Source organism: Chryseobacterium lineare, from assembly GCF_977014045.1.
Genome location: NZ_CDRNIQ010000001.1, coordinates 1,499,460 through 1,557,130 on the forward strand (window position 1 = coordinate 1,499,460; position 57,671 = coordinate 1,557,130).

At 37.6% G+C, this 57,671-nt stretch carries 49 protein-coding genes and 1 pseudogene (1 of these 50 only partly in view); 29 read left to right on the forward strand and 21 right to left on the reverse strand.

The features are described from left to right. The 6 genes in view from wecC to ACWNCI_RS06555 are tightly spaced (at most 22 nt apart) and all read right to left on the reverse strand, a layout consistent with a single transcriptional unit that may run on beyond the window. Window positions 1-258, reverse strand: the 5' portion of a protein-coding gene (wecC, locus tag ACWNCI_RS06530; protein WP_449387660.1) for a UDP-N-acetyl-D-mannosamine dehydrogenase. It extends 954 nt beyond the left edge of the window; 258 of the gene's 1,212 nt are visible here — the first part of the coding sequence; its start codon is at window positions 256-258; the stop codon falls past the left edge of the window. A 10-nt stretch (window positions 259-268) separates the two neighbouring features. Next, on the reverse strand, window positions 269-1,387 hold the full coding sequence (gene wecB, locus ACWNCI_RS06535; RefSeq protein ID WP_449387661.1) for a non-hydrolyzing UDP-N-acetylglucosamine 2-epimerase: 1,119 nt from the start codon (window positions 1,385-1,387) through the stop codon (window positions 269-271). A gap of 22 nt (window positions 1,388-1,409) precedes the next feature. Beyond that, entirely contained in the window at window positions 1,410-2,702 is a 1,293-nt protein-coding gene (locus ACWNCI_RS06540) for a nucleotide sugar dehydrogenase (RefSeq protein WP_449387662.1), read from the reverse strand. 19 nt (window positions 2,703-2,721) lie between these two features. Beyond that, complete coding sequence (locus ACWNCI_RS06545) at window positions 2,722-3,690, reverse strand: SDR family oxidoreductase (RefSeq protein WP_449387663.1); 969 nt, start codon at window positions 3,688-3,690, stop codon at window positions 2,722-2,724. A gap of 2 nt (window positions 3,691-3,692) precedes the next feature. Further along, entirely contained in the window at window positions 3,693-6,032 is a 2,340-nt protein-coding gene (locus ACWNCI_RS06550; protein WP_449387664.1) for a GumC family protein, read from the reverse strand. 8 nt (window positions 6,033-6,040) lie between these two features. After that, window positions 6,041-6,829 carry a polysaccharide biosynthesis/export family protein gene (locus tag ACWNCI_RS06555; RefSeq protein WP_449387665.1) on the reverse strand — a complete coding sequence of 263 codons (789 nt, stop codon included), beginning with the start codon at window positions 6,827-6,829 and terminating at the stop codon, window positions 6,041-6,043. A gap of 1,231 nt (window positions 6,830-8,060) precedes the next feature. Between ACWNCI_RS06555 and ACWNCI_RS06560 the strand changes: the two genes are divergently transcribed. The 10 genes and pseudogenes from ACWNCI_RS06560 (at window position 8,061) to ACWNCI_RS06605 (ending at window position 18,675) form a co-directional block, all read left to right on the forward strand. Beyond that, a complete protein-coding gene (locus tag ACWNCI_RS06560; RefSeq protein WP_449387666.1) occupies window positions 8,061-8,897 on the forward strand; it encodes a helix-turn-helix domain-containing protein in 837 nt (278 codons plus the stop codon). Window positions 8,898-8,946: 49 nt separating this feature from the next. After that, the gene (locus ACWNCI_RS06565; RefSeq protein ID WP_346985043.1) at window positions 8,947-9,360 is read left to right on the forward strand and encodes a hypothetical protein; all 414 of its coding nucleotides are present in this window, start codon (window positions 8,947-8,949) and stop codon (window positions 9,358-9,360) included. 294 nt (window positions 9,361-9,654) lie between these two features. Then, window positions 9,655-10,176, forward strand: a complete 522-nt coding sequence (locus ACWNCI_RS06570; protein ID WP_346985042.1) for a hypothetical protein — start codon at window positions 9,655-9,657, stop codon at window positions 10,174-10,176. An 82-nt stretch (window positions 10,177-10,258) separates the two neighbouring features. Then, entirely contained in the window at window positions 10,259-11,071 is an 813-nt protein-coding gene (locus tag ACWNCI_RS06575) for a fimbrial biogenesis chaperone (RefSeq protein WP_449387667.1), read from the forward strand. After that, window positions 11,064-12,089, forward strand: a complete 1,026-nt coding sequence (locus ACWNCI_RS06580; RefSeq protein WP_449387668.1) for a hypothetical protein — start codon at window positions 11,064-11,066, stop codon at window positions 12,087-12,089. Before ACWNCI_RS06575 ends, ACWNCI_RS06580 begins: the two co-directional genes overlap by 8 nt. A gap of 9 nt (window positions 12,090-12,098) precedes the next feature. After that, complete coding sequence (locus tag ACWNCI_RS06585; protein ID WP_449387669.1) at window positions 12,099-14,897, forward strand: COG1470 family protein; 2,799 nt, start codon at window positions 12,099-12,101, stop codon at window positions 14,895-14,897. 128 nt (window positions 14,898-15,025) lie between these two features. Further along, a complete protein-coding gene (locus tag ACWNCI_RS06590; RefSeq protein WP_346985036.1) occupies window positions 15,026-15,385 on the forward strand; it encodes a prevent-host-death protein in 360 nt (119 codons plus the stop codon). 411 nt (window positions 15,386-15,796) lie between these two features. Further along, window positions 15,797-15,952, forward strand: a pseudogene (locus ACWNCI_RS06595) (linear amide C-N hydrolase); the annotation flags it as partial. A gap of 122 nt (window positions 15,953-16,074) precedes the next feature. Further along, window positions 16,075-17,226, forward strand: a complete 1,152-nt coding sequence (locus ACWNCI_RS06600; protein WP_449387670.1) for a porin — start codon at window positions 16,075-16,077, stop codon at window positions 17,224-17,226. Between the two features lie 18 nt (window positions 17,227-17,244). Then, on the forward strand, window positions 17,245-18,675 hold the full coding sequence (locus tag ACWNCI_RS06605; protein WP_449387671.1) for an anion permease: 1,431 nt from the start codon (window positions 17,245-17,247) through the stop codon (window positions 18,673-18,675). A gap of 213 nt (window positions 18,676-18,888) precedes the next feature. Here the strand turns inward: ACWNCI_RS06605 and ACWNCI_RS06610 are convergent, their stop codons facing one another. From ACWNCI_RS06610 to ACWNCI_RS06630, 5 genes are all read right to left on the reverse strand, one after another. Continuing rightward, complete coding sequence (locus ACWNCI_RS06610) at window positions 18,889-20,037, reverse strand: ABC transporter permease (protein WP_449387672.1); 1,149 nt, start codon at window positions 20,035-20,037, stop codon at window positions 18,889-18,891. After that, on the reverse strand, window positions 20,034-21,200 hold the full coding sequence (locus tag ACWNCI_RS06615; RefSeq protein WP_449387673.1) for an ABC transporter permease: 1,167 nt from the start codon (window positions 21,198-21,200) through the stop codon (window positions 20,034-20,036). The genes ACWNCI_RS06610 and ACWNCI_RS06615 overlap by 4 nt, the downstream gene beginning before the upstream one ends. Window positions 21,201-21,215: 15 nt before the next feature. After that, window positions 21,216-22,211: an HlyD family secretion protein gene (locus tag ACWNCI_RS06620; protein WP_449387674.1), complete on the reverse strand. Its 996-nt coding sequence runs from the start codon at window positions 22,209-22,211 to the stop codon at window positions 21,216-21,218. 85 nt (window positions 22,212-22,296) lie between these two features. After that, window positions 22,297-23,727, reverse strand: a complete 1,431-nt coding sequence (locus tag ACWNCI_RS06625; RefSeq protein ID WP_449387675.1) for a TolC family protein — start codon at window positions 23,725-23,727, stop codon at window positions 22,297-22,299. Between the two features lie 175 nt (window positions 23,728-23,902). Further along, entirely contained in the window at window positions 23,903-25,156 is a 1,254-nt protein-coding gene (locus ACWNCI_RS06630) for a hypothetical protein (protein WP_449387676.1), read from the reverse strand. 425 nt (window positions 25,157-25,581) lie between these two features. Here ACWNCI_RS06630 and ACWNCI_RS06635 point away from each other — a divergent pair, with 425 nt between their 5' ends. From ACWNCI_RS06635 to arsB, 4 genes are read left to right on the forward strand one after another with little or no spacing between them, the layout of a single operon-like run. Further along, entirely contained in the window at window positions 25,582-25,908 is a 327-nt protein-coding gene (locus ACWNCI_RS06635; RefSeq protein WP_346985027.1) for an ArsR/SmtB family transcription factor, read from the forward strand. 59 nt (window positions 25,909-25,967) lie between these two features. Beyond that, the gene (locus tag ACWNCI_RS06640) at window positions 25,968-26,441 is read left to right on the forward strand and encodes a DUF6428 family protein (RefSeq protein ID WP_449387677.1); all 474 of its coding nucleotides are present in this window, start codon (window positions 25,968-25,970) and stop codon (window positions 26,439-26,441) included. 21 nt (window positions 26,442-26,462) lie between these two features. Continuing rightward, window positions 26,463-27,074: an arsenate-mycothiol transferase ArsC gene (locus tag ACWNCI_RS06645; RefSeq protein ID WP_449387678.1), complete on the forward strand. Its 612-nt coding sequence runs from the start codon at window positions 26,463-26,465 to the stop codon at window positions 27,072-27,074. Window positions 27,075-27,094: 20 nt separating this feature from the next. After that, window positions 27,095-28,126 (forward strand): ACR3 family arsenite efflux transporter, encoded by a 1,032-nt coding sequence (arsB, locus tag ACWNCI_RS06650; RefSeq protein ID WP_346985024.1) that lies wholly within the window; start codon window positions 27,095-27,097, stop codon window positions 28,124-28,126. 84 nt (window positions 28,127-28,210) lie between these two features. Here the strand turns inward: arsB and pgl are convergent, their stop codons facing one another. The 3 genes from pgl to gndA are packed head-to-tail and all read right to left on the reverse strand — an operon-like array spanning window position 28,211 to window position 31,860. After that, the gene (pgl, locus tag ACWNCI_RS06655; protein WP_449387679.1) at window positions 28,211-28,921 is read right to left on the reverse strand and encodes a 6-phosphogluconolactonase; all 711 of its coding nucleotides are present in this window, start codon (window positions 28,919-28,921) and stop codon (window positions 28,211-28,213) included. Window positions 28,922-28,947: 26 nt separating this feature from the next. Further along, window positions 28,948-30,429 (reverse strand): glucose-6-phosphate dehydrogenase, encoded by a 1,482-nt coding sequence (gene zwf, locus ACWNCI_RS06660; protein ID WP_449387680.1) that lies wholly within the window; start codon window positions 30,427-30,429, stop codon window positions 28,948-28,950. 12 nt (window positions 30,430-30,441) lie between these two features. Beyond that, the gene (gene gndA / locus ACWNCI_RS06665) at window positions 30,442-31,860 is read right to left on the reverse strand and encodes an NADP-dependent phosphogluconate dehydrogenase (RefSeq protein ID WP_449387681.1); all 1,419 of its coding nucleotides are present in this window, start codon (window positions 31,858-31,860) and stop codon (window positions 30,442-30,444) included. A 325-nt stretch (window positions 31,861-32,185) separates the two neighbouring features. On the opposite strand from gndA, the gene ACWNCI_RS06670 reads away from it, so the two are divergent. The 4 genes from ACWNCI_RS06670 to ACWNCI_RS06685 all read left to right on the forward strand — a co-directional run bounded on the left by ACWNCI_RS06670 (window position 32,186) and on the right by ACWNCI_RS06685 (window position 38,699). Then, window positions 32,186-34,762 carry a phosphatidylglycerol lysyltransferase domain-containing protein gene (locus ACWNCI_RS06670; protein ID WP_449387682.1) on the forward strand — a complete coding sequence of 859 codons (2,577 nt, stop codon included), beginning with the start codon at window positions 32,186-32,188 and terminating at the stop codon, window positions 34,760-34,762. After that, complete coding sequence (locus ACWNCI_RS06675; RefSeq protein ID WP_449387683.1) at window positions 34,759-35,439, forward strand: AcvB/VirJ family lysyl-phosphatidylglycerol hydrolase; 681 nt, start codon at window positions 34,759-34,761, stop codon at window positions 35,437-35,439. The genes ACWNCI_RS06670 and ACWNCI_RS06675 overlap by 4 nt, the downstream gene beginning before the upstream one ends. Window positions 35,440-35,559: 120 nt before the next feature. Further along, complete coding sequence (locus ACWNCI_RS06680; RefSeq protein WP_449387684.1) at window positions 35,560-37,890, forward strand: TonB-dependent receptor; 2,331 nt, start codon at window positions 35,560-35,562, stop codon at window positions 37,888-37,890. A gap of 2 nt (window positions 37,891-37,892) precedes the next feature. Next, on the forward strand, window positions 37,893-38,699 hold the full coding sequence (locus ACWNCI_RS06685; protein ID WP_449387685.1) for a DUF4249 domain-containing protein: 807 nt from the start codon (window positions 37,893-37,895) through the stop codon (window positions 38,697-38,699). A gap of 68 nt (window positions 38,700-38,767) precedes the next feature. On the opposite strand, the gene ACWNCI_RS06690 is transcribed toward ACWNCI_RS06685, so the two are convergent. After that, the gene (locus ACWNCI_RS06690; RefSeq protein WP_346985016.1) at window positions 38,768-39,175 is read right to left on the reverse strand and encodes a DUF6876 family protein; all 408 of its coding nucleotides are present in this window, start codon (window positions 39,173-39,175) and stop codon (window positions 38,768-38,770) included. Between the two features lies 1 nt (window position 39,176). Then, the gene (locus ACWNCI_RS06695; protein WP_449387686.1) at window positions 39,177-39,605 is read right to left on the reverse strand and encodes a DUF6876 family protein; all 429 of its coding nucleotides are present in this window, start codon (window positions 39,603-39,605) and stop codon (window positions 39,177-39,179) included. A 73-nt stretch (window positions 39,606-39,678) separates the two neighbouring features. Here ACWNCI_RS06695 and ACWNCI_RS06700 point away from each other — a divergent pair, with 73 nt between their 5' ends. Further along, window positions 39,679-40,143, forward strand: coding sequence for a hypothetical protein (locus ACWNCI_RS06700; RefSeq protein WP_449387687.1), 465 nt, complete (start codon window positions 39,679-39,681; stop codon window positions 40,141-40,143). 2 nt (window positions 40,144-40,145) lie between these two features. On the opposite strand, the gene ACWNCI_RS06705 is transcribed toward ACWNCI_RS06700, so the two are convergent. Genes ACWNCI_RS06705 through ACWNCI_RS06715 form a run of 3 tightly spaced genes read right to left on the reverse strand, consistent with a single transcriptional unit; the run spans window position 40,146 to window position 41,173 of the window. Further along, window positions 40,146-40,403: a hypothetical protein gene (locus tag ACWNCI_RS06705; protein WP_449387688.1), complete on the reverse strand. Its 258-nt coding sequence runs from the start codon at window positions 40,401-40,403 to the stop codon at window positions 40,146-40,148. Beyond that, window positions 40,396-40,971, reverse strand: coding sequence for a hypothetical protein (locus ACWNCI_RS06710; RefSeq protein ID WP_449387689.1), 576 nt, complete (start codon window positions 40,969-40,971; stop codon window positions 40,396-40,398). The genes ACWNCI_RS06705 and ACWNCI_RS06710 overlap by 8 nt, the downstream gene beginning before the upstream one ends. Then, window positions 40,862-41,173 (reverse strand): hypothetical protein, encoded by a 312-nt coding sequence (locus ACWNCI_RS06715; RefSeq protein WP_346985011.1) that lies wholly within the window; start codon window positions 41,171-41,173, stop codon window positions 40,862-40,864. The genes ACWNCI_RS06710 and ACWNCI_RS06715 overlap by 110 nt, the downstream gene beginning before the upstream one ends. A gap of 694 nt (window positions 41,174-41,867) precedes the next feature. On the opposite strand from ACWNCI_RS06715, the gene ACWNCI_RS06720 reads away from it, so the two are divergent. From ACWNCI_RS06720 to ACWNCI_RS06740, 5 genes are all read left to right on the forward strand, one after another. Beyond that, window positions 41,868-42,776: a universal stress protein gene (locus ACWNCI_RS06720; RefSeq protein ID WP_449387690.1), complete on the forward strand. Its 909-nt coding sequence runs from the start codon at window positions 41,868-41,870 to the stop codon at window positions 42,774-42,776. 12 nt (window positions 42,777-42,788) lie between these two features. Next, entirely contained in the window at window positions 42,789-43,235 is a 447-nt protein-coding gene (locus ACWNCI_RS06725) for a GNAT family N-acetyltransferase (protein ID WP_449387691.1), read from the forward strand. Window position 43,236: 1 nt separating this feature from the next. Continuing rightward, window positions 43,237-44,349: an alanine racemase gene (locus ACWNCI_RS06730; RefSeq protein WP_449387692.1), complete on the forward strand. Its 1,113-nt coding sequence runs from the start codon at window positions 43,237-43,239 to the stop codon at window positions 44,347-44,349. Window positions 44,350-44,423: 74 nt separating this feature from the next. Further along, window positions 44,424-45,299: a helix-turn-helix domain-containing protein gene (locus ACWNCI_RS06735; RefSeq protein WP_449387693.1), complete on the forward strand. Its 876-nt coding sequence runs from the start codon at window positions 44,424-44,426 to the stop codon at window positions 45,297-45,299. 108 nt (window positions 45,300-45,407) lie between these two features. Next, a complete protein-coding gene (locus ACWNCI_RS06740; RefSeq protein ID WP_449387694.1) occupies window positions 45,408-45,689 on the forward strand; it encodes a hypothetical protein in 282 nt (93 codons plus the stop codon). Between the two features lie 98 nt (window positions 45,690-45,787). On the opposite strand, the gene ACWNCI_RS06745 is transcribed toward ACWNCI_RS06740, so the two are convergent. Together ACWNCI_RS06745 and ACWNCI_RS06750 are read right to left on the reverse strand one after the other, a co-directional pair. Further along, on the reverse strand, window positions 45,788-47,569 hold the full coding sequence (locus tag ACWNCI_RS06745) for an alkaline phosphatase (RefSeq protein ID WP_449387695.1): 1,782 nt from the start codon (window positions 47,567-47,569) through the stop codon (window positions 45,788-45,790). Between the two features lie 8 nt (window positions 47,570-47,577). Beyond that, window positions 47,578-48,705, reverse strand: a complete 1,128-nt coding sequence (locus ACWNCI_RS06750) for an alkaline phosphatase (RefSeq protein ID WP_449387696.1) — start codon at window positions 48,703-48,705, stop codon at window positions 47,578-47,580. A gap of 281 nt (window positions 48,706-48,986) precedes the next feature. Here ACWNCI_RS06750 and ACWNCI_RS06755 point away from each other — a divergent pair, with 281 nt between their 5' ends. The 5 genes from ACWNCI_RS06755 (at window position 48,987) to ACWNCI_RS06775 (ending at window position 57,248) form a co-directional block, all read left to right on the forward strand. After that, window positions 48,987-51,752 carry a SusC/RagA family TonB-linked outer membrane protein gene (locus ACWNCI_RS06755; protein WP_449387697.1) on the forward strand — a complete coding sequence of 922 codons (2,766 nt, stop codon included), beginning with the start codon at window positions 48,987-48,989 and terminating at the stop codon, window positions 51,750-51,752. A 23-nt stretch (window positions 51,753-51,775) separates the two neighbouring features. Further along, complete coding sequence (locus tag ACWNCI_RS06760) at window positions 51,776-53,512, forward strand: RagB/SusD family nutrient uptake outer membrane protein (RefSeq protein WP_346985001.1); 1,737 nt, start codon at window positions 51,776-51,778, stop codon at window positions 53,510-53,512. Window positions 53,513-54,289: 777 nt separating this feature from the next. Then, window positions 54,290-54,562: a hypothetical protein gene (locus ACWNCI_RS06765; RefSeq protein WP_449387326.1), complete on the forward strand. Its 273-nt coding sequence runs from the start codon at window positions 54,290-54,292 to the stop codon at window positions 54,560-54,562. Window positions 54,563-55,081: 519 nt separating this feature from the next. Continuing rightward, window positions 55,082-56,299 (forward strand): hypothetical protein, encoded by a 1,218-nt coding sequence (locus ACWNCI_RS06770; RefSeq protein ID WP_449387698.1) that lies wholly within the window; start codon window positions 55,082-55,084, stop codon window positions 56,297-56,299. Between the two features lie 214 nt (window positions 56,300-56,513). Beyond that, window positions 56,514-57,248 (forward strand): DNA-binding domain-containing protein, encoded by a 735-nt coding sequence (locus ACWNCI_RS06775; protein WP_449387699.1) that lies wholly within the window; start codon window positions 56,514-56,516, stop codon window positions 57,246-57,248. Window positions 57,249-57,671 lie beyond the last annotated feature (423 nt).

A 57,671-nucleotide genomic window follows, 5' to 3' on the forward strand; every position in this document is an offset into this window, starting at 1 on the left:
TGGTGTTGGAACAACTACCAGATAAACATCAGCCGATACAGGTTTTGTATTGGCTCTTAGATACCCTTCTTTTACCGCACTTGCGACTGCTTTGTCCAGATCCGGTTCTACAATATGTATTTTACCTGCATTAATTGTATCTACTACGTGTTGAGAAATATCAACACCATGTACCGCAATCTTATTATTAGCGATTAATGCTGATGTCGGTAAACCTATGTAACCTAATCCTATTGTCACTACTTTGGGTGAATTCATCTGTCTAAGTTTATATATTTTTAATAAAATTTACTATTCTTTCACAAGCCTTACCATCGCCATACGGATTATGAAGCTCGCTCATTTTTTGATAAATATGGGTATTATCTAATAAATTAAAACATTCTGAAATAATTTTATCAGTATCAGTTCCCACTAAAATAACAGTTCCTGCATCTACTGCTTCAGGTCTCTCAGTGGTGTCACGCATTACCAAAACTGGCTTTCCTAAGCTTGGAGCCTCTTCCTGTACTCCACCTGAATCGGTAATTATAATGTAGGCTTTATTCATAAGCCATACAAAAGCAGGGTAAGCCAAGGGTTCAATTAACAAAATATTATTTACACCAGACAAAATATCATATACTGGTTTTGTAACATTAGGATTTAAATGTACCGGATAAATAATTTGTACATCACTGTTCTTAGATGCAATTTCTTTTAATGCTTCACAAATATTGATAAAGCCCTGCCCGTGATTTTCTCTTCTATGTCCGGTAACAAGAATAAGCTTTTTATTAAAATCAATTATATCATTAAGGGATTTTATCTCGTCATTGCTAATAGAAGAAACTTTCGAAGAACTCTCTAATAAAGCGTCAATAACCGTATTTCCAGTAACTAAAATATTTTCTTCGGATATACCTTCTTTAAGAAGATTACTTTTTGATTTTTCAGTAGGTGCAAAATGATAATCTGCTATACGTCCTGTAACCTGCCTGTTAATTTCCTCTGGAAATGGCGAACGTTTATCATGAGTTCTCAATCCGGCTTCTACGTGGCATACTTTTGAACCTGAGTAAAATGATGCAATACTTGCAGCCATTGTAGTTGTTGTGTCACCATGCACATAAACATAATCAGGATTAAAATCTTCAAGAACAGATTTTAACTCAACAATAATGTTTGCTGTTAAAGTATATAAATTTTGGTTCGGCTTCATTAAATCCAGATCATAATCCGGAATAATTTCAAAAAAATCTAAAACCTGATCAAGCATTTCTCTATGCTGAGCTGTAACACATACTCTGGTTTCAAAGTCTACATTATTCTTCTTAAATTCTTTCACCAAAGGAGCCATTTTTATAGCTTCTGGTCTGGTTCCGAATACAATAAGATTTTTTATCATTACAATATAATATTATTTTTTTTTACAGTTTTCCGTCAACATCTTTCAAAATTCCTTTTACATCATACACCACACCATTTTCTTTCAAATAATCTTTGAGGTTAATGTTCATAAATTCCTTATGGGCAACCGTAAGAATAACCGCATCAAATTTCTTATCCGGAATTTCGTTCACTACTGTAAGTCCGTACTCATGAACTACCTCTTCAGGATTTGCCCACGGGTCGAAAGTAGTGACCTGTAATTGGTAATCTTCCAGTCCGCAGATAACGTCTACGGCTTTTGTATTTCTTACATCCGGACAGTTTTCTTTAAATGTAATTCCCAGGTTCAGAACTTCTGCGCCATTGATGTTGATGTTTTTCTTAATCATACATTTCACCAGCTCAGATGCTACATATTGTCCCATAGAATCATTAAGCCTGCGACCTGCAAGGATGATTTCAGGATGATAACCGTTTTCTTGTGCTTTCTGGGCAAGATAATAAGGATCCACTCCTATACAGTGACCTCCAACCAGTCCCGGTTTGAAAGGTAAAAAGTTCCATTTTGTTCCTGCAGCTTTTAATACTTCATGCGTGTCAATTTCAAGAAGATTGAAAATTTTAGCAAGCTCGTTAACAAACGCAATATTGATATCCCTCTGTGAGTTTTCAATTACTTTGGCAGCTTCAGCAATCTTGATTGTGGGAGCAAGGTGGGTACCCGCTACGATAACAGATTGGTATAAACCGTTCACAATTTCTCCAATTTCCGGCGTGGAACCCGAGGTTACTTTTAGAATTTTTTCTACCGTATGTTCTTTATCTCCCGGGTTGATACGCTCTGGAGAATAGCCTGCAAAGAAATCTTCATTGAATTTCATTCCTGAAACTCTTTCCAGCACAGGAATACATTCTTCTTCTGTAGCACCCGGATAAACTGTAGACTCATAGATTACAATATCACCTTTAGAAAGAACCTTTCCAACCGTTTCAGAAGATTTGTAAAGCGGAGTGAGATCAGGACGGTTGTGCTTATCTACAGGAGTAGGTACGGTTACCACATATATATTTGCATCTTTGATATCATCAATATTGGCTGAAGCAAAAAATCCTTTTTCATTTTCATTGTTAAAAGGGTTTTCGTTTACCAGAACAGATTGTAAAATATCAGCCTCCACTTCAAGCGTACTGTCATTTCCTCCTCTTAGTTCTTCGATTCTTTTCTGATTGATATCAAATCCCACTACTGGGTATTTTGTTGCAAATAAACGGGCGAGCGGTAATCCTACATATCCCAAACCGATAACGGCAATTTTATATTGTTTTTCCACAAAAATTCTTTTTGACAGTTTATTTTAAATTTTCCCAATACCATTTAATGGCTTCTTTAAGTCCATTTTCAATGGTATGGCTTGGATGGTATCCCAAAAGGTTTTTAGCTTTTTCAATGGATGCAAGTGAATGCGGAATATCCCCTACACGGTTTGCCCCATGTAAGATTTCAATATTGGCAATCTGCTCATCGTATTCGCTCAAATATTTTTTAATATAGTTCACGAGGTCATTTAATGTTGTACGGTCTCCTACTGCCGTGTTGTAAACAGTATTAACTGCTTCCGGATTTTCGGTAAGCATAGCGAGTTCATTCATCTGGACCACGTTATCAATGTACGTAAAATCTCTTGAATAATCTCCGGTTCCGTTAATTTTCGGAGACTGGTGATTCATCAGCTGCTTTACAAATAAAGGGATCACTGCGGCGTAGGTACCGTTGGGATCCTGTCTTCTCCCGAATACATTGAAATATCTCAGTCCGATGCATTCTATGCCATATGTTTTGGAAAACACATCTGCATACAGCTCATTAACATATTTGGTAATTGCATAAGGAGATAATGGTCTCCCAATCACGTCCTCCACTTTAGGAAGAGAAGCCGAATCACCGTAAGTAGAAGATGAAGCTGCATACACGAAACGTTTAACTTTGGCATCTCTTGCAGCAACAAGCATGTTCAGAAAACCTGAAACATTTACCTCATTGCTTGTAATGGGATCATTGATCGATCTTGGAACAGAACCTAAAGCAGCCTGATGCAAGACATAATCTACATTCTCTACAGCTTCCTTACAGATTTCGAGATCACAGATGCTTCCTTCAATCAGTTTATAATCCGGATTTTTTAAGAAACCTTCAACATTGTGACGGTTTCCTGTTGAAAAATTGTCCAGACAGACTACCTGGTAGCCTTTATTTAAAAAATATTCCGTAAGGTTGGAGCCTATGAACCCTGCTCCTCCCGTAATTAAAATCTTACCCATTTTTATGACTTAAAAATTTTACTCCACCAAGTTTTTTTAGTTTCTTTATTATTATATCCATAGCCGTAACCATAATTATAACCATATCCGTATCCTCTTGCTTTTTTGGAAACATCGTTTACAACAAAAGATACATTTCTTAATTTTGAGTCTTTTACAAGGTCTTCAGCGAAATCAATAAGTACATTTCTTGAAACTCCTGATCTCACCACATACAACGTTGCATTTGCCACATCTGCTATGCTTAATGTGTCCGATACGAGCATAAGCGGTGCAGAGTCTATAATAATATAAGCATACTGGGAGGCCATCTGAGCGATCAGCTCCTGGTATCTTCCGTTGGAAAGAAGCTCCTGAGGATTCGGAGGAATCGTTCCAGCATAGATTACGTCACAGTACGGATTAGTGTAAGATGTATGAATGAGATCTTCAACATTTACAGACTCATCGTATAAAAATTCCGTAAGACCTTTTCTTTTCACCGGCTCACTGTCATATCTCTGAATCTGAGGATTCCGGATGTCTGAACCTATGAGCAGAGTTCTTCCGTTTTTATTTGCTACAGTTAGCGCAAGATTTACGGAAACCAAGGTTTTCCCCTCACCTTTTACGGATGACGTCACCATAATAACCTTTGCAGAATCTTTTTTAGGAAGTACAAATTTAAGATTGGAAGCTAACACACGAAATGATTCCGCAAGCTCTGAAAAATCATTTCTTTGTACCAAATGGTTATCATCTGCTTTCAAAGAAGGGATATCAACTAAAATACTAAGGTTTGACCGCTCTTTAATATCTTCTTTGGTATAAATTTTATCATCCAAAATAAACAATAAATAGAAAATAGCAAAAGGAATTAATAAACCTAATAAAAATGCTCCGAGAATAATAACATCTTTTTTCGGAGAAACAGGAATATCATCAGTGTATGCCGGATTTACAATTTTAGCTTTTGGAACATCAACCGATAAATTGATGGCATTTTCTTCTCTTTTCTGCAGCAAAAACAAGAAAAGTTGTTCTTTAAGATTCTGCTGACGTTCTATACCCCTGTAAATTTTAGATTGTCCCGGAACTTTTTCTATAACATTATTAGTTGTTTTGATCTCATTCTGTAATTTTGAAATGGTAGCTTTTACAGCATCTTTCTGTTCACGGATATTGTCACGGATAATATCTTTCAGGGAAGCTATTTCCCGATTCATTTCGATCACAGCAGGGTTTTCATTGGTAGCCTGCTTCAACGTTTTATTTCTGTTGATAAGAAGAAGGTTATACTGTGATATCGACTGCTCTAGGGAAGGGTTAAGCCCCAAATTAGAAGGCATAAGCTGGTTGTTACCTTTTGCAGCTTCAGACGTAAGAGAATTTAAAAGGTCAAGCTGAGCCTGCTGCTGAAGAAGCACCTTTGTATTATCACTGGTGTTTTGCAAAGCGAGTTCAGCCTGTGCCTGAAGGTCGACAATGCGGTTGCGGTTCTGGAAGTCTTCTTTCTGATTTTCAACCCCTGATAAATCACGAGTAATAACTTCCAGTCTTTTGTCGATAAATTTCTGCGTATTTTCAGCCTGCAAGTTTTTATCTTTCTGTCCGTCTAAATTGTACTGATGGGTAACTTCATCAAGAATTTTTTCTGATTTCTGCGCAACCGTTCCTATGAGAGTGATATCCATAAGGAGCGCTTTTTCATCCGGTAAATTTACCTGAATTGTTTTTTCAAGTTTTTTAACTTTTTCTATAGGATTCGAGAAAATTATTTTGTAATCGGGCTTAACGTCAAACTGACGATTTCTGTGTAAAACAACTATTCCGAAATCAATGTTCAACGGTACTTCAAATTTTCCTTTTAATTTACCATACTTCTCATTCTCAAGAATAAATTCATCTCCTTTAAGATTCGAAATTTTGTATTCTGAAGATACGAACCCATCTTTGAATTTGATGATATCTCCTGAAATGGGCACTTTAGTGTAAAGCTGGGAATCTTTAATTTCCCCGCTATAAAAGTACTCAACATTAAGATTAAGGTTTTTAACAACCTGCATCAATATAGGTCGTGAAGTTACCACTGCAGCTTCACTTTTCAATTCGTCTGAGTTTCCTAAACCTATCCCCAAATTATCGAGATCGGATAATGCCGAGGTAAGATCATTTTGTTTTTTATCAAATTTAAGGGTGGTTTTTGTTTGGTATTTAGGAACACTGTATCTAAGATAAATATAAGCACTTGTTACACAAACTAAAACGGACACCAAAAACCAAGGCCATTTATAAAGGTATTGGGAGATTATTTTTCTTAGATCAATTTTATCTTCTTTCTCTTGAGGTTCTATCTGCTGCATATTTATGGTTATCTTTTTAAAGCAATAATTAAGGTAGCTGCAGTTAATAATGTGCCAATAATTTGGAAAGTAAGCGCTCTGTTAGGATTTGAGTTAGCCTGTATCTGCTTATTCTTATCAGGCTGCACATACAATATGTCGTTCTGTTTCATATAATAATAAGGTGAACTTACAATATCTGCTCTCGTAAGGTCCAGATTGACAATCTCGTCATTACCATCGTCTTGCGTACGGATAAGTTTTACATTGGTCCGGTCCCCGAAATCTGTCATATCACCTGCAAGGCCAAGTGCCTGAAATACATTGATTTTTTGTGATAAGCTCTCTTTTTGTCCTGGTTCTTTTACTTCACCTAAAATACTTACATTAAAGTTTTTAAGCGTAATTGTAACCAAAGGATCAGTAAGATATCTTTTTAAACGTGATTCCATATCCTGTTTCAGCTGTATTTGAGTCATACCTTTCGTATATATACTTCCCAATACCGGAAAATTAATATAACCTTCCTCATTGACCAGATATTCACTGGGTTGCGCATATTGATTTATTCCTGTATTTGCATCACCTCCAACTTTATTTGCAGTATTAAGGTTAAACGGCTTCACAGCAGCTTCATCAAGTGCGGAAACAAGAATAAGAAGAACATCTCCTTCCTGGATGTGTAAACCCTGAAATTTCGCTTTGGCGACTTCCTCTTCCATATTGCTTTTCGACATATACACCATATTCTGTTTGGGCTTGCATGATAATAAAGTAATAGATACTAATATCAGAAGAGTGATAATATTTCTGTTCATATGTAATTTTAATCTACTGTGGTAACGCTCTCAATTTTTAGATTATTCAATGAGCGAACTAAATATTTTTATGGTTAATATACTATTTTATAATAAATGTAAAATTTGCAACGCGTATCTTAATCAATTTGTTTGCCGAAATAATGTTTTAATGTAAAATTCAAACATAATATTCGTAATTACCAGATAAACAACCAAATTAAATTATGTTAACCTTCGCGGGATTTATATAAATATTTTTTGAAATTAATTTTTGTTCATTTATTAGATTACCATTTATTATCAATTTTATTTTATGTTTTAAAATATTAATACAAAGCTTTCTGCTGTGATGGCAAACATTCACTATAAAAATCCGATACAAAAACATTCTCCAAAAATGCATTTCAGAGTTTAATTTTTGCCAAGAATAAGAAAAATTTAAATAAGAAAAAGTATTTGAAAGAAAAATTAAAACTGGTGAATACATATGGAAGCACTCCAGCTCCCTAATATTAAAAAGATTTTTACCCAAAAGAGTATTAAAACAAAGGTACAACAGTTTCATTTTAACAGTATATGATTTCAGTACCCAAATATAACAATTATGTACAGATTAATGATAATTAATTTATACTGTCAAGACGGTACGAATATTGTCTTTAATTCAACTCAAGATCAAAAAAAATCCAACACCGCAAATATACATATTTTCCCGATATAGGGAATTTGTAAATTTAATTTAATTCTTGGAAAAAGTGAAAAATATAATGATTATAAAAATAGTAAAAGATTTTTTTTACAAGCCAAATCTTGTTCTTATCCAATATAAAACATATTTTCTTTATCAGATATACATGAGAGATAAAAATTTCACCTGTCAGGACGATCTTTCGCGCGAATACGGTACCATATATAGAATAAATTCGGTATCATTTTAACAAAATTTATATCATCAAATGGCGATGTAAGTGTATATCAAGCAAAAATAACAATTAATGTAAAATACTATTATTCTCATCTTGAAATCTACATACTGTCGGAAAAGTTTGATTTTCCTTTATTTAAGAACTTTCAGATATGTTATTTCTTTCATTATAACAAGAAATAAGATTTCATATTTATAAAATGAATTAAAATTGGAAGTGCCGAAATAATTCAATATTGATATAGAATTATCTCTAATCAAATAATATTTATAGCATAATGCAAAAAATTATATTAGTCGGGTACTAATTTACCACAATATAAAATGTATATAATTACAGATCAGTTAAAAGATATTGGCTTCAGTGTAAATCGATTGGATCATATAATTAAAAGAAACAATAACAAAAGAAAGCTGAATACTCTGGAATTTTATTGTATTTATATCGTCATGCAGAATATTCGTCTCACGGTTGAAAATATCGCCCATGACATCGAAGCAGGCAATATTGTTTTCGTAGGGCCCCAAAAGGATGTTGAGTTTGGCCCGTCCCGAGGCCATGATGTTTTAATCGTTGTTTTTTCGTCAACTTTTTATGAAAGGTCTGTAAAAGACTCACTTTTCCTGAATTCACAGCTTTTTTTCAATTACAATTCTGATATATTTATCGCCCCTTTTGTCAACAAGGAAGAAATGCGTGTGGTTTTTATGGATCGAATGGAAAGTTTTCGAAAGAAAGATAAAAGTCTTTATGTCTCGGCGGCACACAATGCTATTGAGAGACTGATTTTAGACGCATTTTTGCACATTCCTACGGAAGAGGTAAAAAAAGATGTAAAATTTGATTATCTTTATTGCGTTAATCGGTTCAAGATCGTACTCCAGAGGGATTACAAAATTTCAAAAAAGGTTTCCCATTATGCCAGCGAGCTGAATATAACCCCCAGAAAGCTTACTGAAATGACAGAATATGTTCTCGGCAAAACAGCAAAACATATTATAATAGAAAAGCTCATTCATGAGTCTAAAAAAATGTTGAGTTATTCTAATTATACCATATCTCAAATAGCTTATGAGCTGGGATTCAGCGATGAAGGAAATTTTACAAATTTTTTTAAGAAGCACACCCAAAAAAACCCTTCTGAAATGAGGAATTATTGAAAAATAATTGTATATTTGGTTAAGTAACCATAAGGTGAAAAACAAACCGATGCATATCAAATATTTTTTTATTTTAATCTGCCTCATTACTTTCACTTACTTCCGTGCACAAAACGACGGAACTACGGTTAACATACGTTTGTATCCTACTCAGACACTGACTATCAATCCTGCAGATGCAGACAAAAGTTCTTATAATGAAAGTGATGATCAGGATACAAAATTTATTATGATTTCAAGCCCTTCAGGTTTTGAGGTAAGACTGCAACATGATCTTTACAGCGGAAAAGCCGGTTTCAAAAATACAGATCAGGCCATTCTGGAAAAAGATACCATTCGCAACCTTATCAATTATAAAAAAGGAGTGATTGAAAAAATATTTGAAATTGACAGTCGTAAGAATAAAAAAAGAGACTTATCTAAAGATCAGAATTATTACATTTTAACGATGATGTCAAATTAATAAAGAAAAAATTACAATTAAAAGTATATTTTTTTATATTTAACCATTTATTAATTTTCTATACATAATTTATTAATAATACTTTTATCATAAAATATTATTATTTGTGGAGTTATTTTTCTTTTCATAATTAATTTTTATTGAATATCCAATAAAAAAAATTACTGTATATCGCTAATTCTCAGCGACAAAAATTACAAATTATTAGCAATTTTTCACAATAATGCTCTGATTTGAAGTCTATACATTTGCATCAGATTTTTGAACTAATAACATTAAAAAATAATCGCATTTATGAAAAAGTGTATTCTAGCATCATTTGTTCTATTCGGATTTGCAACAATCGCTGCACAAACCGTTACCCTAAACGTAAGATTAAAGCCTATTCAGACTTTGGTCGTTAACAACTCACAAAAAATCGTTAACTTAGACTACGTAACTAAAGATGACTATGCTAATGGTGTATCATCCCTTAACGCTGACCACTTGAGCATTTACAGTACCGGAGGATTCCAGGTGAAAGTAAAAGCTGCTAACTCGGCTTTACAAAACGGAAATAAAAACATTCAGGCTAACACTATCCAGATTAAAGCCAGCGCAGGTACTGATGCCGTAAACGGAGCACAATATACACAAGGTGCTACTCTATCTGCTAACGAAACTACTTTAGTAACTTCCACTTCAGGAGGTGTTGACAAGAAAATCAACATCGAATACAAAGGTGCAGGTGCTAATGCATACCTAGACAACTATATTGCAGGACAGGATCCTACGGTATATACTACTGAACTTACCTACACTATTATTGCACAATAAGATACTGTAGATTATAATAAAAATAGAATGCTACAAGTAATTGTGGCATTTTTTTTCTGCTGTCACAGTCTTTACTTTTACAATGAACAAGACCCACTCACTCCATTTTTTTTCAGCTTTTTTTCTGGTTTCTTTTCTTTCAATGATTCAGGCACAGACCGGCATTTCGGTTTCGCCTCCGAGGCTGTATTTTGAATCAACCGTAGGAAACAGTAATACACAGAAAATAACGGTTACCAATGTGAGTGCAAAAAACTCTTTGGATTTGGCCATAAGCCTTGGTGACTGGGAATACAATGAGAAGGGTGAAAACATTATGTCTGCAGCCAATACCCTGAAAGTATCCTGCGCAGGATGGATCAGTGTAAAAAAAGAAGACAATTATTTTACATTAGGACCGGGAGAGAGAAGGGATATTGATGTTACCATAACAGTTCCCAGTAAACTGTCTGATACATTGGAAGCGCATTCTGCAGTTTTATATGTAAACCAGATGAATCCCGTGGATGATGTGGACAGCAAAGGTGCAAAGATAAAAGTAAGTATCCGGTCAGGAATAAAAATATTCCATAAACTTCTTCCTTCGGCTAAAACAAAAAAAATAGAAATACAGAATCTGACTTTTGAGAAATCTAAAAAGCAGCTGGAACTGTTTTTCGAAAATGAAGGAAATATATGGACAGACGGTAAAGTGTTCACAGATCTTGTCAACATGGAAAATGGCAAAAAAGTGTCTATTGACCCTATCGTATTCTACACCATGCCGGGTAATAAAAGAGAAATGGATATTTCTCTTCCCGCAGATCTTCCGAAAGGAAAATATACAGCATCCGTGATGATCGATTACGGTGATAATAATCTTGAACTCGGCGAGTTAAATTTTATGTATGATTAAAACACTCTCAATCGTACTGTTGTTAGCAGGGCAGTTTTTATATTCACAAATTTCTTATTATTCGTGGATCAATAGCTACCTGCAAATCAATTCTTACGATGGAAATACTAATCCCGATGCCTATACCGCAATGTTAAGCGGAAACGGCAATTTCAACGTTCCCTTCTGGAGGCTGTCTGCAAAGCTTAAACAGCCGATTATGACTAATGACGGACTCTATACGATGCCCGGAAACAAAGTTTCTTTACATCCTGTTTCGTCATCAGGTCAGGCCGAGCCAGGTCCTGTTCCCACTATTTCACAGATTGGGATGCCTCTTAACGTGGTACTTCAGGAAGGCCAGGAAGTATTTTTGGTCCCTAAATCCAATGCTACCCTTTACAATCAGCCTTCTCAGCAGAACGGATATTACAGCTTACAGCTAAAATTCAGTTTAAGTGTAATGGGAGGTGCCTATCTGGGCAGCTACCCTTCCTGGATCAAGTTCTACGCACCTGTGGAGTTCACATTGTATGATCAGTACAATAATGTAATCGGCAGAATGGATCATAACTTTGAGCTGCAGATCGGTACGCTTTCCGGAGTTCCTCCTGTAGATGCTCCTGAGCTTTCATTGACGTTTGCTCCAAGCGCACAGAATGCCTTACTCGAATTTAAAAACATAGATGATTATACCAACGGAGTAAGCGTAACCTACAATAATGCCTTAATCGTAAAAAGCAATACCAATTACCAGATTAAGCTAAAATCACTGCAATCTCAGTTTACTTCATCCTATGGAAATACTATTCCGATCGATGCGGTAAAGATGTCTCTCAGCTCTACAGTGGCCAATACAAGCGTTTTTCCTATCTCATTAAGCGCAGTCTCACAGCTCGTCGCCAAGGGAAATGCCACACAAGGCAATACCGTTTATTATGATGTAAAATATTCAACCATTCATAATGATGAAATCTTTATTAACGCCAAATCAGACGACTATTCAGCAACCCTCCAGTATGAGATAACACCTCAATAAAAAACTCAAATGTCCCCTAATAACCTACAGAAAATTTTCATTTTATTTTTTACTTTATGCATCTCGCTTACGGTTTCTGCGCAAACAGGTAACGGTATCAGCATGGAAATCCGCGACGAATCCAGTCTGGGAAGAGATCGTATTATAAGCACCATTATTGAAATTAAAAATAATTCCCAGACCCATTTTAAAGGCAAACTGTATGTGACTGTTCCTTCAGGATTCAGAAACATTTCCGGGAATATGGCCGAAATCGATATTGATTCGGGCAGCAATATCTATCTGCCTGTGAAAATTCTGATCAACAATAACGCAGCCTCCGGGAAAAGTGAAATCAGTTTTACTATAAAAGATATAGCGGATAAAGAAGTTATCAAACAGACGATCATCCACGATATCCCCGAAAACAATTCTCTGGCAATCAGTACAGATACGCCTTTAATTTACATGAGTAATGTAGCCGATTCTATCGAAGTAAGAGCGAGGGTTTCAAATTTAGGCAACAAAACTCAGCATGTTACGGTTGTATTTAAAATTCCTGAAGCAGATCAGGGAAGTTTTTTTGTGGAAAAGAAAGGCATCGTGTCAGTACAGAAAGATTCGGTGTTTATCTATCGTTTCAGGCCATCAGGCAATTTAATGAAATCACCTCAATTCAGTGTAAACATCGTCGGATTTAGAGAGCCGGATAAGGAAATTTTCGGAAACAGCATCGTATCTATTCAGAACAATTCGTCGACACAGCATTACCAGTCTTTAGACAATAACAACCTTAATTACACCAAAAACAGTATTACCACAAGCTACAGATTTCTGGGAAATCAAACCTATCTCTATCAGCTTATTGGTTCGGGAGGTTTTAATCTTCCGTCCGGATATGTTTTTATCAGAGGAAATATTTATAAAACCAATGGCCCCGAAGATCCTGTTGTTAATAATACTTTCATCTCATATCGCAGGGAAAAAAGTGAATTTACAGTCGGGAATATCAGCAAGATTATAGAACTTTCCCTTTACGGACGAGGAGCAGAATATGCTTATACCTCACAGGATAAAAATAAAAGATTGGAAATTGGCTTCATTGATCAAAGTTTCAGTCTGATAGATCGTACCTCTTTCCTAAAATCAGGCTACGGATTTTACGTCAGAGGAACATTGGGAGCAAGCAATGCGAGCCGAAATATTTCAGCTGCATATGTATTTAGAAATGATCCTTATGAAAAGGTAAAGCATAATTTACTGGGAACCAACTTTCAGTATGCATTTAATAAAGAATGGAATCTTACCGCCAAATTATACAGCGGAGTCAGCGTTTATGAGAGCATCAACACGACAAAGCCATCAGGAGCTTTGGAAACCCAGTATTCCGGGACTATTAACAAGGTGAATATCAGCGGAAACTATTCTTTTAGCTCAAACTATTATCCCGGAAATCAGAGAGGTATTTTCCAGCTCCAACAAAACGTTTCAGGAAGTATATTTAATGGTCACTCTGTGTATGCGAATATGATGATTTCTAATTTTTCGCCTAAATTTTATTTCTATAACAATAATTTAGAAACCAACAGCGCAAGACTTGAAACCGGATTCAATTTTCCCAAGAGAAAGAATTTCGGATTTGGGATCAGCTTTCAGTATCAGAATGAAAATTCCAATACATATAATACTTTTTTCGGTCTTACAGAAAATAAAGAGCTGAAAGAAATGACCGCAAAAAGATTGGTTGAGCGTATAAGCTGGTCGAGTACGGATAGAAAACACTCTTCCATTATAGGTATAGAAACCGGATTGGCAAACTATCCCGACAGCGATACCGGAAAATATCAGATGAGATTTACGGGAAATTATGCTTATAAATGGCTTAATTTTCAGTTGATCTATCAATACGGAAGCTATTATCTTTCAGAATATGCATTTTCAAAATTATTGGGAAGTACCGGCACTTACGAAAAAACATCTGCTTCAGCTTTCGTTACGCATACGATGCTTAAAGGCAAACTGAGCATCAATTCAGGATTATCATACACCGACGATACACTTTACGGAAAATCGCCTTCCGGATTTGTCAATCTGAAATACTCAAAAGAGCGTTACGGTTTTTACATGAATTCATCGTGGTTCAATTATTCCCTGAATAATTTCAGCAACAATCTTCTCACCGTTGAAGTTGGCGTTACCATCAATTTACGAAGCAATAACCTGGATTCCGGAAAGAAAAGTAATATTAAGGCTTTTGTGTATTATGACCGTAACAATAACAATGTGTATGATGAAGGAGACGAAAAAGCAGCAGGATACATCATTATGCTTAACAATATCTCGTTCAAAACCAATGAAGACGGAAATATAGAATACAAGGCGATTCCTTACAACAAATATACTCTGAGACAGGTTATTCAGCAGGGCTGGTATTATGATGAATTTGAATTTGATGTTAATACCCATCAGTATTCTTTACAGATTCCGCTGCATCAGAACGGGACCGTTCAGGGTAGAATAAATTATGTCTATGATACCAAAAAGGCAGTTGAATTTGAACCCAAATCCGGAGGAATAGCCTTTGAAATTTATAAAAATGAAAAAATAATAAGACATGTCATTACTGACGATAACGGAGAAATTATCTCTTTCATCGAATCCGGAGACTACAAGATAAAACTGAACGAAAATTCCCTTCCATCCAATACTTACTGTGAAAATACAGTGCAGGATTTCAAAGTGGAAGCCGGAAAAATGACTCAGCTTACCACTTTCGACATAAAAGTAAAAGAAAAGAAAATAAGAGTTAAGAAATTTGCCAGCAAATAGCCTGAAAATCACAGATTACGGCTATCGGAATCAGCAGAAAAATAAAAATTTTAACAAATGGCATATAAGATGCCCTAATTATTTTGAATTTTTTCATCTTCTGACTACATTTGTACAAATTTAAATTTATGAATTACACGCTTGATCTCAATACACAGGAGTCTGGCTCAAACCTTGTCTTTAACACGATCACATTCGATACATTTAAGGTGAATATCATTGAAAGATATACCGGAAAAATGAATTTTAATCCCAAATTATGTGAGGTTATATTTAAAGTAAGAACACTTGATGACGAACTTGTTCAAAGAAGAGATGGAAATCTGAGAGTAAAAATCAAAGACAACAATTTTGAAACGTATCAGGAATTATCAAAAATATTAAGCTCGTATAATTACAAAAACAAGCTTCTCAACAGAAAAGAGGCAGATCAGAATTACGTTCATTTTATGCTGAGTATGATTATTCAAAATTATGAGCTCAATTAATTATCCGTATTGAGTTTGGCCAAAACACATAATGATCATTAGCTGGATTATGCTTTATGCGACAGCAAACACTGCTGTCGTATGAATGGCTGAGCTCAGATACAGATATTGACTGCTTCCCTTAAGATTATTTACCTAGTGTAAGAGTACACTAATTTCTCTTGCCTGTGAATCCTATATTTCCCATTATTCTCAGTATCATTTACTAAGATACATTCGGCGATTTCTATCTGCTGATCCCCTATCCCAATGTTTTATTTACATCGTTTTGATATTTAAAAATTGAAATCAAAACATTTATCATTCAAAAAAAGGTAATTATAGCATAATTTTCATTAAATTTATTTCAACAATAAAAGAGATATTTTTAAACATTTTAAATATCTCCGGCACCACACCAAATACTATATCATGAAAAAATTATGCTTGAGTCTATTATTAGTCACTCTTACTACAGAGTTATGGACCCATTTTAAAGCCTGTACAAGGGTCGTTTATAAAGGTCCGGAAAACACCGTAATTACAGCTCGGTCGATGGATTGGCGTGATGAAATACCCGCCAATATCTTGCCAAAGGAACAGAAATTTGACAACGTAAAGAAAAGGTCATTCGAGTTTAAAGATTAAATCCTTTGAAATTTTTAGGATTGAATTAATTCAGAAATAACCACCTCACTAAATATAATAGTATGGCTTTTCATATCAAAAAGACTGCAATACCCTTATTCATTATACTTTTCTATTTAACAGCCGCCCAAAAACCCGATTCTTTATACATTAATCAGGAAAAAGAAGAAGTAAAATATCCACAGCTTCAGATCAAAGGACTGTTCCAGGCACGTTACCTGGTAGGAATGAGCAAAGATATAGATGTAAATGGCCTTCACCACTCCGATCACAGCGGTACGGATAATAATTTCATGATCAAATACATGAGAGTTCAGCTGCGTGCGCAAATAAGTAAACGGACAGAAGTTGTCGTACTCGCCAACCTTGCTGATTTCAAGAATGATCCCAAATCAAGAGTACTGGAAAATGCATATTTAAAATACACCTTCAATCCTAAGCTGGCTTTCACTGCAGGACAGTTCCGTCCGTGGTTCGGGATTGAGGAGACCTACCCTATTGACATCATCAAATCACTCGACTGGTCCAATCAATATACAGAGTTTGGAAAACTGGGCTGGACTAGCTTTCAGATCGGTCTTTCCGCCACAGGGCAGCTCAATCTTGGCGAAATTCCGTTTCAATATGCCGTTTCTGTCGTTAATGGAAATGGTAAAAATCAGGTTAATGATAATGACAATGGCAAGCAGTATTCAAGCCGGCTTGTATTCGGTTTATCAGAAAAGTATCATCTGAATCTTGGCTTAAACGGTGGAGTCGGTGAAGTTTTCGGTAAAAAAATATATGCTGTAGGCGTAGATGTGAGTTCACTGGTTAATTTTGATCCAAGATGGAGTCTGGATATGCAGCTCGAGGCCAAACAGGCAACCAATCACCCCCTATATTTTGCGGCCAATCCGGAAACCAGGCCTCAGAATCCCGATGAATATCTGATCCGCGGGGCCTATTTCCTGCCAAATCTAAGATATGAAGTAAATCACAGGAACCTGAGCGCTTTTGAGCTTTCTTGCCGTTACGAATATCTGGATACGAATTTCAGGTTAAACTCAAATCCCAGGCAGACCATTACCCCGATGTTCGGCCTTGAATTCCTGAAAAATTACGGAGCCCGAATTCAGCTGGGAATGCAGCTTGACCGCTATAAATATCAGGTAGAAAATACAACTCAGTACGACAATAATCTCTTTATTATTCAGGTTCAGAGCAGATTTTAAATACTAAACTCAATTATCATGAAAGAAATAAATATTAAAAATGTTGCCATTACTTTTGCTGTAGCACTCATTATCTGGTTCATTCCTGCTCCGGAGGGTGTCAGCGAAAATGCATGGCATTTGTTTGCGATTTTTGCGGCTACTATTTTAGGAATTATCCTTAAAGCCGCTCCTATGGGAACAATGTGTATGATGGCAATTGGTTTTACCGCATTGACACAGGTCCTGGCTCCCGGAGACGCAGGAAAATCAATTACCAAAGCGCTCTCCGGTTTCGGAGATAAAGTAATATGGCTGATCGGAATATCATTCTTTATAGCCAGGGGATTCATCAAAACAGGATTGGGTAACCGCATCGCCTTTCTATTCATTAGAATTTTCGGTAAAAGTTCCTTAGGACTTGCTTACGGACTTGGATTAGCCGACGTCTGCCTTGCCCCTGCCATCCCTAGTAATACGGCAAGAGGCGGCGGTATCATCTATCCTATCATGAAGTCGATGGCGATCAGCTTCGACTCGGTACCTGAAAAGCCGGAAACCCACAGAAAGTTAGGTTCTTATTTAACCTTAAACAGTTATTATATGAACCTCATCTCATCTTCCATGTTCCTGACCGGAACTGCCAGCAACCCGATGTGCCAGAAATTCGCAGCCAATTTAGGAATCAATATTACCTGGATGTCATGGGCTGCCGCAGGTTTTATTCCGGGATTGGCAGCATTTTTTATCGTTCCTTTGGTTTTATATAAATTATATCCGCCGGAATTAAAGAAAACAAGTGATGCTCCGAGAATGGCCGCTGAAAAACTGAAGGAAATGGGACCTATCACCAAAAACGAATGGCTGATGCTTCTCGCCTTTTTTATATTGCTGGCACTCTGGATTTTTGGAGGAAGCCTTTCTATTGATGCCACCACTACTGCTTTTATCGGACTTACTTTACTGTTGCTCACTTCAGTACTTACCTGGGAAGATGTAAAAGCTGAAAAAGGTGCCTGGGATACGATTATCTGGTTTGCCGTTCTGGTGATGATGGCAAGTTCACTCAATGAATTAGGATTCATCGGCTGGTTCAGTAACCTGATCAAAGCCGAAATTGGCGGAATGACCTGGACGGTTGCCTTTCCGGTTATCATTCTCGTATATTTTTTCAGTCACTATATTTTTGCAAGTGCCACAGCGCACGTTGCAGCTATGTATGCCGCTTTGTTAAGTGTCGGTATTGCAGTCGGAATTCCTCCAATGCTGTTGGCGATGATGCTTGGTTTCCTGGGATCAATTTATGGTGTACTCACTCATTACGGTCATGGTCCTGCTCCTGTATTTTTTGGTAGCGGATATGTAGATCTTAAGTCATGGTGGCTTCGCGGCCTGGAAATAGGAATCGTTCTTCTTATTATCTATATGGGACTTGGAGGACTCTGGATGAAAGTTTTAGGATACTATTAATAATCTGTTTGATATTTGATTCGTCACTTCGATTTTTTTCGTAACAAGGTGAAGAAAAAATGTATCGAGAATGAAAACGAATCAAAATGCACAGGTTTAATAAAGATAAACAAAAACATTTTTTTGTCATGTGAAGTTATATTTTCACACCTGCAATTAATATTCTTGCACCTGCAATTAATATTCTCCCGCCTGCAGATGATCAGACAGCATTTAAACTTTACGGAGAAGATACTTCATCCTTGCCATCAGGAGAATTACAAGCACAAGTAGCAATACTAAAAGATGAACAACAGATCCCATATTATCTGCAACCGATCCGCCGGCTTGAACAATGGAAATATACACCTTCAGAAACGGAGAAGTCGGCAGGAGATCAGAAAAGAACTGAATTCCTTTTGGCAAAGACTGATAAGGCATTGAATACCCCGTCACCAAAAATATCGGATAAGAAGAAAATACAAGAACCTGAAATGCAAAAAGTTTGCTTTTAAAGAAGCTCCCGATCAGCATTCCCAATATAATGACAGAAGCAATAAAGATCGCCGTAATAAAAGCGAGATCTACGAAATCACCCCTTACCGCTACACCGAAAATTGAAAAATTAACCACCGCAAAAAACAACCCGAAGATCATAAAAATACAGAAATACAGAACTCCTTTGCCTACAATTATTTTAGAAATGCTAAATCCTGAGATTTCATAAAGACTACGAAGTTTTTTCTCTTCCCGTTCTGATGTGAAACCCGCAGCTACCCCAATCAGAAGGGTCTGCTGAAGGATAATAGCCAGTAATCCCGGCAAAAGAAACGAACCGTACGTCATCCCGGAATTGTAAAGCGGCCGGTAATCCATATTGATGGGATTGGTCATTTTCATAGATTCGTCTTCATTCATTCCCTGCTTATTAAAGTAGGTTTTCCGTACCCCCGCTCCTACGGTAAGGCAGACTTTGGTCACCGTACTCAGCAAATCACTGGAAGGCAGGAAACGCGATGCATTAAGAACAAGATTAACATTCGCCTGCTTTTGTAAAAGAATATATTTTTCCAAATCTTTCTGAATATAAAAATATCCTTCCACTTCACCTTTATACATTTTTTCCTGAGCTTCAGCAATATCTGAACTGGGAATAATATCAATCATCGGTGTTGAATTAAGCTGATCCGTCAACAACCGGGAAATTGCACTTCCATCGGCATCGATCAGGGCAAGCTTTACCTTTTCTTCCCCTTTATTAAGGTAGATACTGCCGTACATAAAAGCATACAGTACAGGTGCAATCAGCAAAATCAGAAACAAACTCGAATCTTTCGAGATATTTCTTACCTCCCTTTTCAATATGTCAACAATTTCTTTCAATGCTGAATGTTTTTTAGATATTGATTAATTTTCTTCTGAAAAACGACAACCGCAATGGGAAATGTGATACCGGTAAAGATCAGCAGTTTAACCATTTCAGGATATGCATACCTGATCGGAAGTTCCATGAAGTACAGCTTAATAAATCCGTCTAGAAAATGAGTGTATGGCATTATATCCGCATAGATCTGATCATACCACGGCATAGCCCATCTGGGAAATGTAAAACCACTGAACACAAATGCCGGAGAAGTAAAAAACAGTGCTACATCCACCACAAAAAGCAGATTATTGGAAATGGCGGAAAGCATCATTCCGATTCCTATACAGGCAAGAGCCAGTAAGGTGTACAGAATAAAAAAGCTGAAATCCGTTTGTGGCTTTCCCAAATCAAAAACAGGAAACACAACAAAACTGATCAGGATAAATAAAATCCACGCGATACAAAGATGAGCCAGCATTTTTCCGATAACGATCTGTGAAGATGACGTGGAGATCTTCAGAAGACTGTCGATTGTATTTCTTTTAAATTCCAGATTAAGAATAAGTACCGAAGCCACGATTAGTGCCATCTGAAGCCCTACCGTTACCAGCCCGGGAGTGAGATACATCTGATAATTGAATTCCGGATTGTAGAGAACTGTTGTATTCAGTTTGATCGGTTGAACAAGCGTATTCGCTTTATCGGCAGGCATTCCCTGCTTTTCTGCTTTTTGAAGAACTACGGCAAGACCCCCTTTAATGATAATTTCAGCAGCGCCTTTGTAGATCATTTTAGCAGGAACCAAGTAAGCACCGTTAGTATATAAAGTAATATTCGACTGATGATTTTTCTTGGCATCCGATTCAATATTTTTAGGAAAATGAACGGCTCCAAATATTTTTCCTTCCTTCATCAATTTTTCAATTTCGGCATTGCTGAAAACCACGTGGGTAAAATGAATGTTCTCATTCTGCTCCATCATGTCTGTCAATGTCCGTGAAACTGAAGAACCGTCTTCATCCCAAACCGCCATCGGAAGCTCACGGGCAAACTGCTTCTGATAAATAAAGCCATAAAACAGAAAAATAATAGGCGGAATAACCAGCAGAACCACATAGAAATTCGGAATCGAAAAAATCCGTTTCCATTCCCGTACCATGATATTGCTGATTTTTTTCAAGGAGTTAAAATTTAATTATGGTAAAATAAGCTGCGCAGTCATTCCTGAACGAAGTCCTTTTACTGCATTTAAATTTTCAGGCCTTACTTTAATCTGAAAAGTCCGCAACTCAAATTCTCCGTTCTGCTTTTCGGGAACCCAGTCGGCATAACCTAATGCCGGAGCCAGTTCAGATACTTTACCTTTTACCGTTTCCGGAATACAGCCCGGAATTTTCATCGTTACCAGACTTCCTTTCTCTATTTTGGTCATCTGATTCTGGCGCAAATTGAATTTCACAAAAAATGAATTGTCTTTCTGGATGGTCATCATCGGATATCCCGCATTCACCATTTCGCCTTTATTGGAAACAATAGTTGATATTCTTCCTGATACCGGCGCTTTCAGAGAAGCATTGTCTTTAATTTCCTGTGTAAGCTTTTCCGCATTCTGAGCCTGATTAAGAATAGCCTGTGCAGAGTTTTTCAGCTCTTTATTGCTTCCTCTTTGCAACAGCTGCACATTAAGATTGGCGGTTTCAAGTTCTTTCTGTGCAGCTTTGTATTTAAAATAAATCACATCCCGCTCTTGCCCGGAAACCACTCCCTCCGAATATAAATTCTGAAACCGACTGTAGGTTTTAGACATCAGATCCATCTGCTGCTGAGCAATCTGCTGCAGATTTTTTGCCGAAGCCAATACTTCAGGCTCTACACCACGATCTACTTTATCCAGCTGATTGCTGGCAATTTCAACAGCATCAGCAACCTGAGACTGAATGGTTTCAATCTCGGAAGTCTTCATTTGAACTACCAACTGACCTTCTTTCACCTCATCCCCTTCTTTTACGGGAATATCCAGCACACGCCCGGGAAGCGAAGCCGAAACATCTATAAATTCAGCATCTACCATCCCGATCACAGCATCTTTCGGAGTTTCGGCAGATTTATCTTTCAGGAGATAAACCAGCGCTGCCGCAAGTACAGCAATCGGAATAAAAACAGCCCAGTAGTTTTTTATAAAGTTTTTCATCTGTTGGTTGGTTATACTTCGGATCACATCCGATTTATGATTGATTTATATAATATCTAAAGGTTATTTTAATCTAAAACGATTATCACGGAATATAGTTGGTAATATTCTCAGGATTTCCTGTAATATAAAAATACGTTGCCAATGCTGTCTGATACGCTACCAGAGAGGTGTAATACAACTTTTCAGTTTCGTATTGCAGTTGTAGGGCATCATTCACATCTTTTACGGATGAAAGGCTGTTTTCCATTCTTTTTCTAATCATTTCCGTTGTGTTATACGCCTGTTTTCTTGATGCATCAAACGTTTCGCTCTGCTCTTTAAGACTTACCAGCTTGTTCTCTGCTATTTTGGTAGCAAGATTCACCGACTTTTGTTTTTGTTCTATTAGCAAATCTGCTTCTTTGACCAAAGATTCTGACGCAAGATTTCTGGAGCGGCGTTCCGGATCAAAAAGCGTCCATTGCAGTTCCAGCCCGATCAGCCAGGGAGGGGTGATGACGGGAAGATCTTTCCTGAAAAACTGAACATTTCCAATGGCAAAAAGGTTTGGTTTTGATAAAGATTTGGTAATATCCACCCCGGTTTCAGCTTCTGCTTTTTTGCTTTGGAGAAGCTTTACATCTGCATTATTTTCAGAGGATATGAAAGCAGGAATTTCGGTAGATTCATTCAGCTTTTCGTTGATTTCTACCGACTCGTCAAGAGAAATTCCCATCATATCTTTCAGGATATACAAGGCATTCTCTTTTTCCATCACCAAACTCTTTAGGTTTGTTTCCCCATGAACTCTGGCAATATCCGCCCAGTTTTTCTGATACGGCGGAATGATTTCAGCTTTCAGAAGATTGCCTGCGTAGGTTTCATTTTTCTGCAAAGATTCCAGGCTGTTTTTTTGTTTCTCAATCATTGAATTGAGATACATCACCTGAATATATTGTAAGGCAATATTGTATGCCGTAAGATCTTTTGAAGACTGAAGGTTGGCTTCACCGCTTTTCATCTGTTCTTCGGAAAGTTTGCGGGATGATTTTAATTTTCCTCCTAAATAAATCGGCTGACGCACGACAAGCCCTGCAAGAAAGTAACTCTGCTTGGTAATTTCCGGATTGTAATTGGGATACACGGCACCGATGATATCTTTTGAAGTCTGATAAATAACATCCTGTACCTGCTGAGAAAGCTGGTTTCCTGTCACCTGCTGATAAACAGTATTGGCGGAATAGACTGCCTGATTTGCCGAGCCTTCCACGATGCCGTCTTTTACCTGCTGAAGATTTATCCTTAACGGTTCACCGATGTAGTTGTATCCCGCGAGAAGATCCAGTTTGGGAAGTCCGTTATTTTGGGTAGCTTTAAAAAGCTTCTGCCTTGTTTCAAGAGACTGCTCGGCAAGTTTTACTATGGTATTATTTTGCTGCGCTTTTTCTATGCAATATTGTAAAGAAAACTGCTGACAGAATATTTTTGCTGAAAGTATCAGAAAAAGCGACAGAGTAGTTTTCTTTGTGTTCATAAGTACTTGTGTATGGTGATTATTTTTTCAGACCTCTAACAAATTTAATGAAAAAGTACCATAGTCACGTCATGACGGCCTGTTAAAAAACGGTGATTTATTCCTTTTACATGCTGTTTGTTTTTATTTTTAAATTAAAAAACCCTTCGTAAAGAAGGGCTACATTATAAAAGATTTACCATTTTATTCTCGGGAGAACCTTCTTGACTTCTCTTTCGATATTTCCTCCAGCTTTACGCAGCTCATTTCCGGTGTTGCGCAGTAATTTAACTGCTTCATGATTATATCCCGGGCCGACTGTAAAATCCTGAACTACATTGTTAAAGTTTCTCACTATATCATTGTTGGGACCAAAATGCTGGCTGATCTCTTTTCCCAGCGAATTCAGAGTCTTTACGATGGTATTGTTCTTTCCGAAACATCCACTGTCGCCGCCAACGCCATTTGTTAAGCACTTATTCAGCTCCATTGCGGTAAGTTGTCCGCCGGCACAACCTACAAAAACATAGGGCTGTCCGCCGGAAGTTGCGGCACACTGAACAGCAATCGTTGCCTCGGTATTCAGATTAAATTTATCTGCTCCGTAACACATGGCGGTATTCATAAAATTAACCTGACCAGTCTGTGCCTGCTGCTTTACACAGGAAACCAGCTTCTGCAGATCGGGATCTGAAACTTCCCCCGCCAGGCACAAAGGATACTTGCTGTAGTCGGCACCAAATTCTCTGTAACACTTGGTAAGGGTCTGGGCATATTGCTGTTCTCTGCTGCCTCCCATTACGGAGACCATACACAGCGTCTGTTCTTCAACGGTCGCGGAATTCTTAACACATTTATACACTTCATTTTCTTTTTTTCCGGTCATACTGGCGATCATACAGTCACCGAATGCATTTTGATTGAGCTGATTATTGGATGTCAGTGACTGATTATAGCAATTAACTGCAGCCTGCTCCGAGGTGATCATCACATCGCCGAAAGGCTGATCCCGGTTTACGAGATTGACAGGAATGGGTGTCACATTTCCACTGGCCGTCATAATTCCTATATTGGGATTGAACTGTGGAGGCTGATAATTTACCACCGGCGGCGCCGGTGGCTGGAAATCGTATCTCCCGATTACCCTGCTGCCTAAGGCATAATCTATTTCGATAAAGTTTCCACGGTAATCGAGGAAGTAGGCATTTCTGTAGGGATTAACAGCCGGCAGTCTCAGAAACATCATCCCGGAAGGATCACGCTGAACAAAACCTCTGTTTCCCGGATTTCCGTCCTGAACGATCAGCCCGTTATCATATAAAGAGAAAGACTGCCCCCGCAGCTGATCGATAACCTTCCCGACATAGTTTTGTGCAGAGAAACTAACACTGGTAAAAAGGAAGAGGCAAATCCCCAGGACACATTTCATTTTTTTAATTAATGTTTTCATAATCAGTTATTTTTATAGTATAAAGTTACCTTTTTTACCTAAAAATTTTAACCGTTTTATTAAAAATACTACAAAAGTGTAATGCCTGCTGTGGTATTTCGTGATGATACCGCAAGAATATAATCTGTAGATGTAAGAATATTGTTTTAACCTATTAATTTTGAACTGTTATATTTCAAAATCATTGAAACGCAATTATTTATCTTATTTCAAGTGTTTAAAATTGACTCTTTTATTTTGCTTATCGAAGGTTAGACAAAGTCTCAAATAATACATCAATCGTTTTGTGAGACTAATCTATCCTAATTTTCTTTAACATATAACATCAAAAATAAGATAGCCATTAATTTTCCAATTAATCTATAAAAAGTTTGTAAAAGAAAACAATTAATCGTAATATTGCGATATAATTATTCTATAAAATTATGGGAGCAACTAAAACAGATCACTTTACAGATGAACAAAATAAGATCGCTACGATTGCGAAAGCATTAGGACATCCCGCAAGGGTTGCTATTATTGAGTATCTATTGAAAGTAAATACTTGTATCTGTGGTGATATTGTTAATGAATTACCACTAGCACAGGCAACGGTTTCTCAACATTTAAAGGAATTAAAGAATGCAGGCCTGATTAAAGGAAACATTGAAGGGACTGCGATTTGCTACTGTATCGATGAAAATACGTTTGGAATACTAAAAGATTATTTTTCCAATATAATTCTGACGACTACCAATCAGAAATGCTGTTAAGGCATTTTTTTTAAATACATCTATCGTAATATTGCATTTAACCAATAAATAAAAAGTTTATGAAACTATCTGAAATTAAAGAAATCTTACCAACATTAGATAATGTTGAATTTCAATTAGAAAATGGAACATTTGTTCCTGAGCACTTTCATGTAACAGAAGTGGGAACAATAATAAAACATTTCATTGACTGCGGAGGGACCATAAGAAAGGAAAGGGTTGTTAATTTTCAATTGTGGAATGCTGACGATTTTGAACATCGCTTAAAGCCTTCTAAACTTTTAAATATTATTAAGTTATCAGAAGAAAAGCTTGGTATTGAAGATGGCGAAATTGAAGTTGAGTATCAAGATACAACAATAGGCAAATTTGATTTGGAATTTAACGGGAAAAATTTTGTTCTTAAAAATAAAACAACAGCGTGTTTGGCTCAGGATGCTTGCGGAATTCCTACGGAAAAACAAAAACTCAATTTATCTGAACTTTCTAATAATCAAGCTTCTTGTTGCACTCCAAATTCCGGCTGTTGCTAAAATTCAATTAAAAAATAAACTATGTATCCTAAATTATCAGAAACAATAGAATTACTGAGAAATCAAGAAATCGGGGAAGACAGAAAGGCTATTTTAGCACCATTAATTGATTTTATTCAAAAAAGGCTGGAAGAACAAAAAGAAGTAATCCTTAACTTTATTTGTACCCATAATTCAAGAAGAAGCCATTTATCACAGGTCTGGGCACAGGTTGCAAGTTTTCATTATGATGTACCGAATGTAACCTGCTATTCAGGAGGAACCGAAGAAACAGCGATGTTTCCTAAAGTTGCAGAGACTTTGCAGGAACAGGGACTGTTTATCAGTAAAATTTCTGATACAGAAAATCCTGTATATGCTATCAAGTATAATGAAGATAAACATCCAATTATTGGATTTTCTAAAAGATATGACAGTTCATTTAATCCTACAAGTGGGTTTGCTGCAATTATGACCTGTTCTCAGGCGGATGGCGGATGTCCTTTTATTGCAGGGGCAGATAAACGAATTCCTATTACTTTTGAAGACCCTAAAATTTCAGATGGCACATCTGAACAGACAAAGGTTTACAAGGAAAGAAGCTTGCAGATTGGTGCTGAAATGTTCTATGTCTTTTCACAGATAAAAAAATAAGAATGATTTAAACAAACGTAATGCAACCAAAATTAAAATTTCTTGACAGATTCCTCACTCTTTGGATATTCCTGGCCATGTTTTTAGGAATAGGCTTAGGATATTTCTTTCCTAAAATTTCTGAGGTTACCAATTCCCTATCAATAGGAGCTACCAATATTCCATTGGCAATTGGCTTAATCATTATGATGTACCCGCCATTAGCAAAGGTTGATTATTCATTATTGCCTAAAGTTTTTCAAGACAAAAAGGCCATTGGAATTTCTTTGTTACTGAATTGGATTATCGGTCCGGTTTTAATGTTCCTGTTAGCAATTATTTTCCTGAGAGATGAACCCAATTATATGATTGGTTTAATTCTTATTGGTTTGGCGAGATGTATTGCAATGGTACTTGTATGGAATGACTTAGCAAAAGGTAATCGTGAGTATGGAGCATTGCTGGTAGCTTTGAACAGTATATTCCAGGTATTAAGTTACAGTTTTATGGTTTGGCTTTTTATCAATGTGTTGCCTGAAAAATTAGGTTTGGCTAATTTTAATGTAAGTGTATCCATGAGAGATGTTACCGAAAGTGTTTTGATCTATTTAGGGATTCCATTTTTAGCAGGTTTTCTGAGCCGATACTTTTTAACTAAATTGAAAGGTTTGGAGTGGTACAATAGAAAGTTCATTCCTAAAATATCTCCGTTAACATTATATGCTTTACTATTTACGATTGTACTCATGTTCAGTCTGAAAGGAGATAAGATTTTAGAATTACCATTTGACGTTTTAAAAGTAGCTGTACCGCTAATAGTGTACTTCGTACTCATGTTCTTTGTAAGTTTCTTTATCAACAAATCATTTGGTATTCCTTATGATAAAAATGCTTCGATAGCTTTTACAGCAACAGGAAATAATTTTGAATTGGCAATTGCAGTAGCGATTGCAATATTTGGAATTCACTCTCAACAGGCATTTGTGGGAGTAATTGGTCCTTTAGTAGAAGTACCTGTTTTAATAGTACTTGTTAGAATAAGCTTATGGCTAAAACGGATATATTACAAATAACTCCATCCTCTCCACTGGCTAACTTTTCAAAATAAAAATCCTGCAGAAAAATCGGCAGGATTTTATGTATATTTTGATTACATTTTAATTTCCCATGGCTTTATGGTCCGTAAAAAATCTGAAGTTTTCTTTTTTCTCAATAAGCTGCATCGGATATAATTCCGGGTTGTAGGCTCCGTTCAGGATTTCATTCAAGGCATGTCTTTTGGTTTCACCGAATGCAACGGCCAGTATATTTTCAGCCTTATTAATGATCGGTGCCGTGAGTGTGATTCTGAACATTTCCTGAGGTTTCAGATAGTAGGCTTCAACCCATTTATCTTTTTCATTGAGAATTTCTTCACCCGGAAATAGTGATGCCGTGTGGCCGTCGTCTCCCATGCCCAGAAGGATAAAATTAAAAACACCTTCATCTCCTAAAACGTTTCGGATCTGGGCTTCATATTCTTTTGCAAAATCTTCAGGAAGAACGTTATCCTTGTACATTGGGAAAACATGACCTTTGTTTACCGGTACTTTGTCGAGCAATGTTTCAAAAGTCATTTTCGCATTGCTTTTGTCATCATTTAACGGGACCCAACGCTCATCTACCCAGAAGAAATAGATTTTACTCCAGTCAATTCTTGTGGCATACTCATCTGCGAGTAATTTAAAAATAGCTTTAGGTGAAGAGCCTCCACTCAATGCGACAACAAACTTCCCTTTTTCCTGTATTGATTTTTCTGAAAGCTCAGCAAAAGTTTCCGCTGCTTCTTTATATAATTTATCTAAATCATCAAATACTGTGATATTCATTTTCAGTTCTTTACATTAATATTATTCTACCACCAGCTGTGTCCCTGTCTTTCTACCAGTGCAACACTATCTTCCGGACCCCAGCTTCCTGCTTTGTAATTCGGGAATGAGGCATCTTTATTGTTTGCCCAGGCTTCCTGAATTGTTTTTACCACATCCCAGGCTTCTTCTACCTGATCGGAACGCATAAATAAGGTTAAATCACCCAAAAGAGCATCCAGCAGCAAAGTTTCATAGGCTTCCGGTGTATCTTCCTGACATACAAAATTATCAAATATCATCTCCACGGGTTTTAACGCCAATGAAAGTCCGGGTTTTTTTGCCATAAACTGCAGCCTGATATCCATCAGAGGCTGAATATTAATAATAAGACGGTTCGCTGCCAAATGATGTTGGGTATCCGAAAAAGTTGAATGCGGAAGTGGCTTAAACTGAATGGTAATGTAAGAATGCTTTTCTTTCATTTTTTTCCCGGTGCGTACATAGAAAGGAACTCCTTCCCAACGCTCATTGTCGAGATAAAATTTTACAGCCGCGAAAGTTTCGGTGTTGGAATCCGGTGCTATACCATTTTCCTGGCGATAGCCCTTTACCTCTACTCCATTCACTATATTTTTTCCATACTGTCCTCTTACTGCATAGTGATCAACTTTATCAGCAGGAATTCTGCGGATCGACTTGAGAACGTCTACTTTCCTGTCTCTGATCTCACCGGATTCCAGTGATGCAGGCGGTTCCATCGCCACCATGCAGAGAATCTGCAGCAAATGATTCTGAATCATATCTCTCAGTGCTCCGGTCTGCTCATAGAAGCTTCCTCTTGTCTCCACGCCAACTTCTTCTGCCACGGTAATCTGTACAGATTCTATATGTTTATGATCCCAAAGCGGTTCGAAAATAGAATTCCCAAATCTGAAAGCGAGAATATTCTGTACCGTTTCTTTCCCTAAATAATGATCGATACGGTAGATCTGCTCTTCTTCAAATGTTTCGGAGAGAAGATTATTCAGTTCAATCGCCGATTGTTTATCATGCCCGAAAGGTTTTTCGATAATGATACGGTCTTTTTTAGGATCCGAAGCCAGTGCGCTGCTTTTGATGTGATTGGATATCGTGGATATGAAGTTGGGACCGATGGATAAATAGAACAATCTGTTGGCCCTTGTTCCATAGATCTTGTCGAAATCATCGAGTTTCTTTTGAAGATCTTTGTAAGAATTTTCTTCATCCAGCTGATGTCTGAAATAAGTAATATGTGCCTGAAAGCCCGCCCAGTCTTCCTGAGTCAGTTTCTTTCTTGAGAAACTTTCAAGGTTTTCTTTGACGTAGCTTTTAAAATCTCCGTCTGTATTATCAGCCCGGCCTAAAGCAAGGATATTAAACCCTTTAGGCATTCTTCCGTCGATATATAAATTATAAAATGCCGGAAAAAGTTTTCTTTTTGCCAGGTCACCTGTCGCACCGAAGATGATAATGGTGGTGGGTCTCAGGGTTTTATTTTCGTTCATTCTTCTCCGAATTTATTGATTTGTACTGTTCCATGAAGTATGGAAAACACCTTCCCTGTCGATTCTCTGATAGGTATGCGCTCCAAAATAATCTCTTTGCGCCTGAATCAGATTTACCGGAAGTGATTTTGTGGTATAAGCATCAAAATATCCCAATGCTGTCTGCAATCCGAGACTTGGAATTCCGTTTAAAACGGCAAATGAAGAGGTTTTTCGTAATGATTTGATTTTAGATTTTACCAGTTCGGCAATATCCTTATCCAGTAAAATATTCGTCAGCTCAGGATTTTCCGTGTAAGCAGCATAAAATTTCTCTAAGAGTAAAGAACGGATGATACAGCCGCCTCTCCATATTTTCACCACATCTTTCAGCGGAATTTCAAACTGGTATTCCTCTGAAGCTTTGATAAGTAAAGCCAAGCCTTGTGCATAGCTGATAAGAGTTGCAAGATAAAGAGCATCTCCCACTTCACGGATAAACAATTCTTTGTCTTCAGGAGTGGTGATTTCTTTTTCTGAATATATTTCAGCAGCCTGAATTCTTTCTTCTTTATAAGCAGATAAAATTCTTGATGTCACGGCAATATCGATGGTCGGGATTGACACTCCTATTTCCATTGCCTGTTCGGACGTCCATTTTCCGGTACCTTTTGCGCCGGCCTTGTCTAAGATCTGATCCAAAAGGTCACCATCTGTCAGTGTATCTTTCTGTTTGAATATATCTCTTGTGATTTCTATCAGGAAAGAGTTCATTTCGCCGTTATTCCAGTCTCTGAATACTTCATAAAGCTCATCATTATTGAGATTTGCTCCTCGTTTAAGAAGATCATAAGCTTCGCTGATCAGCTGCATAATGGCATACTCGATTCCGTTGTGTACCATTTTCACGTAATTTCCCGCAGACCCTTTCCCCATGTAAGCGGTGCATGGTTCGTTATCTACTTTTGCCGCAATAGATTCCAGCATTGGTTTGAGAAGATTAAATGCTTCTGCATCTCCACCGGGCATGATACTCGGTCCTGTTCTGGCCCCCTTTTCTCCACCTGAAACACCGATTCCCATGAAATGCAGGTTTTTAGATGCCATATCGGCAATACGTCTGTTGGTATCCTGAAAATAAGAATTTCCGGCATCAATAACGATATCTCCTTTGGTCAAAAGCGGCGAAATATTGTTGAGAACAGCATCTACTGGGTTTCCGGCAGGAACCATAAGAATGATTTTCCTGGGGGTTTCGAGTGATGCTACAAATTCTTCCAGTGAGCCTGTTCCTTTGATTTTCATTTCTGGGGTGGCATTGCTGTGGAGCTGATTTACTTTCTCCTCATCAAGGTCGAAACCTGCCACAGAGAATCCGTTGTCAGCGATATTGTAGAGAAGATTTCTACCCATGACACCGAGACCGATCATCCCGTAATTATATCCTTCCATTGTATTGATATTATTATAAATTCTGTTATAGAGACAATAAATTTACGCAAATGCATATGATGAAAAAAATAATGCACAAAAAATTGTTTTTTCCTCAACAATTAAAAATCTTTAAATATTCATTTAAATCAATAAAAAAGTAAATTTTATTCAAAACACACCACATTTAATTATAATTTATATAATATTTATTCGCTTTTGATTATCAATAAATTTTAGTAAAACATGAATTAGATTTTTTAAATATTTATAATTATTGAGCATCAATATTTTCAATCCGGATTTTTAATTACTTTTGATTAAAAGCTAAATCAAATTAACTGATATGAAAGCTCTCAAAATACCAGGAGTGATCAAACAAATTCGCTGGAAAGAGATCCTGGCTGTTGTCATTCTGCTGCTGGCTTTTGTTTTTTTCAGAAGCGAAAGGCACGAACTGACATCCATTGGTCCGCAACTCCGCAGTTCCGATCCGGTATGGATAGGTGCAGGAATCTTTCTGTCTCTTGTTTATATTCTTCTCCAGGGATTAATGTATGTGACGAGCTTCAAAAGTGTCGGTATGAATATAAAAATTTCCGATGCTGTCGGTTTGTTTCTGAAACGTAATTTTTTAAGCGTATTTCTTCCTGCCGGCGGTGTAAGTTCTTTAGCTTATTTACCGAGGAATATCAGGATATTGGGGTATAAATCATCCAAAATTCATCAGGCCAGTGCCATTTATGGCTTTGTAGGGCTTCTGACTGTACTTATTGTAGGAATACCTCTTCTTATATATGCTGTTTCCATCAATAAAAACCTGAATAACAGCTGGAGCGGAATTTTGATATTATGCAGCCTGCTTTTCATTTTATACGGTATTTTTTTATCGTTCAGAAAAAGAAACGGGCTTTATCGTTTTGTTGAAAAGAGATTTCCCAAAATAATAAGTTCTTCTGAGGAAATTTTCAGCAGTGAGGTCGATAAAAAACATTTCTGGTACACCGTTGCCATATCCATTATTATAGAATTCTGCGGAGTCTTCCATTTATTGATTGCCATGTATGCCTTCGGTGTCCGGGATTCTTTTTCTGCAGCTGCGATCTCTTATGTCATTTCTGTTTTACTGATGATTGTTTCGCCTTTTCTGAGAGGTTTGGGAGCAGTTGAATTTTCACTCACATACATTCTTTCCAATTTTGGATATAAGCATTCTGAGGGACTGGGAATTACTCTTCTTTACCGTTTTTTTGAATTCTGGCTGCCGTTATTGTTGGGGATTGCAGCATTTCTATGGAGCGGAAGGAAACTATTTGCCAGGCTGTTACCCGTTATCATGATTTTCTTATTGGGAATTATTAATATTCTTTCGGTTATCACTCCTGCATTGGCAGATCGTTTAAGGCTTGTGAAGAATTACCTTTCATTAGATTTTATTCATCTCTCCAAAATGCTTACGCTTATTGCGGGCGTTCTGTTACTCGTTACTTCAGCAAATCTTTTCAAAGGAACCAAAAGAGCATGGTATTTTGCCGTGGCTCTTGCAATAACTTCTATTATTTTCAATGTTGCTAAAGCCCTCGATTATGAAGAAGCACTTTTTGCGCTGTTTACACTTGGCTTATTATTCTACAGTCGTAAGGAATATACTTTTAAAACAAACAGAATCTCACTTCAGCGGGGATTTGGATGGTTTATAGGTATTTTTACGGCAATTTTCATCTTTAATTATCTGGCATTTTATTTCATCAGCAAATCCCATTTCGGGATAGATTTCACCAAGCAACAGGCACTTTATTATACATTACACACTTTTCTTTTATTTAAAGATTCCGGGCTGGTACCACATACAGGTTTTGCGAAAGACTTTCAGAAGCTTAATTATATTCTGGGAATACTTTCATGGCTGATGCTTATTTTTTCATTTTATAAAACAAATACTTATAAAAATCAGGATAATGACCAAAATCATAGTGACGCAGAAAATCTGGTTAAAGAATATGGCGTCTCCTCTTTAGATTATTTTAAACTGACCTGGGACAAACAGCTATTTTTTGCTGAAAACAGAGATGGTTTTTTATCTTACAGAACAGCCAATGGATTTGCCGTAGTATTGGAAGATCCCGTTTGTGCAGACCGTGATAAAACCAGCCTGATTCATGAATTTGAAATGCACTGTAGAAACCACAGCCTTAAAACCGCATATTACCGTGTGGGTGAAAGCAGCCTGATCTATTTTGATCCTTTCAGGAAACAGAAATTATTTATTGGCCAGGATGCGATTCTTGATGCTGAAAATTTCAGTCTGACAGGGAAGGAAAGAAAGTCACTGAGAAACGGAATCAATACCCTTCAGAAATCCGGATATTCGGCAGAAATAAAGTATGCGCCGCTGGATCAGGAAATGCTGGATCAAACAGAACGTGTTTCCAACGAATGGCTAAAGGAATTTGATAAGAAAGAAATCGTTTTTGCCGAAGGAATGTTTGACCGGGAAGTTTTAAAGAATCAGGATATGATCACAATTTCCGACCCCGAAGGGAATTGTGTTGCCTTTCTTAATATTATTCCCTATTGCGCCCCGGATGAATGCAGCTATGATATGATCCGAAAAACGGAAAGTGCTCCCAATGGCAGTACCGATGCACTGATCGTAAAACTTGTAGATTATGCTAAAGCTAAAAACCTGAAATTTATCAATATGGGAATGACACCAATGGCAGGATTGACAGAACCCAACAATACTGCTGAAGAAGTGCTGAAGTTTGCTTACCAGAGAGTTGGAAGCTTTAAGCATTATCAGACCCTGAGAAACTTTAAGGAAAAATATGCAGATCTTTGGGAAAATAAATACCTGGTGTATGATAACGACCTCGATCTGCTTCAGTTGCCCGCAGTTTTAAATAAAATAATGAAACCGTGAAAAATATTTTTAAAATAACCATATGCCTGTTAATCGGTCTGTTGATGAACAGTTGCCATTCTGAAAGTGATTTTAAGATCTCCCAATGGAATTCCCATTCCGACAAACCGATCATTTTTTATATCAGCGGTGATGCCGGCTTTAATACTTTCTCAAAGACCTTTGGAGAGAATCTCCATTCGTTCGGTTACGATGTTTTTGCCCTGAATACAAAAACCTATTTCTGGAATAAAAAAACACCTGAGCAAACCTCTTCTGATATTGAAAGTTATATTAACAAGCAGCTTAAAGGCCGGAAAAATCAGCATGTTATACTTCTCGGATTTTCATTCGGAGCCGATGTAACTCCTTTTGTTTATAATCGTTTTTCTGATAATTTAAAAAGTAAAATTCAAAAGGTTTTCATCATCGGACCATCTAAGAGTAATGATTTTAAAATTCATCTTGAAGAGTATTTCGGGCAGGAAATCAAAGGAAGCCTGGCAGTGATTCCGGAAATTAACAAAATGGCAGAAGTCCCTGTAACGGTCGTTCTCTCCGATTTTGAATTTGCTCATTTTCCTTATCAGGAAATTACTTTGAAAAACAATTATCAGATGAAGCATATTACCGGCGATCATCATTACGGCGGAAATACAAAAATGCTGGCTGATTTTATAAATAATAATCTTAAATAATTTTTTTCTTTTGAGAAAAACCTATTTGCTGAAAACTGCGTCTAAATTGACTTGCCCACTTGTATAAAAATTGTATTTTAGCAGGATTATTATTTAATTTTCAATCAAATAAAAAACCAAATGAAGATAGTTTCTTTGAAAATTGCCACTTCCGCAGCAGCAGTTTGTTTCAGCACATTTGCTTTTGCCCAGCAAAAATATTCTGTGAGTGGCACTGTGAAAGACATAAGAAACGGCGAATTACTGATCGGCGTTACGGTGAAAGTAGCCGAAGATCCTTCAATTTCAGTGGTTTCCAACGATTATGGTTTCTATTCTCTGTCCGTTCCCAAAGGCACTTATCATTTAATCATTTCAAATCCCGGCTTTAAAGATTTTCAGCAAAACATTACGGTTGAAGATGATGTAAAACAAGATTTGCAGCTAAGTTCTGAAGAAGAGAGAACTGCAAAAATTGATGAAGTGGTGATCTCCGGTGTCAAAAAGGACAAAAACCTGACCTCCGCCCAAATGGGTACGGAAACTTTAAGCATAAAGAATATCGAAAAACTGCCTGTTCTTTTTGGCGAAAAAGATATTATGAAAACCATTCAGCTTTTACCGGGAATCAAAAGCAACGGTGAAGGCAGCAGTGGATTCAGTGTGCGGGGAGGTGCTACAGATCAGAATCTTATTTTGCTTGATGAGGCAGCGGTTTATAATGCTTCTCATTTGCTTGGCTTTTTCAGTACTTTTAACAGTGACGCACTGAAAGACGCAAGCATTATTAAAGGAAATAGTCCGGCACAATACGGCGGCCGCCTTTCTTCGGTACTGGATGTCAAAATGAAAGACGGAAACAATAAAGACTACAACATCAACGGAGGAATTGGTCTTATCAGCAGCCGGCTAAGCGTTGAAGGTCCCATTCAAAAGGAAAAATCTTCATTTATCGTTTCAGGAAGAAGAACGTATGCCGATCTTTTCCTGAAGAGTACCAAAGATTTTAAAGATAACAAGCTCTATTTTTATGATTTAAATTTAAAAGCCAATTATCAGATCAATGAAAATAACAGGCTCTATTTATCGGGATATTTCGGAAGAGATGTCCTGGGACTGGGCGATACGTTTTCAACAGATTGGGGAAATACGACAGCCACCCTTCGATGGAACAACATTATCAGCAGCAAACTGTTTTCCAATACTTCTTTGATTTACAGTAATTACAACTATAATGTAAGCTTAACCAGCAATAACAATACTTTCGGGTTGTCTTCCAAGATCGAAGACTGGAATCTTAAACAGGATTTTACATGGTTTGCCGGAAATGAACATTCCGTAAAATTTGGACTTCAGTCGATTTACCATACCATTACACCAAGCAGTGCTTCAGGAACGAGTGTCAGCAGTTTTCCAAGAAATCCAAGATATTCATGGGAAAACGCTCTCTACATCAACGACGATTATAAGCTGACCGAAAAGCTAACCGTAAATTACGGATTGAGACTTTCTCTGTTCAGCGTATTAGGTGGTGATACTTTTAATACGTATGAAAATGGGAATATTACCGGTTCTGAATTTCTTGAAAAAGGTAAATTCGGAAAAACATATGTGAATCTTGAGCCGAGAATCACCGCCAACTACCGACTTAATGATTTCAGCAGCATTAAAGGAGGATATTCGAGAAATACACAGAATCTGCATTTGCTGAGCAACAGCGGAAGCGGAAATCCTACAGACCAGTGGATAGGAAGCAGTTTCACGGTAAAACCTGAAATTGCAGATCAGATAAGTGCAGGGTACAGCAGGAATTTCAGCAATAACAACTATGAGGTGAATGCCGAATTGTATTACAAATCAATGCAAAACCAGATCGACTATAAAAACGGTGCGCAGATCACATTCGATACGGCTGCCGACGTAGAGAGTGAGCTTCTTTTCGGTAAAGGAAGAGCTTACGGTTTTGAAATCATTGCCAAAAAGAAAAGCGGAAAGCTGACAGGATGGATTTCTTACACTTTATCTAAAACGGAAAGAAAGATCGACGGCATCAACAATAATGAGTGGTATAATGCACGAATGGATAAAACACATGACCTCTCTATAGTAGCCACTTATCAGCTTAATCCGAAATGGTCTTTTTCAGGATTATTTCTTTACAGCACCGGTAATGCAGTGACTTTTCCAACCGGGAAATATGAGCTTAACGGCCAGACTGTATTCCAGTACAGCACGAGAAATGCAGACCGAATGCCGGCATATCACAGGATGGATCTGAATGCCACTTATGAACCAGAGAGCAATAAACGTTTTAAAGGCTCATGGTCATTTGGAATTTATAATGTGTACGGTCGTGAAAATGCCTACACCATTACCTTCGAAGATAATCCTGATAAACCGGGGACAACAAGAGCAATGCAGACTTCTTTATTCCGTTGGGTTCCCAATATCACTTATAATTTTAAATTTTAATTATGAAAAATCTATTTCTCATCATATCATCAATATTCCTATTAAACTCTTGTGAAAAAGAAATTGACCTTGACCTTGAGAATGAAAGCGGCCAGATTGTAATTGAAGGCAATGTTACTGATCAGACAGAGGCATATTTTGTGAGGATCACAAAATCTGTCGCATTTACATCAGCCAATCAATATCCTGCGGTAGAAAATGCACAGGTTATCATTAGTGATGATGCGGGACATACGGAAACATTGCAATACATAGGTGAAGGAAATTACCGTGCATCAACATTTACAGGTGAGCCGGGAAGAACCTACACCCTTAAAGTAAATGCAGAGGGAAAGGAATATATTGCAAAGAGTACAATGCCACAACCTGTTTCTTTCGACGGTCTGCAACAGGATTCTTTTTCATTCGCCGGAGAAACCAGCTATACTCTTTTGCCTGTTTTTACAGATCCGCCTGCCTTGGGAAACCGTTATCTTTTCAGCTTTACCGTGAATAATAATCCAAAGAAGTTTTTTTCGGAATTTTCCGATAATGTGAACAATGGTATGCTTAATCAAAGGCCTCTTCTATTACCCAATGATGACAGTGATCCGGGCGATATAAAAGTGGTACCCGGAGACAACATCAACGTAGAAATGCAGTGTATAGACCAAAATGTTTATACCTTCTATTCTGCTCTTCTACAGCTTTCTGATAATGGCGCAGGTGGTGGAATTACTCCTGCCAATCCGCCGAGCAATATCAGCAATGGTGCTTTGGGATATTTTTCTGCCCATACGGTAAGAAAGCTGTCTGCGGTTATTCAATAATTTATATAAAATTATTTTTCACCACTGTCCGGTTATAAATCCGGATCAATACTGTATTTCAATTAGTACTAAGAATATATCTTTGATTCGATCGGAAGACATATTAATTTTTTCTTCACCACCAGAAAAAGATCATCGAAATAAAAACGCAATGAAATATCATTTATCTGATTGATTACCTCCCCATCTTCGTTACTACATAAAAGTGCGAAATTTTCTCCTTCAATTCTCTTCAAATGCCAGTTTTGTATATCACAGTTCAATTTTGATTGTTCATCCACAATAAGATCCAACAGCCAATCGCAGTCTTCACCGCTAATTAAATCAAAAACACCCTGAGTAAGACTGTATCCTTCCTTAAAGCGATACAAATCCTCCGCTGATTTATACATATCGTATAATGTATTGGCTGAATTTCTTTTTTTTGCGCGTTTAATGCTCATGAAACTAGTTTTTTTAATAAGTGTTTTTTCCATTTCAGTTCTTTTTTATATTATTTATGTCGAAGCAATGAGGTGTATCCTTTTGCTTACTGATCATTTTTACAAATTCATCATATTCGCCCGGCAACAGTAGGTAATTACCCACCTTCCAGATAATCATCTCATTAAAGAAAAAATCCGGTGACGGGAATGATTTTTCAAAAAGGATATTGCTGTTATAATCTTTAGCTCTAAGAATATATGCTAAACCTTCTTCTCTCTTAAAAGTCCAGGATTCGAAAATATTATCTTCAGAAATTTTTGGCTGAAAACATATAATCTGTAAAAGCCAGAAACACTCTTCTTCCTTAGATATTTTAAAAACCCCTTCAGAAAGTAAATACCCTGATTCAAACTCAACAAAATCTTTCGAATGAACAAAACGACTGTAATAGTCATTCGCCGATTGCATATAATTTTTCATTTATATAATTATTCTATAATTTTGTTTTATCTTTGACAAATATAGACTAAATTCCGACTAATAAGAAATAATTATGGACAAAATTCAGACCACAAAAGAAAGAATTTTACTTTTCCTTGAAAAAAAGAACATCAAAAAGGAATCTTTCTACCGAGAGACAGGGATTGCGGCGTCGAATTTTAAAGGTGTTGGATTAAAAAGTGACCTTGGGGTAGACAAGCTTGCGAAGATTCTAAAAATATATCCGGAACTGAATGACAACCTGATCTGGTTGATTACAGGAGATGGCGAACTGGAAACGGACATCGTACAACAGAAAAAAGACCACCAGTCTGGTGATCTTTATAGTAGTGATATTAACGATAAAATTGGAGATCTGCTTGCAAATCTTTTTGCCCAGTATAATACTCAGGACAAAAGTTTAATGTTTCTGCAAAGCCAGATCAATAAAATTGAAAACAAATACAGTAAAGCGATTTCCGAACAAAATAAAATTTTAAATGAAATACTTTTAGCAACAAAATTATCTGCTAAATAAAATTAGTTCTTATTTACTATAATCTTTTCTGAACCGTACATAAAACTTTTCGTCGGTACAGACATGACTAAATAACCAAGATCACTAGTAAAAACTTCCAAATCTTCAAGGGTTTTAATAAAACCATTGTTAATTTCTTTTTTTACCAAATTCATTTTTCTTATATATTCCTCTTCAGATATTACTGTATTGTCGTAATCTTCCCACAATTTATCCGAGAGAGCAACAAGAATCTTTAATCTTTCTCTATGACTACTCATGTTTTCCTACTCGTTTAAATAATATGGAAGAAAATCTCTCTAACGTGCTGTTGTTAAATTTATCAAGAAGGTAAATCTTCCGATAATAACTGTCAAGCATAAAAACCAGGACAATGATTACAATCAATAAAGATACGATTGCCATATCTGCAATCGCTGAAATCTTATTCTCATTGAAAAAAACAAATTTCACATAAGTACTTAAGTGAAAATATCCCGATATTAAAGCTGCGTAAAATGTAAATCTGTTAGCTTTGAACAATCCGCCCAATGCCAGCAGTATCATACAAACCGGTATTGATAAAAAGTAAATCGCAGAATCCAGATCCAGTCTTCTTTCACCGGCATTATTTTGTAACTGTACATTTACATCAATAAAATACCCAACTATATTGTTCAGAAATGGCAATATAGCTGCGATAACGACAAAAGCAGATGCTGAGATCTCAATGATCAGCTTACTTAGGCCTGTCCGGTTTTGTCGGGTCGATTGTATCGTCTGAGTTCCCTCCAATCTGCTGTGAGGTTCCGTCTGCGTTGAGCGGGGCTGGGATTCCTTGTGTTGCATTGATAATCTCCTTGGTTTTCAGTGAATCTTCTACTATTTTAGCTGTTTCTGTACTGGCTGTTTCCGTATTTTCTTTTGACGTTTTGGAAAACCGGGAACTTTTACTTTGTTCAGGTGTCGAGGGGAATTCCTCACTCCTATCCGAACAAGCCGCTAAAAGTGACAATAATGAGATTCCTGATAATAATAGTTTTATTTTCATAATAAATAATTTTTAATATCTAAAGATAAGACATCTGTCTCAAATTTAGTATAGTAAAAATATAAATAATTACTTTATTTCTAATACAAAATAACGGCAAAATATTCTCCAAAGGGATGTTATATCACCGCGTATTGAAATCAAAAGTACTAAAAAAATAAATACGAACACAATACTTAATAAAAATCAATAAGGAAAATATTTAAAATCAGATGATTACTCTACTTTTTGATATTAGTTTCATGTAATTCTGAAGTAATAATACAGCTTAAAAAAACAATTTAAATAAAATCATTAAAATCATATATATCAACATTTTATATCATATTTATTATTAAATACATCTCTATTACTTTCTTTATTTGATAAGCAATAACTCCTTTTTTTTGATTGTCTGAAAAAAAATTAAAAAAAATTCATAACATTTTGGCGCACATTATCAATTGATCTAAAAAGTGTGAAAATTAAATCATCCATTATTCCAAAAATATTTTTGTTATTTCGAAAAATTCAGTTTGAATAAATTGATATTTTAATATGCAAATCTCTGTATATTTTAAATTAGAAAAGACTGTTTTCTATCAAATTATAAGGATTTCATTCATACACAAGTAAAATATACCATAACTGCAATGATTCGTGACATGGTCTGAGTATTGATGTGACTACCTTTGTAACCGCAATTCACAATGGTATGGAAAAACCTGCAAAAATTAAAACAATACTCGTCGCTATCGATTTTACGGAAAAGACTGATAGCGCAACGATACTTGCCGTACACATGGCAAAGCGCCATCATGCACGTATTATTCTCTTCCACAATTTCACCAATTTCTTCATTATTGACAGAACCGGGAGACAGATGGTAGGAGAAGAAACCGTCAGCAAACACTATAAAGAGGCAGAAGTTAGTCTCGAAAGGATGAAAAACTCCCTTGAGGAATCGTATAATGATATTACTTTTATGACCGCTATAGGAAACGATACGATCATAAACAGTATCAATAAAATAATTCAGTCTGAAGACGTAGACATTGTCATTACAGGAACTTCCGGAAAGCAGGGCATCAGGGAATTGATTTTGGGATCATCATCTTATCAGATCCTTACCGGAGCCAGTTGTTCGGTACTTTTGATGCCGGAAAACTCTCATCAATACACATTTGAGAAAATTCTGGTTCCCGTACGTGTTCTTGAAAAACTTAATGAAAAACTGGAGATTTCAAAACTCATTGCTGAAAAGAACAAAGGATTCATAAGTCTTCTGGGTATTTCCGGAGACGAAAAGATCAGTGAGATCAGAAAAGCTTTTATAAAGATACGGGAATCATTGAAAGGAACTGATACGGAATATTACGCATCCTTTGTGGTAAGCAACGACAAAGCTGTTGAAATTTCAAAAGCTTCAAAGGATGCAGAATTTGATCTTATCATCCTGAATTACCAGGACGAAGAAAGCTGGAAATCATTCTTTGCGGAGAATTTTTTCAAACAGATCATTAACAATACCTCCGTACCATTATTGTTTTTTAAAGACGGAGAAACTATAATACAGAATTCAGAGCCCTCAGGCTATGATATTACAATGCCCTTTCCGGGTTAATAATTAATTTAGATGATAACATTAAAAATATACAGTTCACAACATTCAACACAACCAATCGATACCACAAGAATTACAGGATTTCTTTTTAAGCATCTTGAACAGTACGGAGATTCCGAAGCAGATATTGCCAAGGCTATACGCTACTCTCTTGGAGAAAACAACAAGCCCGGCGGACTCATTGTCACCGCTACAGAAGAATCCACAGAAGAACTCAGAGGAGTCTGTGTTGTCAATAAAACCGGTATGAGCGGATATATTCCGGAAAATATTCTGGTTTACATCGCCACTGATAAAAAGGTAAGAGGACAAGGAATCGGAAAGAAAATACTACAACAAGTGATCGAAAGCACAGACGGAGATATCGCACTCCACTGTGAAAACGAAAACCCGGCGAAACACCTCTACGAAAAAATGGGTTTCACCAGCAAATACATTGAAATGCGATTAAAAAAATAACATGTCTTATATTACTTTAAATACACAAAAATTAGCTCAAAATTACAATCATTTAAATCATCTTTTTGAAAAACACCGGATCGAATGGGCAGTCGTTGCCAAACTTCTGTGCGGAAACGAAACATTTCTGAAGAGCCTTCTTTCCGTCATTGATAAGGATGTATGCGATTCACGGCTCAGCAATCTTAAGAAAATCAAAGAGCTGTCACCCCAAACCAAAACCGTTTACATCAAACCTCCGGCAAAACGCCTTGCCGAAAGCATTGTAAAATATGCCGATGTAAGCTTTAATTCCGAGCTGGAAACTATAAAAGCTTTATCTGAAGAAGCATTCAGACAGCATAAAATCCACAGGATTGTCATTATGATCGAAATGGGAGAACTCCGTGAAGGCATTATGGCCGACTCTCTTCTCGATTTTTACGCAGAAGTCATGAAGCTCCCGAATATTGAGGTTACCGGAATCGGAACCAACCTGAAATGCCTTAACGGAATTCTTCCTGACCGTGAGAAACTAACAAAGCTTGTAAAATACAGGAGAATTGCCGAACAGCACTTTAAGAAAAATATTCCATACATCAGTGCAGGATCATCTGTAACGATCCCTCTTCTTAACAGCGGGAACGTCCCCGAAGGAATCAATCATTTCCGTGTAGGAGAAAGTCTGTTTTTCGGAACCGATGTTTTTAACGATACCTATCTGAAAGGAATGCACACGGACGTCTTTCAACTGACTGCAGAAGTGATAGAACTCCACGAAAAACCAATGGTTCCAACAGGAAAGGTCGGTAAAAACCTTACAGGAGAAAGCCCGGAATACAATCAGAAAGACAGAGGCAAGACTTCGATAAGAGCGATTGTGGATCTCGGTGTCCTTGATATTGATGTTAAACAGGTTACTCCACTTAGTGAAGGTATAGAAGTTCTGGGTGCTAGTTCCGATATGATGATCCTGAACATCACCAATAAGGAAAAAGACATCAAAGTGGGCGACGAGCTTAATTTCGGAGTGAGCTACCTCGCAGTCTTACGGGCGATGAATTCGGATTATGTCGACAAAAAGGTAATCACCACAAAAAAATTCAGGAAAGTATCTGAAAAAGAAACAGCATAATTACAAATACTACCCAAATACCGCATGATCTGCGGTATTTTTTATATTTTTATGCATCACGAAAACTTTATACTTTGGAACAGGACATCAAAACACTGCAGCTGCATCATCTGGAAAAGGTACATGCCCTCAAAAATGAGATGCAGATCTTGCCAATTGCAAAGCTTTTCGGGAAGATCAACATGCAACAGCCATTGAGAAACAGGTTCTATGCTGTTTTTCTTTTTAAAGACGCTACAGGATCGGTGGTGATTGACAACCAAATATATGATCTCAGAAAAGACCGTTTCTTTTTTTTAAACTACAATCAGGTGTACCAATTCAGTCCGCTATCTGAGCCTGAGGGATATGTACTTCTTTTTACCAAATCCTTCTACAATTATGTTTATACAGGAAATAAACTGATCAAAAGCGATACCGCATTGGTTAACATGCCACAAACAATCGATGTTAAAGCTTCCTCCAGGAATGAGTACTGGCAAAACTTTGAGGCCATCAGAAAAGAATTTCACAACACCAGACTGTTTTCAAAAGAGATTATCTGTATGCAGCTTAAGATCTTTATACTACGATTCATCAGAGCGGCAAAAATGACCAAAACACGCCGCATAGCTACCGACCATAAAAAGGAGATTGCTGAGAAGTTTTCCGAGTTGGTGAATCAACATTACAAGCAATTCAAAACCACTGCTCCATATGCCGAAATGCTTAATCTTACTCCAAATTATTTAAATACTTTAATAAAAGATCAAATGGCTTTAAGCGCAGGCCGCTTAATAAAAAACCGTGTCATCCTGGAAGCCGAAAGACTGCTCCTGCACACTACGCTTTCCGTGACAGAGATTTCCTACGAACTGGGATTTACCGATAACTCACATTTCGGAAAATACTTCAAATCCGTCAACCATATGTCTCCCAAACTATACAGAAACCAAAGCATTGTAGGATGAATCCTGAATGATGAAAGATATTCATTAATCAACATTTAACAAATCAAACAATACCACAGTTTTAAGTTTTTGTAAAGGGTTTTAGTACATTCGCCAAAAAAAATAAAAGTGCCCTATACGATAAAGACGACTAAAGATGGTTTGATCTATATTAAATCTTCCTGCATCATCAGTATAAGAAAACCCAATACCATTGACAATGCAAAGGTTGCCGGCTATCCATTGATTATTAATGCCGATCAGGTAACATTTCTGAGTTTTAATATGGAAAGTAAAGTAACCTACTTTATGATGAACGGTTTTCAGATCTCAATGAATATTCTTTTTGATGAAGCTGAAGAAGCACTCCGAATTGCCAAAAGCTATGTTGAGAAAGTTATCAAAGCATAAACTTACTTCAACAAATAGCAATGCTTTATTATTTAAACCAATAAAAAAACATCCGCAGAAATACGGATGTTTATTGATTAAAGTCTTGAATCTGATTTTTATTTGACTTTTAAAACCTTTAATATTTTATGAAAAATCTCGTTGTTTTCATAAACTCCCATAAAGTTTTCGGTTCCCGGTCCGTAAGAAAACACAGGAATAAGCGTAGCCGAGTGATCTTCTGTTGTAAAATCTCCTTCCACAGTACTTGAAGCCATATCTCCGTGCGGAATACTGAAGCCGCCTGTTTCATGGTCGGCGGTAATAACAACCAAAGTTCCGGGATTACGATCGGCAAACTGTATGGCTTTTGTGATCGCTCTGTCGAAATCAATGCCTTCCGTCACGATCGTTCCTACGTTATTTGCATGACCGCCAGAGTCGATCTGCGCTCCTTCGATCATAATGAAAAAAGGCTTTTTCTTGCTGTTCAGAAACTCAAGGGCACCTTCTACAGTTTCTGCCAAAATATTTCCACGGCCTTTTAATACCTGTGGCACACCGTTGTCGGAGAGGTAAAATGCTAAGCGGTCTGCCCTATTTCCTGCAATCTCCTTTGTATTTCCGGCCACTTTAAAATTATCCGCTCCGGAAATATTTGATTTCCCTCCTCCTGCAAAAAAGGTAAGCTTTGATTTGGTAAGATCTTCTGCAATCTGCTTCTCCATTCCGCGGTCTTTTTGGTGGGCATAGAATGCAGCAGGAGTTGCACCTGTAATTTCGTCTGTGGTGATAACGCCTGTATTAAAGCCTTTTTCAGAAAGAATCTCAGTAATATTCGGAATTGATTTCCCTGAAGGATCTACCCCGATAAAGCGGTTTTTAGTTTTCTTTCCTGTGGCGAAAGCACTTCCTCCTGCAGCAGAATCTGTAGTAAAATTATCTGCGGAAGTTGTTTTTATCAATCCGATATTTTTAAGCTGGGTTAAAGTCAGTTGTCCTTTATTTGCCAAAACAGAAGATGAAATCTGCGAAAGTCCGTTTCCGTCACCAATGAGGAAAATCACATTCTTCACAGGAATATTTTTATTCTCATACAAAAATTCAGGATGATACACTTCACTTACCAAGGTATTCTTAAAAGTTCTCTGATCCAGTTTATTAAGATACTCTGCACATTCTTTCGGATGATCTGTATTGATATAATCTACGCCTGCGTGTGCAAAAAATTCCCAGGACGTTTTGCCGTCAGGAATGGCCCAGAACCTGAAAGGTTTTTTGAAAGATTTTGCTTTTTTAATGACTTCCGTTACTTTAGGAAGATCATCTGTCGTTAATCCGCCTTTGCCGTTCCAGACTGAGTAATCTTTAAAATTTAAACTGACCAATCCTACTTTTTCCCATTGTGGTGGCGTAAGATTTTCCAGCGACTGATAATCAAATTTTATAAAATCAGGGTAAGCGGTAAACTTTTCAGGAGACGGCTTGTTTCCGGAAATGACAAAGCTGATATTTTTATGACTGATGATTTCAGGATATTTGGAAATATGAGAGACTATATTTTTCAAAGTCGGCTCTCCGTCGGTTTTAAGGTCTATTAAAATCTGGACCGGCTGATTGCTGATGATGCCCAGCTCCAAAGCTTTTGCAATGGGGCTAAGATAAAGAGCATCAAACGTTCTTTCTTTTCCGATACCTTTCTGTTCATGAGAAACATAAAGCTCATTGTCAACAAGAAAAACATCAGCTTCAATCGATGTTGCTCCCGCACCCAATGCATACCAGAAAGGGACTTTCTGCTCATAATCGTTGTGCGAATGAACAGCATAATTTTGTGCAAAAGCCATACTTGCTACCGTCATTGCCACTGTAAGGCTTATTTTCTTTATACTTAAAAACATAATGATCTTTACTTAATATGAATACCTGATTTTTTTAATGCTTCTACCAATTTATGATAGATCGTGTTGTTTGGATAGACTCCGGAAAACAGTTCTTCGCCTTTTCCCATAGCAAACACAGGAACCAACGCTGCGGTGTGCTGCCCGTCAATAAAATTAACCTGAACCTTATCCTTTACTTCTCTTTCTTTTCCGCCAGCCGGATCTTTTTCCATAAATTTCCCAATGCTTGCACCTCCTGTTTCATGATCTGCCGTGACCACCAGAAGCGTATTAGGATTCTTCTTAATAAAATCCATGACCACACCAATTGTTTTGTCGAAATCGAGAACTTCTTTCACCATCATTTCGGCGTTATTCGCGTGGCCGCCCCAATCGATGAAGGAGCCTTCTATCATCAGGAAAAACGGTTTTTTATCATGTGAGAGAAAATCCAGTGCAGTCTGGGTCGCTTCCGGAAGAAAATCTTTTCGCCCCTGCACTTTATTCGGAAGTTCATCCTGTGCCATCAGGTATAAATTTCTCTTTCCGACAACCGGTTTTGAGAGAGATGTCGTATCAATTCTATAATTTTTCTTAGTTAAATCTTTCAGAAGATCCTTTTTGTCTTTTCTTTTATTAAAGAACTTCAGTCCTCCTCCTGCGGCAAAATCAATATTAGATTTGATAAAATCCAGAGCGATATCTTCATGCAGATCGCGGTCTTTTACGTGTGCATAATAGGCAGCCGGAGTGGCATGGGTAATGCTTGTGAGACAAACCAAACCGGTTTTGTAACCTTTATCCTGAAGTTGTTCAAGGATTGTCGGGATAGAAAGAGAATCTTTATTAAGGCCAATGGCTCTTTTATAAGTTTTTTGCCCCGTCGACAGAGCGGTTGCTCCTGCTGCAGAGTCTGTCACCCTGTCGCTCGTACATGAAGTTTCTGAAAGCCCAACATATTTAAAATTCTGGAAATTTGGCTTATCCTCTCCGAAATAGAATGCAGAGGTCACCTGCGAAACACCCATTCCATCTCCGATCATAAAAATGATATTAACAGGCTTTTGGGTTTGAGCATGCAAAAAAGATTCTAAAAGAAGCATTAAAAAAGCAGCAATCCTCTTTACATTAAGGCTTTTACAAACATAGTACATATTGATTATTATTTTGATAATTAATTATTTTAAAAACAACGGGCAAAATTACATCAAAAACAAGTCTTAAAAAGTAGAGTTAATGATACACAAAGCAATATTAACAGCTCATTCTCTCATTAGAAGCCATTTACCACATTTTGCTTAACACAAAGTTCACTGAAATTTAATTTTTCGCAATAAAATTTACATTTTGTTAAATTTAAAAAGCAGTTACTTAACGGTAATTTAACGACAATTGGGAGGAATTGAACCTAATTTTGCACCAAAATAATTAAGGAATGAAACGTATTTACCTCGTGCCAACTGTTTTGATGAGTTGTGTCAGCTTAACATTTGCACAAAAAAAAGAATCTGACACCATCACGAGTAACGACAAACTCAAAGACATCGACGAAATTGTAATGGTGGGATACGGATCACAAAAGAAATCAGACGTTACAGGATCTGTAGGAACTGTAAAGAGTGAAGATTTTAATAAAGGCCTTGTAGCCAATGTTGGCCAGCTGTTGCAGGGGAAAATAGCCGGGGTAAATGTATCCAATGTAAGTGGTGAGCCGGGAGCCAACCAGAATATTATCATCAGAGGGGTGGGAAGTTTACGTTCAGGAACAACGCCGCTATACGTGATCGACGGTTTTGTGGTGGATAACAGTAATGTAGGAGTTGCCAACAACCCGATGAACTTCATTAATCCTCAGGACATCGAATCCATAAATGTTCTTAAAGACGCCTCTGCTGCTGCAATTTACGGAGCAAGAGGTGCCAATGGGGTTATTGTAATTACCACTAAAAAAGGTAAAAAAGGAAGAACACAGATGAACCTTTCTTCCAATCTTACGATTTCAAGCCTTGCCAATAAAATGAATGTCTTCAGTGCAGATGAGTTCAGAAAACAGGTTACTGCAATGGGAGCCAAGCTTGACGATATGGGAGGAAATACCGATTGGCAGGACGAACTGACCAGAACTGCCATTTCCAATACTGTGAATTTCTCTGCGTCAGGAGCTACGGATACTTCAAATTACTATGCAGCTTTGGGATATGAAAATCAGGAAGGTATCCTTTACAACAGTAATCTGAGAAGATATTCCGGGCGTATCAATGTTTCTCAGAAAGCCTTTGACGGACGAGTAAATATCGACTTCAACCTCAACGGAAGCAGAACAGAAAATAACAGACCGAGCGTTACCAGTATGGTTTCTACAATGCTTACTTTAAATCCTACGTACCCTGCTTATACGAATGGTGAGCCAACTACCGTTTTCAGCAATGGAGCTTTCAACCCGCTGATCCGTCAGGAAATATATAAGGATTTTACAGCCAATAACAGAATCCTGGCCAATATTTCGCCTTCGGTTGAGATCATTAAAGGTTTAACCTATAAGCTGAATCTGGGGATAGATTATTCTACTGCCGACAGGGTAATTCAGAATACGCCACATGCAGTACCGTTGGAAATCGGAACTTTAAATTTAAATTATTACTCCAACAACAATACCCTGGTAGAAAATACTTTAACCTATAAATTTAAAATCAATAATCATGACTTCAATGTAATGGCGGGGCAGTCTTATCAAAGGCTTTATCTTGTGGCAAGAAGCTGGGATTATTCAGGATTTCCAAACAACGGTATAGAGCCTCAGTACCAAATCGGGGCTGCCAATAAGAATAATACAACATCCTCATCTATTGCGAATAAAAACGAGCTGCAGTCATGGTTTGGAAGAATCAATTATGACTTTAATGATAAATATCTCTTCACTGCAACGTTAAGGGCAGACGGTTCGTCAAAATTCGGAGAAAACAACCGTTATGGTTTTTTCCCTTCATTGGCAGCCGGATGGAATATCAGCAAAGAAAATTTTCTTAGCAGTGTAAATGAAATCAGCAACTTAAAGCTAAGGGTAAGCTGGGGGAAAACAGGAAATCAGGAAATCCCGAGCAAAATGACCAAAAGAAGCTACAAATCTGCTTCTGACGGCAGCGGGCAGGCAACGTATCCTTTAAATGACAGTTCGAATTATCCTGTAGGGGTGTACCTGGTAAGAACCGACAACCCGGATCTTCAATGGGAGGTTACCACACAGACCAACGTAGGATTGGATTTCGGAATTTTCAATAACCGATTGACCGGTACTGTAGATTTCTTTAAAAAAGTATCCGATAATATCCTTTTGGAGATTAACCCTGTAGACCCGATCGAGCCTGCACCTACCATGTGGAAGAATATTCCCAATATGACGATCAACAATACGGGCTGGGAACTTTCTCTGAACTATAACAGTGAACCTACGAAAGCATTTACCTACAGCATCGGCGCCAATGCAGCATTCATTAAGAATGAAGTAAAAGATTCTCCGTACCGTGTGATTTCTACGGGTGAAGCACAGGGGCCGGGAACCACAAATGCCGTTATCAACGGGTATATCAACGGACAACCGATCGGAACATTTTATGTAAAAGAATTTTTAGGACTGAATGCCAACGGAACCAATATTTTCAGAGATGTAGACGGAGACGGTATTATTACGGATAATGACAGAGTTGCCGCAGGAAGTGCTCTTCCGGATTTTACATACAACTTTTATGTGAAAGCAGCCTACAAAAACTTTGATCTTGGATTAAACTTTAACGGAGTTGCCGGAAATATGATTTATAACAATACCGCTTCCACCTTATTTACAAGAGGAAGACTGGGACTTTCTCAGAATACAACCGATGCTGCAACCCAGTTTCCTAATGAAAGTACAAACAATACCAATGTAATTTCAACAAGATATCTTGAAAAAGGAGATTTCTTAAGGCTAAACAATGCTACTTTAGGGTACAGCCTTAATCCGAAAGTTTTAGGTATCGGTGAGCATATCAGAAATATAAGATTCTCTTTAACTGCACAGAACCTGTTTGTGATTACCAAATATTCAGGTTTTGATCCGGAAATCAATACAGGGCTTTCCCAGGGAGGTATTCAGTCTTTCGGGATTGACTACAGTACCTATCCAAAAGCAAGAAGCTTTGTATTCGGTGTAAACGTCGCATTTTAATTAAACCCTAAAAAAAGAAAACAATGAAAAATAAAATTTTAATCTCTATACTAAGCTTAAGTGCTTTGGTTGCTGTAGGATGTACAAACCTTGAAGAGCAGGTAATCGATGAATCACTGGATGCACAATCGGATAACATCGTAGCTTCTTTTATTGCTCCCGCCTATGGTCCGCTTCCTGATGCCTTTACCCATACCAAAAACTACGGACTTCAGCTGATCAGTACAGATGAGGCAATCCTTCCTCCGAGAGGAAGTGGTAACGACTGGTACGATGGCGGAAAATATATTGAACTTCACCAGCATACCATGACCACCACCAACGTTGTGGTACAGCAGACATGGGATGCTTTCAGGCTGATGCTTTCCAGAACAGTGACAGCCATTGAAAAACTACAGCCTTTAGCAGCCACCAATAGCGATGCGGCTAAAGCTGTTGCCGAAATGAGAGCGTTGAGAGCCTATTATAATATGCTGTTTCTTGATTATTGGGGAATTGCCTTTAAAAAAGATTCTTCAGGTCAGGATTCCCAGATTTTAAGAAGACAGGAAGCGATCAGTTATATCGAAAGTGAGTTTTTAGCGGTTGTTAACAATTTAGATAATACCGCCCGTCCGGGAAGAATGTCGCAGGCTGCTGTTAATGGCTTTTTAGCGCAACTTTATCTTAACGCCGCGGTGTACAGAGATCCTTACGGTACCCCTTCATTTGCCGCTGCAGATATGGATAAAGTCATTGAGTACACCAATAAAGTGATCAATTCGGGATTATTCACTTTATCTCCAGAATACTTTGCTATTTTTGATGATAACAATCACACGAACAAAGAATTGATCTTTGCCATCGATCAGCGTCAGGATCTTACTACTTCTCACAACAGATTGGGATACTGGTCACTATCCGGAAGTCAGTATCCGCTTGCCGCTTTTCCAAAAGCCAACGGAACAGACGGACCTGCCATTACTCCTGATTTCTACCAGACCTGGGTGCAGGCTTACGGAAGCACGGATCCTGCTCAGGCAGACGCCAGATTTTATAAAGAGAACTTTACGGTTCCTCAAAACCTAAAAGACCTTACCGGCGTAACCCCTGCCAACGATGAAGATCATTACTTCCTGGTAGATGGATCTACGTATGAGATCAACAGGGGAATCCAGAGAGGAATTCAGTGGGGGCTGAGAAATCCTGCAAACGGGCAGCCTTTCAAGATGAAGGACGGACAATACAAAATCTACCCGATGATCGAGCAAAGAAACGGATTTACCAACTATGTAAACCACGTCCTGGAAGTCGATCTTGAAGATCCTAGCCATAAAGATTACGCAGATGGTTACCGAGTATCGAAGTATCAGTTCAGCAGAACTTCCGATACAGGAAGAAACAGGGGAAATGCAGATATCGTTCTTTTACGTCTGGCAGATATTTATTTAATGAGAGCCGAAGCGCAATTAAGAAAAGGAAATGCCGCCGCTGCTTTGTCAGACGTAAATTTCGTAAGAGCGTCAAGAACTGCAAGGCCGGCTGTTACGCCTCCTGCACTGACCAGTATTAATTTAAACACCCTTTACAGAGAAAGAGGCTTTGAGTTTTATTGGGAATATTCAAGAAGAACAGACATGATCCGTTTCGGACATTACGAAGATACCTACACTTCCAAAACCAATACAGATGTGAGAAAGAGACTGTTTCCTATTCCACAATCTGCAATAGACGGAGCATCAAGCGCACCAGGATATCTGGTTCAGAACCAAGGTTACTAATTTTTTTACTTTTATAATTGATGAAAGCTGCCCAGAAATAGGGCAGCTTTTATTTTTCAAGCCTATTTGATCTTTTGTACCAGGCATTGTCACTATCCGGTTTGTAACCTTCAGCTCCCGGAAGAATTATATACAGAATTTATCCATAATCATCCATCTAAAATATATGAGGGACTCTTAAACTTATTTTGGTAACAAGTCCTTTTTCTCTGAAACTCTTTATTGATGGACTTTGGTGAGGAATGGTTGAACATCACAAAAAAAGTAGTCTATCGTAGACTACTTTTCTCAGCTACAAATGTAAACAAATTCTTTTTACTTCCAAACACAACAAATTGTTTTCTAATTCCTTAGTTTTGTTCATCATAAAGTCTTTAAAGAAAAAATTGGCGCAAAACAGCCGGAATTTTACACCCTGTTTTACACCTGTTTTTTAAGAAGTCTTGTAATGGTGAGCCTTGTATGTAAGAAAGTAGTCTACGATAGACTACTTTCTTACAAAACATGAGACTACAAATGATATTTCCCTCTAAAGCCCTCTCCCTCCAACGCTTTTGCGTGGTATTGTTGTGCTTTTTGGTGGTCTTGGTATCATCATTGTTGAGCGCTCAAACTTTTTTACAATCCGATTCTGTAGTCTTTGTATCCGAAGACTCGTATTTGTATGCAGATTCTCCAATATACATTTCCGATCAAACTTTTAGAAAAGACTCTTTTAAAAAGTGGCCCAAAACAATTATTAAAAGATCCTCTCCAAGAACTTCCACTCAGAAGTCAATGAGTAGTCCAACGCATAATGCTTTCTATAAAAGCAGTCCAACAGGCAGACATACCTTTGCACTCCTTTTTAATTCTTCTTCAATGGCTGTTATCGGAAGCTCTTCTCCGGTAAAACTTCAGCATAAAACAATACCATCTTCCTTTTTTCTATTAACAAGCGCAAGAAGGGATAAAGAAAAATGTATTTATATCATTCCTTATCCTTTCCAGCTAAAACATATTATGATCAATCATTTCGGGCGTCCTCCGCCCAATTTTAAACACGGATAACACTAATGTTTTATCACAAATGACACAAATTGTTGAACGCCAATAAAAACAAATGCTTTAGCAAAGGAGATTATCCACTCTATTTGTCATCCCGTAGGGATCTCACCACTTAACATTTGTGAATTGAGTGTTCAACCATTAGTGCCATTCGTGTTTCGTCAATTCGAGTGTTTTTTCGTAACAAGGTGAAGAAAAAATGTATCGGGAATGAAATTATTCTCAAACTCACAAACTTCTCGATACGATTTTTTCAAAATCTACTCGAAGTGACGAGCCTGTCGAAGCTATTATTGAGTCGGAGGGTTTGAGAGGGGAAATAGTGGCTTCGGCTCCGCTCAGCCACCAAGACTCTCCCACACTCAAACTCTAAAACTCTCCAACTCTAAAAGCTCTGCGAGCCCTTATAAGTGCAACGCCTTTGTGAAACTAAAAAACACATCATAGATAAAAAAAATCTTAGCGCACTTCGTGTTCAAATAACAATGTCATCAAAAAATAAACAAACATAAATACAAAACAATGAAACAATTAATTACAACAGCTGTTCTGCTTTTCAGCATCACAACATTCGCTCAAGTGGGGATTAACAACACTTCTCCCAAAGCCACTCTAGACATTACTCCTAAAACCACTGACGGCAGCAAGCCGGAAGGACTTCTTATTCCGCAATTAGACGGAAATTCACTCAAAACTGCGGCGTACGGAACAGCCCAAAAAGGAGTGATTGTTTATGCCAAATCGGCAGCAAGTCCCACGGATACCAAAACCGTTAATGTCACTACAGAAGGTTACTATTACTTCGATGGCAGTGCATGGCAGAAAATGAACGGCGCAGCATCGGGTGACACCACCAACGATGCGTGGATCAATGACACTACCAATGGTCTGGTAAAATTGGGAACCAAAGCTGACGGTACAGCCAGAGCCGCAGGGACGGATTTTGTATCCAAAGATAATGGCCAGGTCGGAATTGGAACAAGCAGCCCGGATGCCAGTGCTGCGTTAGAAGTGGCTTCTACTAACAAAGGAATGCTTATTCCCAGAGTTGCTTTAACAGGTTCTACAGACCAAACGACGATCGCTTCTCCCGCTAATGGTTTGATGGTTTATAATACAGGAACTGGCGGATTAACATTTAAAGGCTTCGTATTCTGGAATGGAACAGAATGGAGATCGGTGAATAATAATCCTACGATATCCCCTGCCATTGTATCTCTTAATTGTACCGACTCCTCTACTTTTCCTGCAACCTTTACTTCCGGCACGGCTTATAATGGAACACTTACGGTTCCTTATACCGGAGGTAACGGAGGAAGTTATACTTCAGGAGCTTCATTCTCACAGAATGGACTGACATTTACATTAAATCCGGGTACGCTGAATTATGGAAATGGTTCGATATCCTATTCTATATCCGGAACACCCAACTTTACCTCTCCCAATACCATTTCAGTTCCGCTAAGCTTTCTGGGTCAGAGCTGTAGTGCTACTGTTGGAGAAAATATAAGTGTAAATCCGATTCAATATTTAAAGAAAGTAATCAGCACAGATGCTGCTGTTCAGAATGCGACCAAGACGACTTTCGGAAGTTTATCAGTGAGATATGGAGGACTTGTTGCTAATGTAAGAAATAGTGCTAACTCAATTCAATTGAGTCCTTCTGTTACAACACAAATGTCAATCTGGGGGAACTCACAGGAAGCGGGGGGAGTGTTCCATATACACAACAAACTTTAACTACATTATCCGCTAACAACTGGACTGGCTGGAATATGACATTTAACCCACTTCAAAGGGATCAGGGAAGGATATTAGTTGCCCTTCATGCCACCGGAGAAATATACCGTATTACTATGCTATGTAATGATAATATGACAAGCCCAACAGTCGCCAGTAATATTACCTTTTTTATCGAGAAATTATAATGAACAACCATTTAAAATAAACAACAATGGCAACAATTCTTCATAAAATCAAAGCGTATCTCTATGATAACGTTTTAACGAAAGACAACCCTAATGATTTCACCGCACGCACCGCAAGTGAGCGAAGTCTCAATGTGCAGCAGATCTGCCAGTCAGCTGTAGGTCGTGGAGGTGCCGATATCTCCGCTTCGGCGATGGAGCATGCCACAGAGCTTTTCTTAAAAGAGATGGCGTATCAATTGTGTGATGGGTATTCCATCAATACCGGTTACTTTATGGCCAATACCACCATCCGTGGGGTATTTGATAGTCCTTCAGAGACATTTAATAAGGATAAGCACAGCATTATCTTCCAGTTCAACCAGGGAGAGAAACTTCGTGCAGAGATTCCCAATATTGAAGTAGAAATCCTGGGTGTGGCAGAGGCTTCTGCCGTGATTCTTCAGGTAACGGATGTAAAGAGTGGCTCGGTTAATGATCTTCTTACTCCCGGCAGAAACCTCAAGATTGCCGGAAGCAAAATCAAGGTAGCAGGCAATGATCCTTTTATCGGGGTATTCTTTGTCAATACCGCCTCTAATGTCAGAACAATGGTAGAAGAAAGCGATATGGTAACCAATAATCCTTCGGAGGTTATTGTAGTGATTCCTGCATTACCGGCAGGCACATATCAGCTGGAAGTGGTGACGCAATATAGCAGCGGAGCTTTATTAAAAGACCCAAGAACAGCAACTCTCGATAAAATCCTGACGATAGCGTAAGCAATCAGTCTCTATTTTCTGAGAGACACTTTCGTCGCCCGACACAGGGGTCTCTCATCGGGCGTGATAAGGAGGTTATCTCGAGCGTGATAAGGTGTTCTCATCGACCGATGAGAACACCTCTCGGAAAGTGACTCCTTTTATAGGATAGTTTTATAGTATGATGATACTCCGGTTTGGGAAAGATTTCCCGGCCGGAGTTTTTTTGGCTTTGACTCCGCTCAGCCACCGTTGAACAGATGCCGCCACGTTCCCCTGTTACAGTAACCCGAAATTCCACCGTAAGAAGACAGTAGTAAAAATTCCCCTCCCATGGAGGGGTGGCGAAAATTCAAAGAATTTTTGACGGGGTGGTGTAAGAATACTGCCACACAATCACCTTCATTTTAACCACTCCGATTGTCATCCTGTAGGTATCTAAGC

Coding starts and splice junctions, on each gene's coding strand:
- ACWNCI_RS06715 (WP_346985011.1), bottom strand. CDS start 41,173: ATGAAAATAAAACTATTATTATCAGGAATCTCATTATTGTCACTTTTA.
- ACWNCI_RS06585 (WP_449387669.1), top strand. CDS start 12,099: ATGTCCCCTAATAACCTACAGAAAATTTTCATTTTATTTTTTACTTTA.
- ACWNCI_RS06700 (WP_449387687.1), top strand. CDS start 39,679: ATGGACAAAATTCAGACCACAAAAGAAAGAATTTTACTTTTCCTTGAA.
- ACWNCI_RS06770 (WP_449387698.1), top strand. CDS start 55,082: ATGAAACAATTAATTACAACAGCTGTTCTGCTTTTCAGCATCACAACA.
- ACWNCI_RS06670 (WP_449387682.1), top strand. CDS start 32,186: ATGAAAGCTCTCAAAATACCAGGAGTGATCAAACAAATTCGCTGGAAA.
- ACWNCI_RS06750 (WP_449387696.1), bottom strand. CDS start 48,705: ATGTACTATGTTTGTAAAAGCCTTAATGTAAAGAGGATTGCTGCTTTT.
- ACWNCI_RS06690 (WP_346985016.1), bottom strand. CDS start 39,175: ATGGAAAAAACACTTATTAAAAAAACTAGTTTCATGAGCATTAAACGC.
- ACWNCI_RS06580 (WP_449387668.1), top strand. CDS start 11,064: ATGATTAAAACACTCTCAATCGTACTGTTGTTAGCAGGGCAGTTTTTA.
- ACWNCI_RS06565 (WP_346985043.1), top strand. CDS start 8,947: ATGCATATCAAATATTTTTTTATTTTAATCTGCCTCATTACTTTCACT.
- ACWNCI_RS06730 (WP_449387692.1), top strand. CDS start 43,237: ATGTCTTATATTACTTTAAATACACAAAAATTAGCTCAAAATTACAAT.
- ACWNCI_RS06620 (WP_449387674.1), bottom strand. CDS start 22,211: ATGAAAAACTTTATAAAAAACTACTGGGCTGTTTTTATTCCGATTGCT.
- ACWNCI_RS06560 (WP_449387666.1), top strand. CDS start 8,061: ATGTATATAATTACAGATCAGTTAAAAGATATTGGCTTCAGTGTAAAT.
- ACWNCI_RS06720 (WP_449387690.1), top strand. CDS start 41,868: ATGGAAAAACCTGCAAAAATTAAAACAATACTCGTCGCTATCGATTTT.
- ACWNCI_RS06725 (WP_449387691.1), top strand. CDS start 42,789: ATGATAACATTAAAAATATACAGTTCACAACATTCAACACAACCAATC.
- ACWNCI_RS06705 (WP_449387688.1), bottom strand. CDS start 40,403: ATGAGTAGTCATAGAGAAAGATTAAAGATTCTTGTTGCTCTCTCGGAT.
- ACWNCI_RS06680 (WP_449387684.1), top strand. CDS start 35,560: ATGAAGATAGTTTCTTTGAAAATTGCCACTTCCGCAGCAGCAGTTTGT.
- ACWNCI_RS06695 (WP_449387686.1), bottom strand. CDS start 39,605: ATGAAAAATTATATGCAATCGGCGAATGACTATTACAGTCGTTTTGTT.
- gndA (WP_449387681.1), bottom strand. CDS start 31,860: ATGGAAGGATATAATTACGGGATGATCGGTCTCGGTGTCATGGGTAGA.
- ACWNCI_RS06755 (WP_449387697.1), top strand. CDS start 48,987: ATGAAACGTATTTACCTCGTGCCAACTGTTTTGATGAGTTGTGTCAGC.
- ACWNCI_RS06760 (WP_346985001.1), top strand. CDS start 51,776: ATGAAAAATAAAATTTTAATCTCTATACTAAGCTTAAGTGCTTTGGTT.
- ACWNCI_RS06775 (WP_449387699.1), top strand. CDS start 56,514: ATGGCAACAATTCTTCATAAAATCAAAGCGTATCTCTATGATAACGTT.
- ACWNCI_RS06575 (WP_449387667.1), top strand. CDS start 10,259: ATGAACAAGACCCACTCACTCCATTTTTTTTCAGCTTTTTTTCTGGTT.
- pgl (WP_449387679.1), bottom strand. CDS start 28,921: ATGAATATCACAGTATTTGATGATTTAGATAAATTATATAAAGAAGCA.
- ACWNCI_RS06625 (WP_449387675.1), bottom strand. CDS start 23,727: ATGAACACAAAGAAAACTACTCTGTCGCTTTTTCTGATACTTTCAGCA.
- ACWNCI_RS06555 (WP_449387665.1), bottom strand. CDS start 6,829: ATGAACAGAAATATTATCACTCTTCTGATATTAGTATCTATTACTTTA.
- ACWNCI_RS06765 (WP_449387326.1), top strand. CDS start 54,290: ATGAGTAGTCCAACGCATAATGCTTTCTATAAAAGCAGTCCAACAGGC.
- ACWNCI_RS06605 (WP_449387671.1), top strand. CDS start 17,245: ATGAAAGAAATAAATATTAAAAATGTTGCCATTACTTTTGCTGTAGCA.
- wecB (WP_449387661.1), bottom strand. CDS start 1,387: ATGATAAAAAATCTTATTGTATTCGGAACCAGACCAGAAGCTATAAAA.
- ACWNCI_RS06630 (WP_449387676.1), bottom strand. CDS start 25,156: ATGAAAACATTAATTAAAAAAATGAAATGTGTCCTGGGGATTTGCCTC.
- ACWNCI_RS06635 (WP_346985027.1), top strand. CDS start 25,582: ATGGGAGCAACTAAAACAGATCACTTTACAGATGAACAAAATAAGATC.
- ACWNCI_RS06710 (WP_449387689.1), bottom strand. CDS start 40,971: ATGCAACACAAGGAATCCCAGCCCCGCTCAACGCAGACGGAACCTCAC.
- ACWNCI_RS06570 (WP_346985042.1), top strand. CDS start 9,655: ATGAAAAAGTGTATTCTAGCATCATTTGTTCTATTCGGATTTGCAACA.
- ACWNCI_RS06550 (WP_449387664.1), bottom strand. CDS start 6,032: ATGCAGCAGATAGAACCTCAAGAGAAAGAAGATAAAATTGATCTAAGA.
- ACWNCI_RS06600 (WP_449387670.1), top strand. CDS start 16,075: ATGGCTTTTCATATCAAAAAGACTGCAATACCCTTATTCATTATACTT.
- ACWNCI_RS06745 (WP_449387695.1), bottom strand. CDS start 47,569: ATGTTTTTAAGTATAAAGAAAATAAGCCTTACAGTGGCAATGACGGTA.
- zwf (WP_449387680.1), bottom strand. CDS start 30,429: ATGAACGAAAATAAAACCCTGAGACCCACCACCATTATCATCTTCGGT.
- ACWNCI_RS06545 (WP_449387663.1), bottom strand. CDS start 3,690: ATGGGTAAGATTTTAATTACGGGAGGAGCAGGGTTCATAGGCTCCAAC.
- arsB (WP_346985024.1), top strand. CDS start 27,095: ATGCAACCAAAATTAAAATTTCTTGACAGATTCCTCACTCTTTGGATA.
- ACWNCI_RS06685 (WP_449387685.1), top strand. CDS start 37,893: ATGAAAAATCTATTTCTCATCATATCATCAATATTCCTATTAAACTCT.
- ACWNCI_RS06645 (WP_449387678.1), top strand. CDS start 26,463: ATGTATCCTAAATTATCAGAAACAATAGAATTACTGAGAAATCAAGAA.
- ACWNCI_RS06590 (WP_346985036.1), top strand. CDS start 15,026: ATGAATTACACGCTTGATCTCAATACACAGGAGTCTGGCTCAAACCTT.
- ACWNCI_RS06640 (WP_449387677.1), top strand. CDS start 25,968: ATGAAACTATCTGAAATTAAAGAAATCTTACCAACATTAGATAATGTT.